Annotated in this window: 49 protein-coding genes, 1 tRNA gene and 2 pseudogenes (1 of these 52 running past the window's edge); 36 read left to right on the top strand and 16 right to left on the bottom strand. The window is 58.2% G+C overall.

What is annotated here, in order from left to right:
• Both purL and E2L05_RS02765 read right to left on the bottom strand, forming a co-directional pair.
• Window positions 1–1,936: the 5' portion of a phosphoribosylformylglycinamidine synthase subunit PurL gene (purL, locus tag E2L05_RS02770; RefSeq protein ID WP_133341366.1), read on the bottom strand. Its footprint begins 224 nt before the window's first position; 1,936 of the gene's 2,160 nt are visible here — the first part of the coding sequence; the start codon lies at window positions 1,934–1,936; the stop codon falls past the left edge of the window.
• Between the two features lie 335 nt (window positions 1,937–2,271).
• Window positions 2,272–3,165 carry a LysR family transcriptional regulator gene (locus E2L05_RS02765; RefSeq protein WP_133341365.1) on the bottom strand — a complete coding sequence of 298 codons (894 nt, stop codon included), beginning with the start codon at window positions 3,163–3,165 and terminating at the stop codon, window positions 2,272–2,274.
• 141 nt (window positions 3,166–3,306) lie between these two features.
• On the opposite strand from E2L05_RS02765, the gene E2L05_RS02760 reads away from it, so the two are divergent.
• The 8 genes from E2L05_RS02760 (at window position 3,307) to E2L05_RS02725 (ending at window position 13,536) form a co-directional block, all read left to right on the top strand.
• Window positions 3,307–6,705: an indolepyruvate ferredoxin oxidoreductase family protein gene (locus E2L05_RS02760; RefSeq protein ID WP_133341364.1), complete on the top strand. Its 3,399-nt coding sequence runs from the start codon at window positions 3,307–3,309 to the stop codon at window positions 6,703–6,705.
• 125 nt (window positions 6,706–6,830) lie between these two features.
• Complete coding sequence (locus tag E2L05_RS02755; RefSeq protein WP_133341363.1) at window positions 6,831–7,709, top strand: lysophospholipid acyltransferase family protein; 879 nt, start codon at window positions 6,831–6,833, stop codon at window positions 7,707–7,709.
• Window positions 7,709–8,521 carry a glutamate racemase gene (locus E2L05_RS02750; protein ID WP_133341362.1) on the top strand — a complete coding sequence of 271 codons (813 nt, stop codon included), beginning with the start codon at window positions 7,709–7,711 and terminating at the stop codon, window positions 8,519–8,521. The genes E2L05_RS02755 and E2L05_RS02750 overlap by 1 nt, the downstream gene beginning before the upstream one ends.
• A 53-nt stretch (window positions 8,522–8,574) precedes the next feature.
• Window positions 8,575–9,603, top strand: coding sequence for an N-acetyl-gamma-glutamyl-phosphate reductase (argC, locus tag E2L05_RS02745; protein ID WP_133341361.1), 1,029 nt, complete (start codon window positions 8,575–8,577; stop codon window positions 9,601–9,603).
• A 5-nt stretch (window positions 9,604–9,608) separates the two neighbouring features.
• Window positions 9,609–10,052, top strand: coding sequence for a cytochrome c maturation protein CcmE (ccmE, locus tag E2L05_RS02740; RefSeq protein WP_133341360.1), 444 nt, complete (start codon window positions 9,609–9,611; stop codon window positions 10,050–10,052).
• Window positions 10,053–10,229: 177 nt separating this feature from the next.
• Window positions 10,230–12,224 (top strand): heme lyase CcmF/NrfE family subunit, encoded by a 1,995-nt coding sequence (locus E2L05_RS02735; protein WP_133341359.1) that lies wholly within the window; start codon window positions 10,230–10,232, stop codon window positions 12,222–12,224.
• Window positions 12,221–12,697 carry a cytochrome c-type biogenesis protein gene (locus tag E2L05_RS02730; protein ID WP_133341358.1) on the top strand — a complete coding sequence of 159 codons (477 nt, stop codon included), beginning with the start codon at window positions 12,221–12,223 and terminating at the stop codon, window positions 12,695–12,697. The genes E2L05_RS02735 and E2L05_RS02730 overlap by 4 nt, the downstream gene beginning before the upstream one ends.
• A 68-nt stretch (window positions 12,698–12,765) precedes the next feature.
• On the top strand, window positions 12,766–13,536 hold the full coding sequence (locus E2L05_RS02725) for an enoyl-CoA hydratase-related protein (RefSeq protein ID WP_133341357.1): 771 nt from the start codon (window positions 12,766–12,768) through the stop codon (window positions 13,534–13,536).
• A 6-nt stretch (window positions 13,537–13,542) separates the two neighbouring features.
• Here the strand turns inward: E2L05_RS02725 and E2L05_RS02720 are convergent, their stop codons facing one another.
• The gene (locus E2L05_RS02720) at window positions 13,543–14,361 is read right to left on the bottom strand and encodes an enoyl-CoA hydratase (protein WP_243721842.1); all 819 of its coding nucleotides are present in this window, start codon (window positions 14,359–14,361) and stop codon (window positions 13,543–13,545) included.
• A gap of 57 nt (window positions 14,362–14,418) precedes the next feature.
• Here E2L05_RS02720 and E2L05_RS02715 point away from each other — a divergent pair, with 57 nt between their 5' ends.
• The 4 genes from E2L05_RS02715 (at window position 14,419) to rpsI (ending at window position 17,100) form a co-directional block, all read left to right on the top strand.
• A complete protein-coding gene (locus E2L05_RS02715; protein WP_243721841.1) occupies window positions 14,419–14,838 on the top strand; it encodes a PaaI family thioesterase in 420 nt (139 codons plus the stop codon).
• A 210-nt stretch (window positions 14,839–15,048) separates the two neighbouring features.
• The gene (locus E2L05_RS02710; RefSeq protein ID WP_133341356.1) at window positions 15,049–15,891 is read left to right on the top strand and encodes a hypothetical protein; all 843 of its coding nucleotides are present in this window, start codon (window positions 15,049–15,051) and stop codon (window positions 15,889–15,891) included.
• 238 nt (window positions 15,892–16,129) lie between these two features.
• Entirely contained in the window at window positions 16,130–16,594 is a 465-nt protein-coding gene (rplM, locus tag E2L05_RS02705) for a 50S ribosomal protein L13 (RefSeq protein ID WP_133341355.1), read from the top strand.
• The gene (rpsI, locus tag E2L05_RS02700) at window positions 16,594–17,100 is read left to right on the top strand and encodes a 30S ribosomal protein S9 (protein WP_133341354.1); all 507 of its coding nucleotides are present in this window, start codon (window positions 16,594–16,596) and stop codon (window positions 17,098–17,100) included. The genes rplM and rpsI overlap by 1 nt, the downstream gene beginning before the upstream one ends.
• A gap of 266 nt (window positions 17,101–17,366) precedes the next feature.
• Here rpsI and ptsP read toward each other — a convergent pair whose 3' ends face one another.
• The 5 genes from ptsP to E2L05_RS02675 all read right to left on the bottom strand — a co-directional run bounded on the left by ptsP (window position 17,367) and on the right by E2L05_RS02675 (window position 22,711).
• Complete coding sequence (ptsP, locus tag E2L05_RS02695; RefSeq protein WP_133341353.1) at window positions 17,367–19,610, bottom strand: phosphoenolpyruvate--protein phosphotransferase; 2,244 nt, start codon at window positions 19,608–19,610, stop codon at window positions 17,367–17,369.
• 9 nt (window positions 19,611–19,619) lie between these two features.
• On the bottom strand, window positions 19,620–20,879 hold the full coding sequence (locus tag E2L05_RS02690; protein WP_133341438.1) for an aspartate kinase: 1,260 nt from the start codon (window positions 20,877–20,879) through the stop codon (window positions 19,620–19,622).
• Window positions 20,880–21,024: 145 nt separating this feature from the next.
• On the bottom strand, window positions 21,025–21,681 hold the full coding sequence (locus E2L05_RS02685; protein WP_133341352.1) for an SDR family oxidoreductase: 657 nt from the start codon (window positions 21,679–21,681) through the stop codon (window positions 21,025–21,027).
• Between the two features lie 3 nt (window positions 21,682–21,684).
• Window positions 21,685–22,146, bottom strand: coding sequence for a DUF1178 family protein (locus E2L05_RS02680; RefSeq protein WP_133341351.1), 462 nt, complete (start codon window positions 22,144–22,146; stop codon window positions 21,685–21,687).
• 88 nt (window positions 22,147–22,234) lie between these two features.
• Window positions 22,235–22,711, bottom strand: a complete 477-nt coding sequence (locus E2L05_RS02675; RefSeq protein WP_133341350.1) for an NUDIX hydrolase — start codon at window positions 22,709–22,711, stop codon at window positions 22,235–22,237.
• A gap of 200 nt (window positions 22,712–22,911) precedes the next feature.
• On the opposite strand from E2L05_RS02675, the gene E2L05_RS02670 reads away from it, so the two are divergent.
• The 3 genes from E2L05_RS02670 (at window position 22,912) to E2L05_RS02660 (ending at window position 25,289) form a co-directional block, all read left to right on the top strand.
• The gene (locus E2L05_RS02670) at window positions 22,912–23,436 is read left to right on the top strand and encodes a glutathione peroxidase (RefSeq protein ID WP_133341349.1); all 525 of its coding nucleotides are present in this window, start codon (window positions 22,912–22,914) and stop codon (window positions 23,434–23,436) included.
• The gene (locus E2L05_RS02665) at window positions 23,433–24,590 is read left to right on the top strand and encodes an acetoin utilization protein AcuC (RefSeq protein WP_243721840.1); all 1,158 of its coding nucleotides are present in this window, start codon (window positions 23,433–23,435) and stop codon (window positions 24,588–24,590) included. Before E2L05_RS02670 ends, E2L05_RS02665 begins: the two co-directional genes overlap by 4 nt.
• 90 nt (window positions 24,591–24,680) lie before the next feature.
• Window positions 24,681–25,289 (top strand): riboflavin synthase, encoded by a 609-nt coding sequence (locus E2L05_RS02660; RefSeq protein ID WP_133341348.1) that lies wholly within the window; start codon window positions 24,681–24,683, stop codon window positions 25,287–25,289.
• A gap of 5 nt (window positions 25,290–25,294) precedes the next feature.
• Here the strand turns inward: E2L05_RS02660 and E2L05_RS02655 are convergent, their stop codons facing one another.
• Window positions 25,295–26,227, bottom strand: a complete 933-nt coding sequence (locus tag E2L05_RS02655) for a ketopantoate reductase family protein (protein WP_133341347.1) — start codon at window positions 26,225–26,227, stop codon at window positions 25,295–25,297.
• 104 nt (window positions 26,228–26,331) lie between these two features.
• On the opposite strand from E2L05_RS02655, the gene ribB reads away from it, so the two are divergent.
• From ribB to E2L05_RS02630, 5 genes are all read left to right on the top strand, one after another.
• Window positions 26,332–27,441 (top strand): 3,4-dihydroxy-2-butanone-4-phosphate synthase, encoded by a 1,110-nt coding sequence (ribB, locus tag E2L05_RS02650; protein WP_176600797.1) that lies wholly within the window; start codon window positions 26,332–26,334, stop codon window positions 27,439–27,441.
• A 6-nt stretch (window positions 27,442–27,447) separates the two neighbouring features.
• Window positions 27,448–27,981, top strand: coding sequence for a 6,7-dimethyl-8-ribityllumazine synthase (locus tag E2L05_RS02645; RefSeq protein ID WP_133341346.1), 534 nt, complete (start codon window positions 27,448–27,450; stop codon window positions 27,979–27,981).
• Window positions 27,978–28,463, top strand: a complete 486-nt coding sequence (nusB, locus tag E2L05_RS02640; protein WP_133341345.1) for a transcription antitermination factor NusB — start codon at window positions 27,978–27,980, stop codon at window positions 28,461–28,463. The genes E2L05_RS02645 and nusB overlap by 4 nt, the downstream gene beginning before the upstream one ends.
• A gap of 101 nt (window positions 28,464–28,564) precedes the next feature.
• Complete coding sequence (locus tag E2L05_RS02635; RefSeq protein ID WP_133341344.1) at window positions 28,565–28,870, top strand: hypothetical protein; 306 nt, start codon at window positions 28,565–28,567, stop codon at window positions 28,868–28,870.
• Between the two features lie 355 nt (window positions 28,871–29,225).
• Window positions 29,226–29,675 (top strand): MmcB family DNA repair protein, encoded by a 450-nt coding sequence (locus tag E2L05_RS02630; protein ID WP_133341343.1) that lies wholly within the window; start codon window positions 29,226–29,228, stop codon window positions 29,673–29,675.
• On the opposite strand, the gene E2L05_RS02625 is transcribed toward E2L05_RS02630, so the two are convergent.
• On the bottom strand, window positions 29,659–29,853 hold the full coding sequence (locus E2L05_RS02625; RefSeq protein WP_133341342.1) for a DUF6324 family protein: 195 nt from the start codon (window positions 29,851–29,853) through the stop codon (window positions 29,659–29,661). The two genes, E2L05_RS02630 and E2L05_RS02625, sit on opposite strands and share 17 nt — an antisense overlap.
• A 288-nt stretch (window positions 29,854–30,141) precedes the next feature.
• On the opposite strand from E2L05_RS02625, the gene E2L05_RS02620 reads away from it, so the two are divergent.
• A tRNA-His gene (locus E2L05_RS02620) sits at window positions 30,142–30,218 on the top strand.
• Between the two features lie 110 nt (window positions 30,219–30,328).
• Here E2L05_RS02620 and E2L05_RS02615 read toward each other — a convergent pair.
• The 6 genes and pseudogenes from E2L05_RS02615 to E2L05_RS02590 form a co-directional block, all read right to left on the bottom strand.
• Window positions 30,329–30,910, bottom strand: a complete 582-nt coding sequence (locus E2L05_RS02615) for a c-type cytochrome (RefSeq protein ID WP_133341341.1) — start codon at window positions 30,908–30,910, stop codon at window positions 30,329–30,331.
• Window positions 30,910–32,163, bottom strand: coding sequence for a PQQ-dependent sugar dehydrogenase (locus tag E2L05_RS02610; RefSeq protein ID WP_133341340.1), 1,254 nt, complete (start codon window positions 32,161–32,163; stop codon window positions 30,910–30,912). Before E2L05_RS02610 ends, E2L05_RS02615 begins: the two co-directional genes overlap by 1 nt.
• 312 nt (window positions 32,164–32,475) lie before the next feature.
• Window positions 32,476–34,299 (bottom strand): M3 family oligoendopeptidase, encoded by a 1,824-nt coding sequence (locus E2L05_RS02605; protein ID WP_133341339.1) that lies wholly within the window; start codon window positions 34,297–34,299, stop codon window positions 32,476–32,478.
• Between the two features lie 72 nt (window positions 34,300–34,371).
• Window positions 34,372–35,961, bottom strand: a complete 1,590-nt coding sequence (locus E2L05_RS02600; protein WP_133341338.1) for an ATP-dependent DNA ligase — start codon at window positions 35,959–35,961, stop codon at window positions 34,372–34,374.
• Between the two features lie 135 nt (window positions 35,962–36,096).
• A pseudogene (locus tag E2L05_RS02595) lies at window positions 36,097–37,096 on the bottom strand (5-oxoprolinase subunit C family protein).
• Complete coding sequence (locus E2L05_RS02590) at window positions 37,093–37,833, bottom strand: 5-oxoprolinase subunit B family protein (RefSeq protein WP_165971670.1); 741 nt, start codon at window positions 37,831–37,833, stop codon at window positions 37,093–37,095. Before E2L05_RS02590 ends, E2L05_RS02595 begins: the two are co-directional and overlap by 4 nt.
• Window positions 37,834–37,989: 156 nt before the next feature.
• Between E2L05_RS02590 and E2L05_RS02585 the strand changes: the two genes are divergently transcribed.
• The 15 genes and pseudogenes from E2L05_RS02585 to E2L05_RS02515 all read left to right on the top strand — a co-directional run.
• The gene (locus tag E2L05_RS02585) at window positions 37,990–40,038 is read left to right on the top strand and encodes an NADH:flavin oxidoreductase (RefSeq protein ID WP_208016212.1); all 2,049 of its coding nucleotides are present in this window, start codon (window positions 37,990–37,992) and stop codon (window positions 40,036–40,038) included.
• Window positions 40,039–40,152: 114 nt separating this feature from the next.
• A complete protein-coding gene (locus E2L05_RS02580; protein ID WP_133341335.1) occupies window positions 40,153–41,388 on the top strand; it encodes an aromatic ring-hydroxylating oxygenase subunit alpha in 1,236 nt (411 codons plus the stop codon).
• A gap of 4 nt (window positions 41,389–41,392) precedes the next feature.
• Window positions 41,393–42,466, top strand: coding sequence for a 2Fe-2S iron-sulfur cluster-binding protein (locus E2L05_RS02575; RefSeq protein ID WP_394346530.1), 1,074 nt, complete (start codon window positions 41,393–41,395; stop codon window positions 42,464–42,466).
• Window positions 42,467–42,572: 106 nt separating this feature from the next.
• Window positions 42,573–43,286 (top strand): VPLPA-CTERM sorting domain-containing protein, encoded by a 714-nt coding sequence (locus E2L05_RS02570; protein WP_133341334.1) that lies wholly within the window; start codon window positions 42,573–42,575, stop codon window positions 43,284–43,286.
• 247 nt (window positions 43,287–43,533) lie between these two features.
• Window positions 43,534–44,119, top strand: a pseudogene (locus E2L05_RS02565) (ANTAR domain-containing response regulator).
• On the top strand, window positions 44,116–45,291 hold the full coding sequence (locus tag E2L05_RS02560; protein WP_133341333.1) for a CmpA/NrtA family ABC transporter substrate-binding protein: 1,176 nt from the start codon (window positions 44,116–44,118) through the stop codon (window positions 45,289–45,291). The pseudogene E2L05_RS02565 and the gene E2L05_RS02560 overlap by 4 nt, the downstream one beginning before the upstream one ends.
• A gap of 262 nt (window positions 45,292–45,553) precedes the next feature.
• The gene (locus E2L05_RS02555) at window positions 45,554–46,921 is read left to right on the top strand and encodes a CmpA/NrtA family ABC transporter substrate-binding protein (protein WP_133341332.1); all 1,368 of its coding nucleotides are present in this window, start codon (window positions 45,554–45,556) and stop codon (window positions 46,919–46,921) included.
• Between the two features lie 105 nt (window positions 46,922–47,026).
• Window positions 47,027–48,109, top strand: coding sequence for an ABC transporter permease (locus E2L05_RS02550; protein ID WP_133341331.1), 1,083 nt, complete (start codon window positions 47,027–47,029; stop codon window positions 48,107–48,109).
• 5 nt (window positions 48,110–48,114) lie between these two features.
• On the top strand, window positions 48,115–49,785 hold the full coding sequence (locus E2L05_RS02545) for an ABC transporter ATP-binding protein (protein ID WP_176600798.1): 1,671 nt from the start codon (window positions 48,115–48,117) through the stop codon (window positions 49,783–49,785).
• 4 nt (window positions 49,786–49,789) lie between these two features.
• Window positions 49,790–50,725, top strand: coding sequence for a GAF domain-containing protein (locus tag E2L05_RS02540; RefSeq protein ID WP_133341329.1), 936 nt, complete (start codon window positions 49,790–49,792; stop codon window positions 50,723–50,725).
• A 10-nt stretch (window positions 50,726–50,735) separates the two neighbouring features.
• On the top strand, window positions 50,736–53,171 hold the full coding sequence (gene nirB / locus E2L05_RS02535; protein ID WP_133341328.1) for a nitrite reductase large subunit NirB: 2,436 nt from the start codon (window positions 50,736–50,738) through the stop codon (window positions 53,169–53,171).
• On the top strand, window positions 53,168–53,500 hold the full coding sequence (nirD, locus tag E2L05_RS02530; RefSeq protein WP_133341327.1) for a nitrite reductase small subunit NirD: 333 nt from the start codon (window positions 53,168–53,170) through the stop codon (window positions 53,498–53,500). The genes nirB and nirD overlap by 4 nt, the downstream gene beginning before the upstream one ends.
• Window positions 53,497–56,100, top strand: a complete 2,604-nt coding sequence (locus E2L05_RS02525; protein WP_133341326.1) for a nitrate reductase — start codon at window positions 53,497–53,499, stop codon at window positions 56,098–56,100. Before nirD ends, E2L05_RS02525 begins: the two co-directional genes overlap by 4 nt.
• Window positions 56,097–57,071 (top strand): glycosyl transferase family protein, encoded by a 975-nt coding sequence (locus E2L05_RS02520; protein ID WP_133341325.1) that lies wholly within the window; start codon window positions 56,097–56,099, stop codon window positions 57,069–57,071. The genes E2L05_RS02525 and E2L05_RS02520 overlap by 4 nt, the downstream gene beginning before the upstream one ends.
• Before the next feature lie 20 nt (window positions 57,072–57,091).
• A partial coding sequence (locus E2L05_RS02515) for a precorrin-2 dehydrogenase/sirohydrochlorin ferrochelatase family protein (RefSeq protein WP_279512622.1) occupies window positions 57,092–57,671 on the top strand: 580 nt, incomplete at its 3' end.

The following is a 57,671-nucleotide window of genomic DNA, read 5'->3' as shown; positions in this document are numbered from 1 at the left end:
CGTCGATGGTCACGCCGACATTTCCGGCGGCGGCCATTTCAAACGCAGCCAGAGCCAAACCACCATCTGACAGGTCGGTTGCTGCAGTGATCATCTTACGGTTGTTGCGCACGAAGATACCATTGCGACGTTCCGCAGCCAGATCCACAGACGGCGCATCGCCATCTTCACGATTGAACACTTCGGCCAGTAGTGCGGATTGCCCGAGATGGCCGTGCGTGTCGCCGACCAGAACTGCAAAGTCGCCCGCATTGGGTGCGTTGCCGATCAGGTTCTTCGCAAATTTCAGCAAGCCGACGGCCCCAATCGTCGGGGTCGGCAAAATGGGCGCGCCGTCGGTTTCGTTGTAAAGGCTGACATTGCCCGACACGATGGGCATATCAAGTGCGCTGCATGCCTCGCCAATGCCTTGGATCGCACCGACAAGCTGGCCCATGATTTCCGGCTTTTCCGGGTTGCCGAAATTCAGGTTGTCCGTCGTTGCCAATGGCTTGGCGCCCGCAGCGCACAAGTTGCGATAGGCTTCCGCCACAGCCTGTTTGCCGCCCTCAACCGGGTTCGCCCGAACATAGCGCGGGGTCACATCGCAGGTGAAGACAAGCGCCTTTTTGGTGCCGTGAACGCGCACCGCACCGGCGCCCAAACCCGGCACACGGACCGTATCCCCCATGACCATGTTGTCATACTGCTCCCATACCCATTGGCGCGAGCAATAGTTCGGGCTGCTGAGAAGCGCCTTGAGCGCATCAATCGCGTCGACATCGGGGACCGGGTCGAGAGGCGCGGCAGCAGGCGTTGGCACCCATGGCCGGTCATACTCTGGCGCTGTGCCTGACAGAGCCTTGAGAGGCAGGTCAGCCATGATCTTGCCCTGATGTTCGACAACAAACCGGTCTTCGGCGATGGTTTCGCCAACGATCGCGAAATCAAGGTCCCATTTGTCGAATACGGCCTTTGCTTCGGCCTCTTTCGCGGGGTCCAGCACCATGAGCATCCGCTCCTGGCTTTCTGACAGCATCATCTCGTACGCCGTCATGGCAGTTTCGCGCACGGGCACGTCGTCAAGACGAAGGCGAATGCCCAGATCACCCTTGTCACCCATTTCCACGGCGGAGCAGGTCAGGCCAGCGGCCCCCATGTCTTGAATGGACACCACCGCGCCGGTTTGCATCAACTCAAGCGTCGCTTCCATCAGCCGCTTTTCGGTGAAGGGGTCACCAACCTGCACGGTTGGCCGTTTCTCTTCGATGGTGTCGTCGAACTCTGCACTTGCCATTGTGGCACCGCCGACACCGTCGCGCCCCGTTTTCGCCCCAAGGTAAACCACAGGGCGGCCAACACCCGATGCCGCTGAGTAGAAAATCTTGTCGGCATCAGCCAATCCGGCCGCAAATGCGTTTACCAGACAATTGCCGTTATAGGCCGCGTGGAACCTGACTTCGCCGCCAATGGTCGGAACACCAAAGCAGTTGCCATAGCCGCCGACACCTTCGACCACCCCGTGTACCAACTGTTTGGTTCGTGGGTGGCTTTGCTCGCCGAAACTCAGCGCGTTCATGGCTGCGATGGGCCGCGCACCCATGGTGAAGACGTCACGCAAAATGCCGCCGACGCCAGTGGCCGCGCCTTGGTACGGCTCGATATAGCTGGGGTGATTGTGGCTTTCCATTTTGAACACCACAGCCTGCCCATCGCCAATATCGACAACGCCCGCGTTTTCACCAGGACCGCAAATCACCTGTGGCCCTTCTGTTGGAAGTGTCCGCAGCCATTTCTTTGACGACTTGTAAGAGCAGTGCTCGTTCCACATTGCCGAAAAAATGCCAAGCTCGGTAAAGCTGGGCGTCCGACCAATCAGGTCAAGGATGCGCTGGTATTCTTCCGTGTTGAGGCCGTGAGCGGCGATCAGGTCTTGCGTGATATCCGGTTCTTGCATGTAAGGTCCCCTTTGCGGCCTTTTAGGGGAGGCAGCGGCTGAGGAAAAGACGATCTCGCCATCGCGCACAGAGGTTATTGCACAAGGCAGCCAAAATGGCGGCGTCACAGACCGTTTCATGCGCGTGGAGACGGGAATTTCTGGAACAGGGCAAAAAAATGGCCGAGACAAGCTCGGCCTAGTCCAACAGGGAGGTAGAAGTCGGACCAAATCCGTGCTTCTGATAAAAGAAATAGCTACACCTTGGATGCGCATCAAGGCGCCAGATGCCGCATCCGCAGCATAACTGACATGCGCCGCACGCATGGGTTAAATTTGGGATGCCTGCGGGGTGATCAGTCCCGCGTCTTTTTGCGGCTTTCAGCCAACTCTTCCATCACAAAATCACGGAACGCTGCGATCCGTTTGGATTGACGCAACTCTTCGGGATACGCAAGAAACACCGGGAGTGATCCGCCAACGACTTCTGGTAAGACACTGACAAGATGTGGAAAATCTTCTGTCACATAATTTGGAAGAACGCCGATTCCAAGATCATTGATGACGGCTTGCAGCACCCCGAAATAGTTATTGACCGTCAAGAGTGATCTAATCTCTTCCGTCATCAACATTTGTACGATGCGCGAGGCGGCAGTGACCTGCACGCTATTAGGGCTTTGGCAGATCAAACGATGGTGTCGCATATCTGTCACAGCTTCGGGCGTTCCGTTCTTTTCCAAGTAAGCCGGCGTCGCGTAAAGCCGCATGTTCACGTTCATAAGACGCTTGCGGATCAGGTCGGCCTGCGACGGCTCTTTCATGCGGATTGCCACGTCAGCTTCGCGCATTGGCAGATCAAGAACACGCTCTTCCAGCATTAGATCGATTTTCAGATCGGGATACTGGTCATAAAGCCGGGACAGCCGCGGCGCGAGCCAAAGCGACCCGAATCCCGTGGTTGTCGTCACGCGCAGCTCGCCGAACACTTCGTCTTCGCTGTCACGAATGCGTGCCGAGGCCGTATCAAGCCGCTTTGCCATCGAAGACGTTGCATCGAAGAGCAATTCACCTTGTTCCGTAAGGATAAGGCCGCGCGCATGCCTGTGAAACAGCGTCGTGTTCAGGCTTTCCTCAAGACTGCGAATCTGTCGACTGACCGCCGATTGAGACAGATGGAGGGCATCACCCGCGTGAGTCAGACTGCCAGCATCCGCCACGGCGTGAAAAATTCTCAGCTTGTCCCAGTCCATTACGTACCTTCTTTCACCTCGTGCGGCATAGCTAATCGCACGGTCCCTGTATGTAGGTCCGCTGTAAGTATGTCACGTCTAGATGATGACCCGTTCCCGCGCGTCAATGTTCAACCTATATTATTTACGGGGGTGGCAAACATGCAGCACTGCGATTTTCGTCTTTCCGACCGGTATGACCTGTCACAGGGCCAGGTTTTGCTGAACGGCACGCAAGCCCTGGTGCGTCTGATGCTGATACAGGCTGCGCGGGACAAAGCCGCGGGACTGCACACCGCCGGGTATGTCACCGGCTATCGCGGCTCGCCTCTTGGGGCGGTTGACCAGCAAATGTCCGCGGCAGCAGAGGCTTTGGGCGCTGCGAGCGTGCTGTTTCAACCCGGATTGAACGAAGACCTGGCCGCGACTGCGTTATGGGGCACGCAGCAAGCGCATTTGCGCGGCGAGGGACGCGGCGACGGTGTTTTCGGTCTGTGGTATGGAAAGGGCCCCGGCGTCGATCGGTCCGGCGATGTGATGCGGCATGCCAATTTGGCCGGAACATCCCCCTTGGGCGGTGTCATTATGGCACTGGGGGATGATCACACCGGCGAGTCGTCGACCACATGTCATCAGTCAGAATGGGCCTTGGTGGATGCCATGATGCCCGTTTTGTCGCCGGCCGGTGTGCAAGAAATCTTGGATTACGGCGTATATGGCTGGGCGCTCAGCCGCTTTGCTGGTGTGTGGTGCGGCCTGAAGATGGTCAAGGATACGGCCGAAGTGACAGCGGTGGTCGATGGCCGCGTGGATCGGATGCAGTTTGTCACACCAGAATTTGAGATGCCCGAAGACGGTCTGAACATACGTCTTGACGATCATTGGGTTGCGCAAGAACAGCGTTTGGTCCGTTACAAGCGCGTCGCCGCCGAAGCTTTCGCGCGCGCAAATGGAATCGACCGCCGGATATGGGGCAAACCGGGTGCAAAAATTGGATTTGTTGCCGCCGGGAAGAACTGGCTCGACCTCGTACATGCGCTGAGCTTGCTTGGCCTTGATGGGGCCGAAGCCGAAAGGCTGGGGCTGACCACCTACAAGGTCGGGCAGGTTTGGCCGCTGGACATGGAAAGCTTCCATGACTGGGCTGAAGGGCTCGATCTGATCGTGGTCGTTGAAGAAAAGCGCAAACTCATCGAAGTTCAGATTAAAGAGGCAATTTTTGATGATCGCCGGGGCAGGCGTGTTTATGGCGCGTCAAAGGGGCGGGATCCGCTGTTCGCGTCGGACTATGCCTTGGATCCCGTCAGCATCGCCGTTGATCTAGGCGATATCCTGATCGAAGAGGGGCGTCGGACCGACCAAATCGAAGACGCTTTGCATCGACTCCGCTCCGCGCTTCAGGCTGACACTGAGGGCGACATTACCTCCCGCGTTCCGTATTTTTGCGCCGGATGCCCGCATAACACGTCGACCAAAGTTCCGCCGGGCAGCCGGGCCTATGCTGGGATCGGATGCCATATCATGGCTTTGTGGATGGATCGCGAGACGTCTGGCTACACGCATATGGGCGGCGAGGGCGCAAACTGGATCGGGGAAGCGCCGTTTTCAAATCGAAAGCACGTTTTTCAGAACATCGGGGATGGCACCTACAACCACTCTGGCGTTCAAGCAATCCGCGCCGCCCTTATGGCTGGTACGACAATCACCTATAAGATTCTATTCAACGATGCCGTCGCCATGACAGGCGGTCAAAAAAACGATGGCGGCCTCACGCCCGAGCAAATCGCACATGAACTTGCCGCGATGGGGGTGCAGCGCATCGCAGTCGTGCATGACGACAAAGAACCGGTGCGCAAATCGGACCTACCCGACATTGTTACCGTGCACCCGCGCGCTGCGCTGCCAGCGGTCCAGCGCGAGATGACGGAAGTGGCGGGCGTTTCTGCAATCATCTTTGTGCAAACCTGCGCAGCTGAAAAACGCCGCCGCCGTAAACGGGGAAGCTTTCCAGACCCAGATCAGCGTCTCTTTATCAACACGGCGGTCTGTGAAGGATGCGGCGATTGCGGCGTGCAATCCAACTGCGTGGCGCTGGTGCCTGTTGAAACCCCCTTGGGCCGTAAACGGGCCATAGATCAATCAAGCTGCAACAAGGATTTCTCATGCCTCGGCGGGTTTTGTCCGTCTTTTGTCACTGTTTCGGGGGGCACTTTACGGCGCACAGCCGCGCGCGATGTGACCATTCCCGAACTGCCGGACCCGGTGCTGCCGCAGATTTCTGGCACGCATAACATTGTCATCACCGGTGTCGGAGGCACTGGGGTCGTGACCATAGGGGCCATCCTTGCCACGGCGGCCCATCTGGATGGTCGGGCCGCTGCGATGATGGAAATGGCGGGCCTCGCACAAAAAGGCGGCGCGGTACATGTCCATTGCCGGATCGCGGAAACGCCAGAAAATATTGCGGCTGTACGTGTCGCCACCGCCGAAGCGCACACATTGATCGGCGGCGATCTTGTGGTCTCGGCTGGACGCGCAACGCTGACCCTGTTGGACAGGGGGCGCTCTGGTGCGGTGTGCAACAGCCATGATACGGTGACGGGCGATTTCACGCGTGATCCCGAATTTCGGATACCCGGCAACGATCTGTGCGCGGCAATTAGCGAGCGGCTTGGCGATAATGCAGTCTTGTTTGACGCGTCCCGGTTAAGCGAGCAGCTATTGGGCGACAGCATTTACAGCAATGTGCTGTTGCTTGGGGCTGCATGGCAACGCGGATTGGTGCCTATTAACCTGGACGCGCTTAGGCGGAGTATAGAGTTGAATGGCGCGGCGGTTGAAGCAAACCTGCGCGCGTTCGATGTTGGCCGGTGGGCGGCATTTGATCTGCGAACAGTTCAGGAACTTACATCAAAACAGAACAGCAAAGCGTTGACTGGGAAGGATAAGATATCAATCTGGGAAAGCCATTTGACGACCTATCAATCACCGCGACTGGCGCGAAAGTTCCGCGCACTGGTGGATGGGGTCGAAGACCCGGAACTGCGCGAAGAAGTTGCCTTCAGTTATCAAAAGCTTTTGTCCTATAAGGATGAGTACGAAGTCGCACGGCTGTTGCAATCAACGCGGTCTGAGCTTTCTGCGCAGTTTGAAACGGCACCGCGCCTGACGTTTCATCTTGCCCCACCGGTGTTCTCTCGGGCCGGCGATGATGGCCGCCCGATCAAGCGTGAATTTTCTGAAAAAGCAGTTAATGCACTGTCTTGGATTTCGAAGCTAAAGTTTCTTCGTGGCACGGTGTTCGATCCATTCGGGTATAGCACCGAACGGCGCATGGAGCGGGCGTTGATCGCTCAGTTTGAAACTGATCTGTCTGATCTTCTTCCCCGCATGACCGCTGAGAACCGGCATATCATTCTGGCCATCGTGCGCCTTGCTCGGAGTATTCGGGGTTATGGTCCGGTGAAGCGGGAAAACGCCGCTGAAGCCGCCAAAAAACGGCTTTCCTTGCTGGCAGAATTCAACGCGGCACACACCCCCAGATCGCACGCTGCGGAATGAATCATCGATGCTGATCGGCAAAATGTAACGTATGGACAACACGCCCCTTGCCGAAATGCAAAATTGGATGATATTTCGGACCACCGGCACGATCCTTTTGGACAAGAACAGGCGCCCAACACACCATGCGATCCGAAAAGCACGTGGCACGCGACATCAGTTATTCCTACTCTGCGGAAACGCGTGGGGGGCGAGCGCTGATCCGCGCAATGGAAAACGCAACGGGGCGTCTCAACCTTATCCGCCGGGCCGAGGGATACGAGACCGAAGTGGCGAAGGGCCGTGATTTCTGGGAGGTCATGACCGAACGCTATGGTCTGTCCCTGAATGTAATCGGCGGCTCGCTGGAGAATATTCCGCGCACTGGCCCGCTGGTTTTGATCGCAAATCACCCATTCGGTATCTTGGATGGCCTCATGATGGGTCGTATCCTCAGCGAAGTACGCGGTGACTTTCACATTCTGGCGCATCAGGTATTTCGAAAGGCAGAGGACCTGAACAAGGTGATCCTGCCGATCAGCTTTGATGAAACACGCGAGGCGATGGCCCTGAATCTGGAGACTCGCAAGACCGCTTTGCGCGTTTTGTCAGAGGGTGGGGCGATTGGCGTCTTTCCCGGTGGCACTGTGTCCACCTCGGCCAAGCCGTTCTCTCAGCCGATGGATCCGGGGTGGCGGTCGTTCACCGCGCGCATGGTTGCCCGGTCAGATGCCCAGATCGTGCCAATGTATTTCTGTGGCCATAATTCGCGGGCCTTTCAACTGGCCAGCCATCTGCATGTCACGCTGCGCATGGGGCTTCTGATCAAGGAATTCAAATCGCGCATAAACAAGCCCGTGGAACTGGTGATCGGCGAGCCGATCCCGAAAGACGCGCTGGCGCCGTATCTGCATGACGCCAAGGGCATGATGGACTTTCTGCGCCAGCAGACCTACGGCTTGTCTCCGGTTCCGGTGCGCGATCCGGGGTACGGGTTTGAATTCGAGGACAGGTATAGGCAATAATGGCCGTTGGCATATTCGATAGCGGGCTCGGCGGACTGACGGTTCTTGATGCAGTGACACGTCGCCTGCCACATGTGCCCTTTGTTTACTATGGAGACAATGACAACGCGCCCTATGGTGTGCGCACAGCGGATGATGTCTATGCCCTGACCGTCGCTGCTGTCGAACGTCTTTGGGACGAGGGCTGCGATCTTGTGATCCTTGCCTGCAATACCGCATCGGCAGCGGCGCTGCGCCGAATGCAGGAAGCTGGATTGCCTGAAGGCAAGCGTGTCTTGGGGGTCTTTGTTCCGTTGATCGAAGCCCTGACAGAACGGCAGTGGGGCGACAATTCTCCGCCGCGCGAAGTCATGATCAAGCACGTGGCGCTGTTTGCGACCCCCGCCACTGTTTCAAGCCGGGCGTTTCAACGTGAATTGGCGTTTCGGGCGATTGGGGTCGACGTAGAAGCACAGCCCTGTGGCGGCCTCGTCGATGCCATTGAAGCCGGTGATGAAATTCTAGCCGAGGCACTGGTGCGCAGCCATGTAGAGGCGCTTTTGCGCCGGATGCCAAAGCCGGAAGCGGCCATTCTGGGCTGCACGCACTATCCGCTGATGGAAACCACTTTTCAACGCGCGCTTGGCGCCGATGTGAAAGTCTATAGTCAGGCCAGCATCGTTGCCGAAAGCCTTGCCGACTATTTAGAACGCCATCCCGGCATGATCGGAACGGGGGCCGGGAAAACCTTTCTCACCACCGGAGTGCCGGAGCGCGTGTCGTCCAAGGCAACGCAGTTTTTGAGGCGAAAGATCACCTTCAAGTCAGCGTGAATTGCATCCGGACCCGCGCCGAACTACACATTCAAAAAATACGAGAGGCAAACATGGCCCATAAAATCGCCATTCTTGGTGCGAGCGGTTACACCGGGGCGGAACTGGTCCGCCTTTTGTCGACGCATCCCAGCTATGACATTGTTGCACTCTCGGCTGATCGCAAAGCGGGCCAGTCTATGGGGCAGGTTTTTCCCCATCTGCGGCACGTGGATCTGCCGGTCTTGGTCAAGATCGACGAGATTGATTTTTCTGGCGTGGACTTGGTGTTCTGTGCTCTGCCGCATGCGACCACACAAAATGTTATCAAAGCCTTGCCGAGCCATCTTAAAGTAGTCGACTTGTCCGCTGACTTTCGTTTGCGCGATCCGGCCGACTACGAGAAATGGTATGGCCAGCCCCACGCAGCCGTCGAGATGCAGCGCGAGGCCGTGTATGGCCTGACCGAATTCTACCGTGATGATATCCGCGCCGCGCGTCTTGTCGCGTGTACCGGGTGCAACGCTGCGACGGGGCAGTTTGCACTGCGGCCGCTTATCTCGGCCGGCCTGATTGATCTTGACGACATCATCATCGATTTGAAAACCGGCGTCTCCGGCGCTGGTCGGTCGCCCAAGGAAAACCTGCTGCATGCAGAATTGTCCGAGGGAACGCATGCGTACGGGGTTGGTGGCGTTCACCGGCACCTTGGCGAGTTCGATCAGGAGTTTTCAAAGCTGGCTGGCCGCAAGGTCGAGGTCCAGTTCACGCCACACTTGCTGCCGGCCAATCGTGGAATTTTGGCGACCGTCTATGTAAAAGGTGACCCACAAGCGATCCATGCGGAACTATCTCGCGCTTATGCTGACGAGCCATTCCTCGTCGTTCTGCCGTTCGGCGAGCATCCGTCCACGCGCCACGTGCGCGGCGGGAACTTCGTGCATCTGGGTGTCGCAGGTGACAGGCGGTCTGGTCGTGCTATCGTTATCGCTGCGCTGGATAACCTGACCAAAGGGTCGTCAGGTCAAGCGATACAGAATGCGAATCTTATGTTGGGGGAGGAAGAAACAGCGGGATTGATGCTTGCCCCGGTGTTTCCGTAGCGACGATGAAAAGTCTGAAAAAACAACGCCGAATCCAAGTGATCGCTTTGGCCGTGGTGGCGCTGATTATCTCAACGGCGTTGATTGGCTATGCCATGCGGGATGGGATCAACTATTTCCGCAGCCCAAGCGAGGTGATCGCAGAGCCGCCGGGGCGCACAGAAGTGTTTCGCATCGGTGGCCTCGTCGAAACTGGCTCACTCAAGCGCGGGCAGGGCGAAACCATTGAATTTGTCGTAACGGATGGTGGCGATTCCGTGCCTGTCGTGTTCACGGGCGTGCTTCCTGACCTTTTTGGCGAGGGACAAGGGATGGTCGGCACAGGCAGTTATGTAGACGGCGTGTTCACCGCGACCGAAATTCTTGCAAAGCATGACGAGACGTACATGCCCAAAGAAGTTGTGGACGCGTTGAAAGAGCAGGGCGTCTACGTGGAACCCGAAAGCTGACGTTGGGCTTGCTCAGTGTCGTTGCTTGCGCCCCCTTGGCCTAAGTCTGAGGCGAGGCACAGAAGGGCGGCTGCGGCTGCGTTGTCTCTTGTCGGTGACCCGAGCGCAGCCTAGCTTACACATTAAAACCGGCCTTAGACGGCCGGGTATATCGACACCGTCGAACAGGGGTAGGACATGATCGCAGAACTTGGACACTTTGCCCTTTTGCTGGCGGCCTGCGTGGCGCTTGTTCAGGCGGTGGTTCCGATGATCGGAGCGCATCGCGGCTGGTCCGGCTGGATGGCCTTTGCCTCTCCCGCCGCAACAGCGCAGTTTTTCCTGACGGCATTCAGTTTCTCAGCTCTGACATATGCCTTTGTTGTGTCTGATTTCTCTCTCAAGCTGGTTGTCGATAATTCCCACAGTTTGAAACCCATGCTTTACAAGGTAACGGGCGTTTGGGGGAACCACGAAGGGTCCATGCTGCTTTGGGTGTTGATCCTGACGCTGTACGGCGCACTTGCCGCTTGGTTCGGGGGCAACTTGCCCCCAAGTCTGAAAGCGCGGGTTCTCGGCGTGCAGGCAGCGGTAACGCTGGCGTTCATGGCCTTCATAATTTTCACCTCGAACCCGTTCTTGCGGCTTGCGGTTCCACCACTTGATGGTCAGGATCTGAACCCGCTTCTGCAAGACCCCGGTCTCGCGTTTCATCCACCGTTTTTGTACTTGGGCTATGTCGGGCTGTCCCTGACGTTTTCCTTTGCTGTCGCTGCCTTGATCGAAGGGCGCGTTGATGCGGCGTGGGGCGGTTGGGTCCGTCCCTGGACGCTGGCGGCTTGGGTCTTTCTGACCATCGGCATCGCATTGGGATCCTGGTGGGCTTATTACGAGCTTGGTTGGGGCGGCTATTGGTTCTGGGACCCGGTCGAAAATGCGTCTTTCATGCCTTGGCTCTTGGCCGCAGCGCTGCTTCATTCGGCTATTGTTGTGGAAAAGCGCGAAAGCCTGAAAAGCTGGACCATCCTTTTGGCGATCCTGGCCTTCGGGTTCTCGTTGATCGGGGCGTTTATCGTTCGCTCGGGTGTTTTGACGTCCGTGCATGCTTTCGCCAACGATCCCGAACGCGGGGTCTTTATCCTGTTGATCACGGGGATCTTCATGGGAGGCGCACTGACCCTTTTTGCGGCGCGCGCCGGGTCGATGCAGGCAAAGGGCGTCTTTGGTTTGCTCAGCCGGGAAAGCGCGTTGGTGGCCAACAACATCCTGCTCGCTGTGTCATGTTTTGTGGTGTTCGTTGGAACTGTATGGCCGCTTGTCGCGGAGATGCTATTTGATCGAAAGTTGTCGGTGGGCCCGCCGTTCTTTGATGCGGCGTTCACGCCCTTCATGGTTTTGCTGGCGATCATTCTGCCCATTGGTGGGTTGATGCCGTGGAAACGTGCGAAGATGGGTCGTGTGATGCGCCAGCTCACGCTGCCGATTGTCGCAACCTTCTTGGTGGCAGCCCTGATTTGGACCTTCCAAACAGACCGCAGCATTCTTGCCCCGATTGGCATCGCCCTTGGTGTGTGGCTGATCGCAGGGTCACTGATTGATCTTTGGTCCCGGACAGGCCGGGGCGGGGTCGCGTCGCGCGCACGTCGTCTTTGGAACCTGCCCCGTGCAGATTGGGGAAAGACGGTTTCGCATATGGGGCTTGGCGTCACGTTTATCGGAATTTCCGCCATGACCGCATGGCAAAGCGAAGACATCCGCGTTGCACAAGTGGGCGAGACGTTCACCGTGTCTGGCTATGAGGTAACTCTTGCCGACGTGCGCCGGGAACCCGGGCCCAATTACGACTCGATCATGGCTGATCTTGTTGTGTCCAAAAATGGGCGGCAAGTGGCCATCCTAAACCCGGAAAAGCGGAACTACCCGGTGGCGCAAATGCCCACGACCGAGGCCGACATCGATAACGGTGTTTTCCGTGACCTGTATCTTGTGATCGGGGACCCGCAGGCCGGCGGCGGCTGGGCGGTTCGGACCTATATCAAACCATTCGCGAACTGGGTCTGGGCCGGGGCGATCATCATGTCACTTGGTGGATTTGTCAGTTTGAGCGACCGACGGTTCCGTGTGGCCCCCGGCGCCGCGCGCAAACCCGGAAAATCGGGGGATGCAGACCCGTCAACGGTGGCCGCAGAATGATCAATCGCCTTTTGCTTTCCGCCCGCGCGTTAGCCGTCTGCTTGATGTTTGCACCGCTGCCATCCGCAGCGGTGCAACCAGACGAAATTCTGGCTGACCCAGAGCTAGAGACACGCGCACGCGATATTTCTGCTGGTCTGCGATGCCTTGTGTGCAGAAACGAGAATATTGACGAATCCAACGCTGACCTGGCCCGCGATTTGCGACTGCTTGTGCGCGAACGACTTGTCGAGGGCGACAGCAACGTTGAAGTTGTCGACTTCATCGTTGACCGATATGGCGAGTATGTATTGCTCAATCCGACAACGCGCGGCTCGAACATGATCTTGTGGTTGGCGGGGCCAGCCATGTTCATTGCGGGTTTTGGCATCGCAGCGGTGTACATCCGGGGGCGGCGCGCATCAGACAAAGAAGCAGCACCGGATTTGACAGAAGATGAAGCGGCAGAATTGCAAAAAATTCTAGAAAAATGACCCAGCGTTTTTGTGCGGTGACGTGCGCTCTGTCGTAGTCTGCCTGCGAACGTGGAGCGGAGAACGCAATGGACTTTCAGACAATCAGACTCGACATTGATGCCGGCGTGGCATGGCTCACCTTGGCGCGGCCCGAGGTCAAGAATGCGCTCAACGTTCAGATGCGTGCGGAAATTCCGGCAGCAATTCGGATCGCGCAGGAAAACGCGCGCGTTCTTGTCATGACAGGCGCCGGGGACAGTTTCTGTTCCGGGCAAGACCTTGGTGACGGCGCTGCGGCGCTGGATATTGAACGCGTGCTCCGCGACGAGTACACCCCCATGCTTCGTGCGATTTTCGAGTGTCCCATCCCGACGATTGCCGCGGTCAACGGCGCAGCGGCCGGGGCGGGGGCGAACCTTGCGCTTGCAGCAGATGTCGTGATTGCATCAGAGCGGGCTGTCTTTTTGCAAGCGTTCACGCGGATCGGCCTGATCCCGGACGCGGGCGGCACCTATTGGCTGCCGCGTCAGGTCGGGTTTGCCAAGGCGATGGGGGCCGCTTTGTTCGCCGAACCCATCACGGCTCAGCAAGCAGAGACATGGGGCATGATATGGGAGGCCGTGGCCGATGATGCCTTTGCGGATCATGTGGCCAAACGTGCACGTCATTTGGCTGACGGCCCAACCGTTGCTTACAGCCATGTCAAAACGGCGCTTCGGCAGAGTTATTCCAATGATCTTGAGGCGCAGTTGTCGCTTGAGGCACAGTTGCAGGGGCTGTGCGGTCAGACCCGCGATTTCAGCGAGGGTGTTGTAGCCTTTTTGGAAAAGCGCAAACCGTCCTACGAGGGCCGCTAGTCGCGGTCACTGTTCCCAGGTCGGCGCGCGTTTTTCGATGAATGCAGCGATGCCTTCGGCGGTATCGCTATCGAGCATATTTTGCACCATGGCATCGCGAGTCAGCGCATAGGCCCCTGATAGGTCTTGGTCCAGTTGATCATAAAACGCACGTTTGCCGATGCGCACTGCACGTGCCAATTTGTCGGCAACTTGCTTTGCCAAGGCGAGTGTTTCTGTCTCTAGCGCCGCGTGGGGAACCACACGGTTCACCAGCCCAAGCTCTTGCGCGCGGTCTGCGGCGATGAAATCCCCGGTTGTCAGCATTTCGAACGCCTGCTTGCGCGGGACATTGCGCGACAGGGCGACCATCGGGGTCGAACAGAACAGTCCAATGTTGACACCATTGACGCCAAAACGCGTGCCTTCGGCCGCGACCGCCATATCGCAGGTGGCAACAAGTTGGCATCCTGCGGCTGTCGCGATACCGTGCACTTGCGCGATCACAGGTTGGGGCAGGCGGGGGATCGCCTGCATGAGTTGGCCGCACCGATCAAAAAGATCGGCAAAATACGCGGCACCGCCATCTGGTGCTGCGCGGGCTGCCGTCATTTCCTTAAGATCATGCCCGGCGCAAAAAGCCTTGCCTGCACCGCGCAGGATCACAACGCGCACCGAGGGGTCTTGCGCGATTTGTGACAACTGCTTTGCAAGAACGTCCAGCATCGCGTCGGACAAGGCGTTCAAAGACCCGGGCGAGGATAGGGTAAGGCACGCAATCGCGCCTTCGTCGGTCCTGACCACGAGGTTTTCTGCGTCGCTGCCGACTGACATGTGATTGGTCATCTTGCCTCTCCTCCGGTTTATAAGCAGCTTAACGAGGCTCTGGGAATGGGGAAAGCGATGCACGAGTTGAAAATGGATATCGACGCTTTGAACGCCTTTTTGGTGTCAGAGTTTCCTCAAGTCGCGGATGATTTTGAGATCGAATCACTAGAAACGATGCGTTTGCGTGTCCGCCTCAGGACAAGACCTGCGCATTTGCGGCCCGGGGGCACCGTTTCAGGTCCGACCATGTTTGCACTTGCCGATGTCGCCGTTTACCTTGCCGTTCTTTCTTTGGTCGGCCCAAAGGCGTTGGCGGTCACAACCAACTGCGCGATTGATTTCATGCGCAAACCAGCCGCAGACCTAGATTTGATTGCCGATGTAGAGATTCTCAAGCTGGGTCGTTCGCTTGCCGTCGGTGATGTACGATTGTTTGGTGAGGGACACGAGGACAGACCAGTAGCAAGGGCCTCGTTAACCTACTCAATACCTTGAACTTGTTTTGATCATAGCCGTCTTGCTAGAAGGTGAGCAAGGTGAAGCTCAGCGTTATAACCCCCTGCAAGCACACTATTCCTATCCGTAGGGATAGCAAAGTTACCTGCATGGAACTTTGAGCAAAACACCCCGAACAGCTAGAAAGATGCAACAGCGCTAAATTTGCAGAATGTTCTGCAGACAGGCTTTGAGCATTGGAGATCGAAGATGGAGAAGGTATTCGCACTTACCAAATCAGCCCAAGCAGGTCTCTGCGTGGCGGCTGGTGTTGCCGTGTTCTTCTCCAGCCAAGTTCTTGCTGACGCAGATGGCGCCGGCGGTGTCGGACCCTCCGATGCAATCCTTCTGGACGCTCCCAGTGTCACAGGACGGATCAACGATGGCGATGAATCTCTGGTTGATACGATTTACGTGTACATGGACGGTTGCCCGATCATGAGCATCACGCCTCCGGCGGGTGGTCGCGGTGAGCCGCAAGTTCAGATGATCGATCAGTCTGCCGGTTGCGTTGCCTCGCGTGGCACGCAGGACCCTGCCGATGTGGCCGCGAACGGTGGCGGCATGCGTGTAAAACTTTGGAATGACGATCCATCGCTCATTGAAGCTGTGAACGGCGGCGAAGCCGCAAATCCGCGGTCTTTGGTGGTCGAAGTGTCAAGCTTGTACCCCGACGAGTTGCCTGAAACGACCGAGTTGATGGCTGGCGGCACAGCACCACAGTTCAGCATTCCAGGTTTCCTTGGCGATCCATCTGGCGAACTGATCCTCGCATCGGGCGAGGGCACAAACGGCGGATCGCTTTTGGGCGGCGCAACAGGTGGCGGCATGTTGTACGCAGGCGGTGGATCCGGCGGGTCGGGCGGCAATAGCGGTACAGATAACGGCACAGGTTTCTTTGGCGGATCTGACGGATCTGGCGGTACTGGGTTCCTGGCAATCTTTGGCGGTGAAGGCAGCGTCCCGTCCGTCACCGCGGTCCCACTTCCTGCCACACTGCTTCTTCTGCTATGGGCATTGCAGCTTCTACGCAGTCGCGTTCGTCGGGCCTGATCACACATTGACCTTACAGAAACGCCTGCGCTTCACAGCGCGGGCGTTTTGCGTTGGGAAAGGCGACAAATTCGCCAGTCTTTATTGGGTATTATGATACCTAAATTGCAGTTGCTTGTTTTTGCTGCATTATTATGGGAAATGCGCACTTGACTGCGCCTGCCAATCCCGTAGAACGCAGCATCCGAGTTTCCGGGCGGCGCAATGTGCCAACCGATCAACACTGAAGGTCGAGACCATGAAAACCTTTACAGCCACACCGGCTGATATCGACAAGAAATGGATTTTGATCGATGCCGAAGGCGTCGTTCTGGGTCGTCTTGCGTCGATCATCGCGATGCGCTTGCGCGGCAAGCACAAGACAAGCTTCACACCGCATATGGACATGGGTGACAACGTTATCGTCATCAATGCCGACAAGGTCCAGTTGACTGGCCGCAAGCGGACGCAGAAAACTTACTATCGTCACACCGGCCACCCCGGTGGGATCAAGTCGACCACGGCTGATAAGATCCTCGAAGGTGCGCATCCAGAGCGGGTTCTTGAAAAGGCCGTGCAGCGTATGCTGCCGGGCAATCGCTTGAGCCGTAAGCAGATGACAAACCTGCGTATCTATGCCGGCGCCGAGCACCCACACGAGGCACAAGAGCCTGAAGTGATCGACGTTAAGATCCTGAATTCCAAGAATACGCGGAGCGCATGATGGCCGAAGAAATCAAATCGCTCGACGACCTTAAAGGTGCCGTCGACATGGCAGAGATTGGCGCAACCGATCTGTCCGCGCTGGAAGAAGCCGTAAACCGCGAGCCGGTTCGCGACAGCTTTGGCCGTTCCTATGCGACCGGCAAACGGAAAGATGCGGTTGCCCGTGTGTGGATCAAGCCAGGCTCCGGCAAGGTTGTTGTCAACGGCAAAGACGTGACAACCTATTTCGCGCGTCCGGTTCTGCAAATGATCCTCCGCCAGCCGTTCACTGTTGCTGGTGTTGAAGGCCAGTTCGACGTGATGGCGACTGTCAAAGGCGGCGGCCTGTCGGGCCAAGCTGGCGCGGTCAAGCACGGCGTTTCCAAGGCGCTGCAGTTGTACGATCCGTCGCTGCGCGGCCCGCTCAAAGCAGCCGGCTTCCTGACACGCGACAGCCGTGTTGTTGAACGTAAGAAGTTTGGTCGTCGCAAAGCGCGTCGGAGCTTCCAGTTCTCCAAGCGCTGATCTCGTCAGAGGCAGTATTTGGAAAAGGGGTCCTTTTGGGCCCCTTTTTCGTGTCAAAAGCACTGTAGGGGGTCATCAATCCACTGGGGCAGGCCGCGTGCGACCGAATGGTTGATCAGAGCTTGAGTTCAGTCAGCAGCGATTGCGGGTATAGGATGGGCCAGTAGCCTGAAACAGACCAATGAGTGACAGGTCCGCAAGACCGTTCTGGGCGTGCGATTTTTGCAATGTTTCTTCGTGTCCACCTGTTGAGGGAGGTCTGAAGGTCAGCTTTGGCGGCTCAGAAATTCCATGACGTCAGGGCGAACCGATTGAACCCCTTTGAGCTTGCCTTGCTCAATAACATCGCGAAGTTCAGCCAAGTTTGTTTGCCGGATCAGGTGCTTGACCGGTCCAATTGATGCTGGGCGCATGGATAGCGCACGCAGGCCCACGGCGGCGAAACAAACAGCTTCAATTGGTCTGCCTGCGTCTTCTCCGCAAAAAGACACTGGTGTCCCGGTGTCCACGCAGCGGGCAACGATTTGCTCCAAAAAGCTGAGGAACGATACGTTCAGCGTGTCATAACGTCGGCGAACACGTTCGTTTTCGCGGTCCGCTGCAAAAAAGAACTGCTTTAGATCGTTGCCGCCGATGGAAATGAAATCTGCCAATTCGAAGAACTGTCGCGGCGCAAATGCAAGGCTTGGCGTTTCCAGCATTGCACCGATTTCGACACGCTCGGGCAGGGGGTGGCCAAGCTTTTCTTCGCGGTCCAATTCGCGCAACAGCATTTCGCGCGCATCACGGAATTCGTCGAACTGTGCCACAAAGGGGAACATGACCGTCAAGGCGCGTCCTGCGGCCCCCCGGATCAGCGCCTGCAGTTGCATCCGCATAACGCCCTTTTTGTCGAGCCCCACACGAATTGCCCGCCAACCAAGCGCCGGGTTGGGCTCTTCCGTGGGCTTCATGTAGGCCAAGACTTTGTCAGACCCGATATCAAGGGTTCGAAAAGCCACGCGCTTGCCATCGGCGGCATCCATGACACGCCCATAAAGGCTCGCCAATTCGCCCCTGCGCGGAACCTTTGATCGAATAAGGAACTGCAATTCTGTGCGGAACAACCCGACCCCTTCAGCGCCCGAACCAACAAGGCTGGGCAGGTCAGCCATGAGTCCCGCATTCATGTGCAGGCTCACACGCTGTCCGCATTCCGACGTGGCAGGCAAATCGCGAATGCTGGTGTAGCGTTCCTGCGCCTGAGCCTGCATAGCCAACTTATCGCGGAAGGCTGACGTCACACTGTCATCGGGACGCAAGTGCACAACGCCTTCATTGCCATCGACGAGCACTTGATCGCCGTTCAGCGCCTCGGTTGTGATGCCAGATGCGTTGACAATCAACGGGATCGCCCAAGCGCGGGCGATTACAGCGGCATGGCTGCCAACCGACCCTTCCTCCAGAACGATTGCCCTGAGAGTACGGCCGTATTCCAGCAACTCGCCTGGGCCAATATTGCGTGCGACCAGAACGGCATCATCGGGCCGCGCTGCGCCTGTATCGCGCCCTTGGCCCGTGAGTATCCGCAAAAGCCGATTGGACAGATCATCAAGGTCATGCAAGCGATCCCGCAAGTATGCGTCTGCGACGGTGCGCATTCGCGCTTGTGCGGCGGACTGTTCCTTTTCAACGGATGCCTCGGCTGACAAGCCGCGGGCGATGTCCTCTTCCATCCGTCGCAGCCAGCCTTTGGAATTGGCAAACATGCGATAGGTTTCGAGGATCTGAACATGGTCGCCTTCCATCTTGCTGGCGTCCGCCAGCAATGAATCGAGCGAACCGCGCAGCGTCTTGATTCCGGCGCGAAGGCGTTTCAGTTCTGCTGCCGGATCGTCACTGATCGGATTTGTGACAACCACACGCGGGTCGTGCAAAAAGACATGCCCTTCGGCTGTCCCTTCTTGCCCAACCCCGCCGCGAAACACTTGCGGGCGTTTGTGCAGGGGCGTCAGGCTGTCGCCTTCGCCCATGATCTCGCCAAGTTCCGTCATCTCCGCCAAGACCATGGCGACGACTTCAAGCGCATAAAGTTCGTCTCCAGAGAAACTGCGCGCTTCTTTGGACTGCACCACCAAAACGCCCATCCGCTGCCCAAGGCGTTGAATCGGCACGCCCAGGAAGGATGAATACACCTCTTCGCCCGTTTCTGGCATAAAGCGGAAACCGGGCTCTTGTGGGGCGTTGGCACTGTTGATCGCTCTGGAGGTGGCGGCGACGCGGCCCACCAGACCTTCGTTCAGGCGCATCCGCGTCTGATGCACGGCTTCGGGGCGCAGGCCCTCTGTCGCGCAAAGCTCAAGCGTTTCGTTGTCTCGGAACAGGTATATTGAGCACACTTCCGTGCACATGCTGTCCGCGATCAGATGAGTGATCCGGTCAAGCCGCTCTTGCCCCGCGCCGCCTGACGCCATTGCTTGACGTAGGCGACCGAGCAGTTTGCGGCTTTCAGTTTCCGTCGCTTGGGCCATGCGCTTCCGTCAGGAGTTTGTCTCCAGCTCAAAGGCATCATGAAGCGCCTGAACCGCGAGTTCCATATATTTCCGGTCAATCAGGACGGAAATCTTGATCTCAGAGGTGCTGATGACTTTGATGTTGATGTTCTCAGCCTTGAGCGCCGCAAACATACGCGCGGCAACGCCCGCGTGGCTGCGCATCCCAATCCCAACAACGGAAATCTTGCAGACATCGGTATCGACGACCAATTCGCTAAATCCGATCTGGTCTGCGGCCTTTGCATCAAGGATCGCTTTCTCGGCGCGGGCAACCTGATCGTTCGGGCACGAGAAGGTCATGTCGGTCACCGCTTCGGGGTGATCGTCATAGTCTTTTTCGCTGATATTCTGAACGATCATGTCAACATTCACGCCGGCATCAGCCAATGGCCCGAAAATGGCGGCGGCGATGCCTGGGCGGTCTTCGACACTGACAAGCGTGATCTTGGCTTCTTCCCGCGAATACGCGACGCCAGAAACAACTTTGCTTTCCATAATTTCCTCCTCGTCACACACGAGCGTGCCGGAATTGGGGGTGCTTTCCTCGAACGATGACAAGACGCGCAAGCGAACTTTGTACCGCATGGCGAGTTCTACCGACCGGGTTTGCAGGACTTTCGCGCCAAGGCTGGCAAGTTCCAGCATCTCTTCAAAGGCGATACGGTCGAGTTTGCGGGCTTTCGACGTGATCCGCGGATCGGTTGTATAGACGCCGTTGACGTCCGTATAAATGTCGCACCGTTCCGCATCGAAAGCGGCGGCAAAGGCAACGGCGGTCGTATCAGACCCACCTCTGCCAAGTGTCGTGATCCGGCCTTCGGGGCTGAGGCCCTGAAACCCTGCAACCACGGCGACCTTCATGCCTTCGCCAAACTTCTGGTCGATATTATGGCGCGGGATGCTTTCGATCCGCGCGGCGGAATGGGCCGACGTGGTCAGCAGTGGCACTTGCCAACCTTGCCAACTGCGCGCGGGCACATCCATTTCTTGCAACGTGAGTGACATAAGACCGGCTGTGATGTTCTCGCCCGACGACACGACAGCGTCGTATTCACGCGCATCGAACATGGGCGAAGTTTCATTCACCCAACCGACAAGTTCGTTGGTCTTCCCAGACATCGCCGAGACAATGACAATCACGTCATAGCCGCGCTCTACTTCAGCGCGCACCTTTTCGGCGGCGTTGCGGATACGGTCCAGATCGGCCACTGACGTGCCGCCGAATTTCATTACCAGGATCGGCATGGTCGCTGTTGTGCCCCCCGCTTCCGGGCAGCGTTTGCCCGTGTGACCGGCCTTGCAAACCAAGACCATGTGACCGACACCGCGCCGGTCGGGGCTGTTTATTCAAGCACAGCCCCCGCCGCAAGGGTATGCGTGACGTGGCGGCTTAGAACGGGATCGGCGTCCCATCGTAGGACTCAAAAACTCCGCTGGTTTCCGGGCCAAGGGCCGCAAAGCGAGCAGTCAGCCCAGCAACCGAGGCATCGCGGCTGATATCAGCGGATGATCCCCCCATATCCGTTCGCACCCATCCCGGATGATACATCCCGACTGAAATCCCTTTAGGCGCCAGATCGACGGCAAGGTTGCGCCCCAAATTCGTCACTGCGGCTTTACTGGCGCGGTACACATAGGACCCACCGGGCGCGCGTTCGCTTGATCCCATGATTGAGGAGATGATCGCGATGCGCGGGGTCTTGGCGCGTTGCAATGCAGGCAACAGGGCCTCAATGGTCATCCAGACACCGGTTACGTTCACGGAAAACGCCTGGGACCAGATGTCAGGCGAAATCTTGGTATCCAGCGTCATTCCTTTGTCGGGATAAACGCCCGCATTGCACACCAGCAAATCAAGGGCGACATCGTGGAACCGCGCGGCGAGGTCTGTAAAGCCTTCGGGGCGCGTGACGTCCAACTGGGTCAGAGCATCATCCGCCGGTGTGCTGCGCACCGTTCCAAAAGCAACCGTTTCCGGCTGCGCGGCGTAGTGTGCCAGCAATCCTTGCCCAATCCCGCGATTGGCCCCAGTGATCAGTACGCGCATTTCTCAGTTCACTTTCTTTGGATCGATATAGGGCAAAGGCATGATTGAGATACCATCATCAATCAGGGCTTTGGCATCTTTCCCGGTTGCTTCACCTCGGATCGCCCGCTCGGGTGCGTCACCGGTGTGAATGGCGCGGGCTTCTTCCGCAAACCGTTTGCCGACGTTTTCTGTCTCTCGTTCGATCCTTTCGCGCAGGGCACCGATGGCTTTTGCCAACTCGGCTTGCGCAGGTGGGGGAAGATCGGCTTTGGCAGGCAGGTCCGGGGACGGGCCGCTTTGCGGCTGAGGTTTCTCACCAGCGGTGTTGACCCGAGGGGCCATCAGTGCCTTTGTTACCGCCGAAATACCGCATACAGGGCACTCAATCTGACCGGCTGCACACAGCTTGTCAAAGGCCGCGCCTGACGCGAACCAGCTTTCGAATACATGGTCATTATCGCATTTAAGTGCGTAGCGGATCATAGTTTTGCCTCAGGCCATGTGCACATCACTCAAGAAAAACCAAGGTTTTGACAAGTCACCATAACGGGCGAGGGGGCGTGACAGCCGGTCAGGATAAAAATGGGTCCGGATCAAATGTGCGAAGGATCTGGGCCAATTCGGGCTCGTGCACCAGTTCTGACGCGACCTTGCGCGAAAACCACTTGCGCCGACGCTCATCGCTTTCGGCAAACTTGCGGCGCAGTTTCTTCACCCGCAAAGGGTAAAGCGCAACCACACAAGGGATCGACTCTATATCGGACATGTATTTGTCATACGTATAAAGCCCAATGCACACAGGAAAGGTCTTTCCCTGCACGCCGGCCTCTTCAAATGCTTCAACCGTTGCGCTGCCTGCCGGCGTTTGCCCTTTGACTGGCCAGCCCTTAGGCAAGACCCAGCGCCCCGTACCGCGACTGGTGATCAAAAGCACCTGCACCTTGCCGCTCTTCACCCGAAAACACACCGCCCCATATTGCGACCTTGCACCTTTCGCGTGCAGCAAATCTGCACTGATCGGTGACTTTTTGGAACTCTGCTTCGACATTGCTGCGGTCAATCCTTGCCCATATGCGGCAAGTTTTAGATAGAAGAGTTTGGCCGCGAAACAACGCTATACTGCTGGAAACTTGGTCTGTGCAAGGGGATTAGGTGACCCGGCGTCCTCAAGGTAAAAATGAGAATAATGTCTGCCTTGAGCTTGGTGCGCCCTATATTTCACGCCACCACGAACGGAGCCATTCGCAGATGACACAGAACAGACTCGCATGTATCAGCGCAACCTTTATTGCCTTTGCCACGCTACAGGCACAGGCTTTTGAATTTAACTCCATTGATGGCGGGACGATTGATCTTGACGGTTGGAAAGGGCGACCGGTCCTTGTGGTCAATACCGCGTCTTTGTGCGGGTTCACGCCGCAATATGAGGGTCTGCAAACCCTGTTTGAAACGTATTCCGATCGCGGTTTGATTGTGCTGGCTGTGCCTTCGAATGATTTTCGGCAAGAACTGTCTGGCGAAGAAGACGTCAAAGACTTCTGCGAGGTCACATTTGGTTTGACCATTCCAATGACCGAAATCACGCATGTGCGCGGCAGCAACGCGCATCCATTTTACCAATGGGTGGCCAAGGAAGCTGGCTTCACGCCGCGTTGGAATTTCAACAAGGTCTTGCTTGCGCCCGATGGCTCGGTCGAGGCCACGTTTCAGTCATCGACCCGGCCAATGGACGCCTCGATCACCCAACCGATCGAGGCTATGCTGACCCAATGATGTCGTCAGAAGCCGGGCCTGTCGACATTACAGATGCTTCTGCGGCGGTTCCGATATTCATTGGCTCGGATGTGTATCGGGGGTCCTCCTATGGTCGTTGGCACCCACTGGCTGTGCCGCGCGTGCCCCAGGTTATGGATCTGTGCCGCGCCTTGGGGTGGCTGCCAGCCGCACAATACCGGACCAGTCCGCGCGCCAAGCCCGAAGGTCTGACGTTGTGGCACACACCCGACTATGTTGCGGCCCTTCAGGCAGCTGAGACGGACCAGCATGTTAGCGTTGCGGTAAAAGACCGGCACAATATTGGAACCACAGCCAACCCGATTTTCGGCGAGATGTTTCGACGGCCTGCGACGGGTGTTGGCGGGGTGCTTCTTGCGGCAGCCTTGTTGCGGCACGGCGGCGTGATTCATGCGCCGGGCGGTGGCACGCATCACGGTTTTCCAGATCGGGCCAATGGATTTTGTTACTTCAACGATCCGGTCTTGGCGGTTCTGGGTCTTAAGGCTCAGGGGTGTGACCGCGTCGCCTATGTCGACATTGACGCGCATCATTGCGACGGGGTTGAGTTCGCTTTTCAGAATGATCCGTCCGTCCTTCTGATATCCACCCATGAAGAAAACCGCTGGCCGCGCACTGGCGCGCTTGAGGATCGTGGGTGCGGAAATGTCGTGAACCTGCCGCTGCCGCGCGGATTGAATGACGATGAAATGGCCTTGATCCGGGATGAACTGATCTTGCGAAAGCTGGCCGAGTTTCGCCCTGATGCCATCGTCTTGCAATGCGGGGCAGATGCCTTGGACGAAGACCCGATGTCGCGTTTGGCCCTGTCGAACAATGCGCATGTCAGTATCGCGCTGGCACTTCGCGCCGCAAGCCCGCGCCTGATGGTTCTGGGCGGTGGCGGGTACAATCCGTGGTCGGTCGGGCGGTTGTGGACCCGCGTCTGGGGCGCCCTTGCGGGGCAGGCTATTCCAGACGTTCTGCCCGGCCCCGCATCGGCGGTACTTCAGCGGTTGGAATGGACAGGGTTGCGGGCTCGCAGGCCTGTTGCGCCCCATTGGCTGACGACGTTAAAGGACCCGGCTCGCGGCGGCCCCATTCGCAACGAGATCCGGCAGCGGATTGCCGCCCACGGTCGGGCAATGGTCTGAGATCAAGGCAACTGCGCCCATCCCCTTGCACCGCCCCCCGGCGAACGCTACCTCCGGCACAAGGCGTAGAAACCGGAGGACCGCGAGGCCATGTTCACAGGCATCATCACTGATATTGGCCGCATCGTTGCGGTGGAACAAAAGGGCGATCTCACTGCCCGCATCGCAACCGGCTATGACATGGCCGGTGTTGCGCTTGGAGCGTCGATCGCATGTGACGGCGTTTGTCTGACAGTGACCGCCAAAGGGGCGCTTCCGGATGGTCAGGGCTGGTTTGACGTGGATATCTCGGCCGAGACGGTGTCAAAGACGAATATCGCGGCACAAGGCTGGACGCCGGGCAGGCGGCTGAACCTGGAACGCGCATTGCGCGTAGGTGACGAACTGGGCGGGCATATCGTGTCCGGTCATGTGGACGGCGTAGCAGAGGTGATTTCCGTGCACGATGAAGGTGACAGCACGCGGGTCAGCTTGCGTGCGCCGGACGCTTTGGCGCGGTTCATTGCCCCAAAGGGGTCTGTTGCTCTTAATGGAACATCACTGACTGTAAACGAAGTGAATGGCGCCACGTTCGGAATCAACTTCATCCCGCACACGAAGCAAGCCACGACTTGGGGCGACGTAGCACAGGGCGATGCCGTGAACCTCGAAATCGACACATTGGCACGTTATGTTGCGCGCCTTGCCGAGGCGGACTAGGGCAGTTAGCCCGCGCGCCCGGCGACGTACGGCGCAAGCAACGCGCTGATCGCTGCATTCGCAGGGGTCGGTACACCAACTTCGGCCCCAAGTCGCGCGACAGCGCCGTTAAGCCAAGGAGTTTCCAATGGGGCACCCTTTTCCAGATCGACAGAGGTCGACGCGCGCGCATCTGCCGGTGCGGTGGCGATAAAGGCGAGATGCTTGTCCACCACTTCCGGGGATAGGACCACATTTCGCGCGCGGGCGACCGCTTCGGTTTCGCGCATCACATTTTCAAATAGCGCCATAAGCTCTGGATGAGCCCGAATGTCGCCGATCCGGCACCGTGCCCCGGCTGTAACGCCTGACATCGCACTGAACAGAACAAATTTGGTCCAAACATCTGCGTCTATGTCGGTAACATCAGGTGCTTCGGGGCCGGCAAGACGGATTGCCTCTCTCAATGCTGCAAGTCGCGGGCTTGGGGCATTGTCTCGTTCACCAAAGACAAACCGCCCTTGCATGCCGGGCTTGCCAGTTTGCCCGATGACGCCCGGTGCGGTGATCGTCGTAAAGACATACGCCACGCCGTTGGCGACGTTCTGCGCAGGTAAAATTGCCTGCAGCCGGTCTGCGGCTTCGACACCGTTCAAAAAGGGTACAACCACTGTGTCTGGTCCAATCAGCGGGCGACACGCTGCTGCGGCTGTTTCCAGCCCGTTGCCCTTAACGCCAAAAATCACCACGTCGACCGGGCCGATGTCGCCCGGCGCATCCGTGGCAATTGCGGGTGTAAACATCTCGGGCCCGCGCGCCGTGTCCAACCTGAGCCCAGCCGCCCGGATGGCTTGCAGATGCGCGCCGCGTGCCACACAGGCGACGTCATGCCCTGCAAGACCCAGCTTTACCGCCAAATATCCGCCGATCCCACCGGTCGCCATGGTTGCGATGCGCATGTATCTTTCCTTCGTCTGCGTTTTGATCACGATGCGTGGGCGCAGCGGTCTGGTCAATGCCCGCGCCCTGCCTTATGTCTGGCCTTCACGAAAGCGGAGCCCCCATGGCCGATACAGACACACCCGATTACGCCGACGCAATCTCCAGCGTAGAAGAAATCATCGATGATGCGCGCAATGGGCGTATGTTCATTTTGGTCGATCACGAAGATCGCGAGAACGAAGGCGATCTGGTGATACCGGCGCAAATGGCGACGCCTGAGGCGATCAATTTCATGGCGACGTATGGGCGCGGGTTGATCTGCCTGACATTGACAGGTGATCGCATTGACGCGCTTGGACTTCCCTTGATGGCGTCTGACAACTCATCGCGTCACGAGACAGCCTTCACCGTGTCGATTGAGGCGCGTGAAGGGGTGACAACCGGGATTTCGGCCCATGACCGCGCCCGCAGTGTTGCCGTGGCGATCGACACGTCCAAGACATCGGCGGATATCGCGACGCCGGGGCATATTTTCCCTCTGCGCGCGCGGGATGGCGGGGTTCTGGTTCGCGCCGGTCACACCGAGGCCGCCGTCGACGTGTCGCGCTTGGCAGGGCTTAACCCGGCCGGCGTGATCTGCGAAGTTATGAACGACGATGGCACGATGGCACGCCTGCCGGATCTGGTGGCATTTGCGCAGCGCCACAACCTTAAGATCGGAACCATCAGTGACCTGATTGCCTATCGCCGCCGCCACGACAATCTGGTTGCCGTGAGCGACGAACGGTCAGTGACATCTGAATTTGGCGGCGACTGGACGATGCGGATCTATACCGACACGGCCGCTGGCGATGAACACATCGTTCTTATCAAGGGCGATATATCGGGTGACGCCCCCGTGCTTGTCCGGATGCACGGGCTTGATCCGATGCTCGATGTAGTGGGTCTTGGTGGGGCAGGCCGTGCGGCTGAGTTTGGTCAGGCAATGAAGCTGATCGCCGATGAAGGCCGCGGCGTCCTTGTGCTGCTGCGCGACACGACGATGAAGCTGCAGACCGAAGACGCAGCTTCCCCGCGGACATTGCGCCAATACGGGCTTGGGGCACAGATTTTGTCGTCGCTTGGGTTGTCGAAACTGATCCTGCTGACAAATTCCGTAAAACCAAAGGTGGTCGGGCTTGACGCCTATGGCCTTTCAATAGAAGACACGCGTCCGATCCCCACGGAGTAAACCGCTTTGGCCGGTCCAACACATCATTCCCTGCCGCGTCCTGTTTTCGATGCGCCGACCCATCTTCTGGTGGTTGTCGCACCGTATTACAAAGACATTGCCGACAATCTGGTTCAAGGCGCGCGGGCCGAAATTGAGGCAGCAGGCGGCACCTGTGACGTGATCGAAGTGCCCGGCGCGTTGGAAGTTCCGACCGCCGTGCGCATTGCCGATCAATGCGGCGACTATCACGGATTCGTGGCGCTTGGCTGCGTGATCCGTGGCGAAACAACCCATTACGATACCGTTTGCAACGATAGTTCACGCGCCTTGACGCTGCTCGGCCTGCAGGGGCTGTGTATTGGGAATGGCATTCTGACGGTCGAAACCTATGACCAAGCGGCTGTTCGGGCTGATCCAACCGGCCAGAACAAGGGCGGTGGCGCTGCTGCTGCAGCTTTGCATTTGATCGCGCTTGGCCGGACCATGCGCAAGCAGCCCATGGGCGTGGGCTTCATCACACCGTCAGAAGGCGGCAGCACTGGGGCGGGCTTCGCATGACAATCGGAACAACATCTAACCTGTCAGGCAACCAGCGTCGAAAAATGCGCTCGGCGGCTCGGTTCTTTGCGGTGCAGGCGCTGTTTCAGATGGAAACAACTGATCAGACGGCCGACAGTGTGACCGCGGAATTTGCGAACTTCCGGTTCGGCGAGGAATTCGAAGACTATGATATGGTCGAAGCCGACACGGACATGTTCCGCCGTATCGTCAGCGAAGCCGTTAACTGGCAGGCCAAGATTGACCAGATGACGGATCGGGCGCTGGTTGCGAAATGGCCCATTGCCCGGATCGACCCAACGTTGCGGGCTCTGTTTCGCGCGGCTGGGGCCGAACTCATGGACAAAGACACACCGCCCAAGGTGGTGATTTCGGAATTTGTGTCAGTGGCCGAAGCGTTTTTCCCAGAGACCAAAGAGCCGAAATTCGTCAACGCTGTGCTCGACCATATGGCGCGTGAGGCGCGGCCCGAGGGATTCTGACTTCGATAGGTCACATGCGGTTTGCAGAATGTTTTTTGATCGCAAGGGGTGGCGGGACGCCCCTGTTCGCTCTATGTCTGAGGGAACCATAGGAGTCGGCCATGCCACATCTCGTGAAACTCTACATTCGTCAGGTGATCATCGGATACGCAATTTCGGCGGCATTCGTGGTGATGCTTCTGAGCTTCAACGTTGCAAATCTGTGGCATCTGGTGTCCAGCTCACCCATTGGTTGGTTGGCGGTACTTATGTTGTGGGTGTTCAACGGCATCGTTTTTGCCGGTGTCCAATTCGCCCTGTCATTGCCAAAGGGACACGGCGACGAGGGCGACACCGGTGGACGTAGAGATGCCGTGACAATCCCACTTGCTGAACCCATTCCAGTTCGGGTTGACGCCCGGCGCTAATCCAGAGCTTAACGCGAACAAAGGCGGCCCAAGGGCCGTTTTTTTGTGTCCGTCTTTGACACTATGTTCACATCTTATGGTGGAAAAGTGGCGGGCCCGCGCGCAACCGTGGAGGCTTGCTATTCCCGAGAGCCTGTATGTACAGGTGGGAGCCAGGTAACATGACCAGGGCCATGACAGAGCCAGCCCCCTCGGTTTTGCTTAAGGCCACTGGAATTGAGCCACAGGCACGGGAAGGGCAGCACCCGCCTTGAACCCACATAAGCCTCGTCCCCGGTCACGGCAAGGGCGGAAGGGTTTTATGCCAATTGATTTTTGTTCTCTGATTGTTCATGTGTGAGCCATGGCAGCTGAGATGTCTTCACAATCGCCCCTTGCCCCGGGTGCCTTGCTGGCACGCGGGGTCGCACGGCACTTGCGAAGTCTGGATTTCATGTCTGTTCCAGAGGTGACGTTGCCGGGGCGGTTGCGCGTGGATCTGATGGCGCTGGGACCGAAGGGTGAGATTTGGGTGGTCGAGTGCAAGTCATCGCGCGCCGATTTCATGGCAGACGGCAAGTGGCAGGGATATCTTGAATGGGCTGATCGGTTCTTTTGGGCTGTCGACGCTGACTTTCCCATCGACCTTCTGCCGGACAACAGCGGCTTGATCATGGCCGACGGCTACGGCGCCGAAATTCTGCGTATGCCTGATGCCACGCCGCTGGCCGCCGCACGCCGCAAGTCTGTGACGTTGCGGTTCGCGCGAGTTGCTGCTGCACGGCATCAAGGCATGTGCGATGCCGGGATCACTTGGGGCGCTTGAGGGCCTTGGCTTGTTGCGCTGCGGCCATGATCTCTTCCGCGATCTCAATCGCTTCCTGAGGGTCGAAATCCATGGGAATCTCTGCGCCCTCTGCCTCGACGAAAATGCGAACCATGCCATGATCTGTCGGCCCGATTTGCAAGTTGGCGACCAAGTCGCTTTCTGTGTTGATGCCCATGGCATGCTCCTTTTTCGTGTCGCCTAACGCGTTGCGGGTGTTCGGGCAAGGGGCGGCTATCGGTTGGATGCCATGCTGATCCAGAATTTTTATTTTTATATCATAAAATGCAAAGGATTATGATGCGACCCTAAAGTAATCTCACTGATTGACACGGGCAGCGTTCAGAAACCACTCGTCAGATGCAGGTGAAAAGCCACCCTAATTCCGGACAGCTGACAAAAACCGTGATTTACCGTTCAGACGGTCTTGCAATCGTCCTTGGGCAAAGCTAAACCCTCGCAACGTGCCGCCTTAGCTCAGTTGGTTAGAGCGCTGGATTGTGGATCCAGAGGTCCCCCGTTCAAGCCGGGGAGGCGGTACCATCACTTCTTTTTCGCCAATTTCACTTCATCCCATGGGCTGTGTGAGCGCCTAGGCACAAAAAAACACGGCCCGTAGGCCGCGTTTGAGGATGTTTGCGCAAGGCGTTGATTCAGTTCGCTTCGACAGGTGCAGTGATCGTCAACTTGGATGCGGCGTACCAATCTGCATATGCGCGAATTTCGGCATCTGTTAGATCGGCTGCCACACCGGACATGATCTCATTCTTGCGCTTGCCAAGTCGAAACGCCTTGAGTTGCGTGTCGATGTAGATGTTCGTTTCTGCCGCCAGGTTCGGGGCCGTGTCCAATTCGGAAATGCCTGCCGTACCGTGACAGGCGACGCAGTCTTGTGGTGCGTCTTCCGGGTTGGCCCCGACAGCGAGTTCCGCTGTCGCAGTGTGCGAGGCGTACCACGCCGAAACGTCAAGGATTTGCTGTTCGGACAACCCACTCGCAACAACCGTCATCATTTCGTGCTGCCGCGTTCCGGACTTGAAAGCCGTCAATTGTTCCACGAGGTAGGACTGAGGTTCGCCCCCAATATGCGGCGCAATTGGGATTTTTGCGTAGCCATCAAGGCCGTGACAGGTGCGGCACATGCCGGCTACTTTTCGGCCGTTCTGCGCGTCCTGCGCCGGTGCAGCACCGGCGAGCAAAAGCCCGCCGAGTGCCAGTGCGATTGCGACGCGCATCAGCCTTCGTACCAGATCCGGTAGATGGCCCCGGCAAGGTCATCAGACACCAACAGCGATCCATCGCGCAGTTGCGCTACGTCCACCGGGCGCCCCAGATATTCCCCGTTTTCATCGATCCAGCCTTCTGCGAAAGGCTCTGTCGTAACGTTGCCCTCTGCATCTTCAAAGCTGACCATGACGCGTGCGCCAACTGGCGTGGTGCGGTTCCACGACCCGTGTTGAGCCGAGAAGATCGCGTTCTTGTACATTTCAGGGAACATTTTGCCAGTATAGAACATCATGCCCAGATCCGCCGCATGGGCAACGGTTTCAGAAACAGGGTGCACGACGTCGACGGGGACCTCCTGTCCCGCGTATTCGTTGGTGCGCACGGTGCCGCCACCAAACCACGGGTGTCCAAAGTGCTGGCCCATTTCGGTCTGTTTGTTGATCTCGCCTGGGGGGATGTCATCGCCCATGCCGTCAACCTGGTTATCGGTCCACCACAATTCGCCAGTGACGGGGTGGAAATCCTGACCGACGGAATTGCGCACACCGTAGGTATAGACTTCGCGGTTGCCACCGTTCTGGTCCATCCGAATGATCCCGCCAATCCCGACCTCGTTATAGAGTTCAAGCTTTTCTGGCGGCGCCACGTTGAACGGCTGACCAAGCGAAATGTAGAGGTTTCCGTCCGGGCCCACATCGCACACGCGTGCAGTGTGATTGAACGATTCCTCGGATACCGGGATCAGCTCCCCCTTGGGCACGATTGGCGCGAGTGCAATATCCGGGCTTTCGTAGAAGAATTCTGCTGCCGGGAACTTTGTCACCGCGTTCTGTTCGGCGATATACAGCATCCCGTCGGGGCTGAAGCAAACGCCGTTGGGGATCGCGAATGTCAGTGAAGGCGCGAAATCCTTGACTTCATCAGCGACGCGGTCCTTGTTGCGATCCGTGACCGACCAAACCTTGTCTTTACGGGTGCCGACAAAGGTTACGACGCCTTGAGGGCCGACGGCGATGTGTCGTGCATCCGGCACAACAGCATAAAGCCCAATCTTGAATCCGTCGGGCAAGGTGATGCGTTCAAGCGTACGCTTGATCCCATCGGCATAGTCCCCGGTTTGGTCAACAAAGGTGAACTCTGTCGTGCCAGTGGCCTGCATGCTTTGCATTTTTTCAGAGTTCGAGCGGGTGTCTGACTCTTGTGCCGACACCTGTCCTGCAATCAGCGCCAACAATGCCGCCGACGTCATCAATTTTCTCATTTTGTCTCCTCCCAAGTCGCGGGAAAAAGCGCCCCGCGCACGCGTTCAGGCGATTGTGTTTGGTCTTGTGCCATAACTGTCGCCCCATATCGCTAACACGGGTTTTTGAAATTTGGTAACTATTTTTTACCTCTCGTCACAAAAACAATCGTTTTGGTTGCGAGAGGCGTGACCTCAAGCATCTGAAATAAAGCGCAAACTATTAACGGGCGCGGTCAAAAAGCCCTTATGACGGCGGCTTTGATATGCGCCAACGAAAAACGGCCGACCCCAAGGGGACCGGCCGGTCAATAACTTTATCCAGTTGGGAGCTTAGTCTTCCATCGCTTCCAACTCGTCAATCAGGCGCGAGATCATCGAGAGGCCTTTGTCCCAGAACGCCGGGTCTGACGCATCCAAGCCGAACGGTGCCAGAAGTTCGGTGTGGTGTTTCGATCCACCCGCTTTAAGCATGTCGAAGTACTTCTCCTGGAACCCGTCGCCGCTTTCTTCGTAGACCGCGTAAAGCGCGTTCACCAACCCGTCGCCGAACGCATAGGCATAGACGTAAAACGGCGAATGCACGAAATGCGGAACATAGGCCCAGAAGGTTTCATACCCTTCCATGAAGGTGAAGGCATCGCCAAGGCTTTCGGCCTGCACGCTCATCCAAAGCGCATTGATATCGTCGGGGGTCAGTTCCCCTTCGCGCCGCGCCGCATGAAGTTTGCATTCGAAGTCGTAAAACGCGATCTGCCGCACAACGGTGTTGATCATGTCCTCAACCTTGCCGGCCAACAGAACCTTGCGTTGCGCATCGTCTTTGGCATTTGACAGCAACTTGCGGAAGGTCAGCATCTCGCCAAAGACCGATGCCGTTTCCGCCAAGGTCAAAGGCGTTGAAGACAAAAGCTCGCCCTGGTCGGCCGCCAGAACCTGATGCACCCCATGACCCAATTCGTGAGCCAATGTCATGACATCACGCGGCTTTCCGAGATAGTTCAGCATGACATAAGGGTGCACATTGGTGACTGTCGGGTGCGCAAACGCGCCCGGAGCCTTGCCGGGCTTCACGCCTGCGTCGATCCAGCCTTTTTCAAAGAACGGCTCGGCAATGTCAGCCATGCGTGGATCGAAATCCGCATAGGCATCCATCACCATCTTGCGGGCTGTCGGCCAGTCGACGACCGTTTCATCTTCCATCGGAAGGGGGGCATTGCGGTCCCAGACTTCAAGCGTGTCCAGCCCCAGCCATTTGCGTTTCAGCTGGTAATAGCGGTGCGACAGCTTGGGGTAGGCGGCAACAACGGCGTTGCGCAGGGCCTCGACGACCTCAGGCTCCACATGGTTGGCCAAGTGGCGACCTGCCTGGGGGCTGGGCATCTTGCGCCAGCGATCTTCGATTTCCTTTTCCTTCGCCAGCGTGTTGTGAACCCGGGCAAAGATACGCACGTTTTCGCCAAAAACGCGCGCAAGTTCATGCGCCGCAGCTTCGCGGGTTGCACGATCAGGGTCGGTCAAAAGGTTCAACGTCCCTTCAAGGTTCAGTGGCTCGTCCTGAACGGTGAATTCCAGATCGGCGATTGTCTCGTCAAACAAACGGTTCCACGCCGCTGACCCAACCGAAGACTGATCGTGCAGGAACTTTTCCAACTCGTCCGACAATTGGTGAGGCTTCATCGCGCGCAGGCGATCAAACACCGGTTTGTACCGCCCAAGGTCCGCATTCTCAGCCAGCATTGCCGCCAGCTTGTCATCGGGAATACGGTTCAACTCCAGCGAATAGAACACAAGCTGGCTGGTCATCACCGTGATGCGATCCTGCATATCGGCCATGAATTTTGCGCGCTCGCTGTCCACCGTGTTCTGGTAATAGCGCAGACCGGCAAACGACATGATGCGCCCGGCGATCTGGCTCAGCGCCTCGTCACGTTGCACAGCCTCCAATAGCCCGGCGGCATCCAGCGTGTCCAACTTGCCTTCGTAATCGGCGGCGAAATCAGAATAGGCCTGTTCAAGCCAAGCCAGATCTTTTTCCAATTCCGGGCTGTCCGGTGCGGGATACAGATCGGTCAGATCCCATTCTGGCAGATCGCCAAAGCCTCCGTTCGCTCCGGTTGCGTTTGCGTCATGAACAGGTGTCGGAAAATCGCGCATAGGGCCCTCGTTTCAAGTGATGGCATAGACATAGGGCGCGCATGCCTTGAACCGCAAGGTGCGCCGCGATTTTCACGGCTCCGGCAATAGGGCCCGAAGATCGGCGAGCGTGTTCGCCTCGGCCATTGGTTTGTCCTGACGCCACCTGACCATGCGTGGAAACCTCAGCGTAATACCGGACTTGTGACGCCTGCTTTCCTGAATACCTTCAAACGCAATCTCGAACACGAGTTCAGGCGTCACGCGGCGAACGGGGCCGAAACGCTCTAACGTATTCTTGCGGACCCACGCTGTGATCTTGCCGAACTCTGCATCCGTCAGGCCCGAATATGCTTTGGTAAACGGCACCAAGGTATCCCCGTCCCAAACGGCAAATGTGTAATCCGTGTAAAGGTTTGCCCGGCGTCCGTGACCTGCCTGCGCATAGATCATCACCGCATCGACGGTCATTGGGTCCAACTTCCATTTCCACCAATCGCCCTTGCGCCGCCCATCCAGATATGGGGCGTGCATCCGCTTGAGCATCACGCCTTCGGTCCCAATGTCGCGGGCTTTGGAACGGATGGCAGCAAGCGCGGGCCAATCTGCAAACTTCAAAGGGTCGGACAGGCGCACCGGACAATCTGGGGGCAGGGCGCGGATCACCTCAGTCAAGGCGTCGCGCCTTGATCGAAGTGGCCATGGGCGAAGGTCCTTGCCGCCAAATTCAAGCAGATCATAGGCCAGAAGCACCACGGGCGCGTCCTTCAGCACCTTTTTAGGCACCGTTTTGCGGCCAAGCCGTTTTTGCAGATCAGCAAAGGGGCGCGGCGCATCGTCTTGCCAAGCCAGCAATTCACCATCCAAGACTGTGCCATCTGGGACATGGTCTAACGTGGCCGCCAGTTCGGGAAATTGATCAGTGATCAGTTCTTCGCCACGTGACCAAAGATGCCAATCGCCGCCGCGCCGGATGAGCTGACCGCGGATTCCGTCCCATTTATACTCGGCCATCCAATCACCGGGGTCACCCAGGTCTTCGGGCGCACTTTCAATCTGATAGGCGAGATAAAAGGGGTAGGGGCGCGCAGTCTGCTCACTGGCATCTGGTTCAAGCACCAAATTGGCATAGCTGATTGTTTGCGGTGTCCAATTACCCATCAACCTGTGCGCCAGATCGCTTTCCTCAATTCCAGTGGCCTTTGATAGTGCCCTTGTCATCAGCTTGCGACTGACGCCCATGCGAAATCCGCCAGTGATCAGTTTGTTGAACACCAGCCGTGCATCCGGCGGCAGGTCGTTCCAATACCGCATCACCGTCGCACGTTTTTCGTCGTCTTCCGCATTCGAAAGTGCGGCCAACTCATCCATGACGTTCGACAGCGTCGGCGCGCTTGTACCGCCAGATGTTGGAAGCAAAAGCGCAATTGTCTCTGCCAAGTCGCCGACAACGGCATAGCTTTCTTCCAGCAGCCATAAGGGCACTTGTGCCGTCTCAGCGGCCCAATCACGCAAACGCCCAGTGCTGATCAAGCGCTTTGGGCGCCGACCCGACAGTAAGGCGATGGTCCAAAGTCGATCGCGCTCTGGTGCCATGTCAAAATAAGCTGCAAGCGCAGACACTTTCACACTGGTCCGCGAGGTCTGGTCAAGGCTACGGAATAGATCGGCAAAAGCGCGCATGGGGTCTCCTTGCTAAGAAACCTAGCGCCATCGGCGTGTTACGACCAGTGGCTCACTTGGTCTGAACGACAAAGCACGCATATATAATTTACATAACTCTGATTCCATAACTATTGGATCAGCCATTTGCTTTACTCAGAACAGGTCGTCCCCCAAGGTCACACCGCTGATAAGTTGGTATGACAACAAGTCCGGTATGTCGGCTGCGTCGCGCAAAACTGGCTCGACCTGTGCAGAGAGTTTTGCGCAAGCCGCACGCGCAGCACTTTCTGCGGCAAGGGCTTCACCCCGGTCCACAAACCGGAAGCGCAATTCGTCTGTGGGTCCGGCCTGTGCGACCCGCGCAAGATCGCATGGCAAAACCGACCCGAGCCGCGGATAGCCGCCAGCCGTCTGGCATCAAAACAAATGGGGTGCCGTCGCCCGTGATCTGGATGTCGCCAGGCACGATAATGTCCGACAGAACGCTGAGCCCGCCCTTTGCTGAAAATCCGTCACTGTCTTGCGCAAGCCGAGCACCTTGGCGATTGCTCCGCGGATCACGGCGAAATGTCGTTTCTGAGAAACGTGAAAGCATGTCCTTTGTGAACAGGTCGGTTTGCGGGCCGGGTAAGACACGCAGCGTTCCACTTCCAAAACGCGCCACAGGCTCAAGCCGCAGTCCTGAACGACCGCCACCCCCCACAGGCAAGCAATCGCCAGCCTCCAGCGGGGTGCCAACACCCGCGACCGGATTCATCGACCTCGCCCCAAGAAGTGTTGGCGTCAGAAAACCGCCGCCCACTGACAGATAGCCATAGCTGCCGTGCCGCGCCGGACCAATGCACAATGTCTGGCCGTCTTGCAGCATGTGACACGCGTTCCATAGAACAGGTGTGCCGTCAATTTCCGCGCTCATAACTGCACCGGTAAGCGCCACGCAAAACGCGCCGCGTGCCATGAAGGTGCCGCCCATTCCCGCCAGTTCCAACACGGCCAAGTCCGCGGCCTGCCCTAGCAATGCGGCGCCTTCCGCCAAGGCATATCGATCAGCCGCGCCGCCGCGCGATAATCCAAATGCCAAAGTTCTCAAGCGACCAGTATCTTGAACGGTAACGTGCGGGCCAACCGCTATTAATTTCAGGGCTGGCGTCATGGCAGATCCTCGCAGATTGCGCCGCCATCACCGCCAAATGGTGGAAGATCCGTTGCAGATACAGCCCGGTACACGACCTCGTCTCCGGCGCGCAAAGGAAAAGCTGAGTCGCTGTCTGGCCGAAAGCAGCCGAAGCTTGTCTGCCCGATGTGTTGCCAGCCCGTCGGTGTGGACGCCGTGAACACGATCAGTTGCCGCACAGCCACGACCAGCGCACCGGCAGGCACCATTGGCGTGAGAGTTTTCTGACGCGGAATATCCCATTCCGGTGGTAACGTACCCAAATACGGCTGTCCCGGAGCGAACCCCAAGGTCAGAACGCGCACCGGTGTTTGGGTCAGTGCTGTAATTGCCTCGTCTGCGCTCAAGCCGACCTGTTGCGCAACATCGGTCAAGGCGGGGCCGCTTGCGCCGCCAAAGGCACAGGGAATGGTCCAGCGCCGCCGCCCTGCGGGCAACCCCTGCCCCATCCAATCCCGCTCAGCCAGCAACATCGCGAGTTTGTGCCTCAGCGCATCGGCCGCTGTGACCATGGGATCGAAACTGACGAAAACGGACGCGAGCGCGGTGGCCGTTTCCGCAACTTCCTTCCAGTTCGCGGCGTCGATGGCCGCACGAAAGGACAACGCAGCACGGTTTGCTGCGTCGTCGGGCCGGTCGCCAAAGCGCACCAGCCAACCGCCCAGACCCAACGGGGCGATGAGCGGAAACTCGGGGACGTTAGGGGTGTCTGGCACGGCGACTCCTTGCGTTGCGGGGACTGAACCAAACCGAGCAAACCATTGCAACCGTTGTCGCGTTTGCACCTGCTCTGGTCGCCTTGCGGAAAACCGGCGCGCCGAATGAGCCTACACATAGATACAGTCGAGCCACGTAAACTGTCCGGAGCCGCAATGCCAAAGGACCTTTCCACCGATCCACTGCTGCAGCCCTATCAACTCAAACACCTGACGCTCAAGAACCGGATCATGACGACGGCGCATGAACCGGCCTATCCCGAAGACGGTATGCCCAAAGATCGCTATCGCGCCTATCACGCGGAACGGGCCAAAGCCGGTGTTGGGTTGGCGATGACAGCCGGGTCGGCGGCGGTTTCACGCAATTCACCGCCTGTTTTCAACAATGTGCTCGTCTGGAAGGACGAAGTTGTTCCTTGGATGGCGAAACTGGCGGACGAATGCCACGACTATGGCTGCGCGGTCATGATCCAGCTCACACATCTTGGGCGCCGCACCCATTGGAATAAGGGTGATTGGCTTCCAGCCGTGTCGCCTGGCCATGCGCGTGAAGCCGCACACCGGGCCTTTCCAAAAAAGCTGGAAGATTGGGACATTGCCCGCATAATAACGGACTATGCGGACGCTGCAGAGCGGATGCAGGCGGCAGGTCTCGACGGGATTGAATTACAAGCCTATGGGCACTTGATGGACCAATTCTGGTCCGAACGAACCAATACGCTGGACGCCCCCTATGGCGGCAGTTTGGACAATCGCTTGCGGTTTACGTTCGATGTGCTTGACGCCGTGCGCAAACGGGTCGGACCAGACTTCATTGTCGGCATCCGCTATACCGCCGACGAGGCGGTCGAGGGCGGCATCTCAGAGGATGAAGGGCTCGAAATATCACGTCGGCTTGCTGAATGCGGGCAGGTTGATTTCCTGAACGTGATCCGGGGTCATATCGATACCGACCCAGGTTTGACCGATGTGATTCCGGTGCAAGGTATGCCCAGCGCGCCGCATCTGGATTTCGCCGGAAAGGTTCGCGCAGAAACCGGGATGCCCACATTCCACGCCGCCCGCATTCCTGACGTTGCCACTGCACGTCATGCCGTGGCCTCAGGTCTTCTTGATCTGGTGGGTATGACCCGCGCGCACATGGCTGACCCGCATGTGGTTCAAAAGATCATGTCCGGGCACGAAGACGACATTCGTCCGTGTGTTGGAGCGACCTATTGCCTTGACCGCATCTATCAGGCCGGCGACGCATTATGCATCCACAACGCGGCCACAGGGCGTGAATTATCGATGCCCCATACGATCGAGCCCGCCGAGCGGCCCAAACGTGTTGTGATCGTCGGGGCCGGACCAGCCGGGTTGGAAGCTGCCCGCGTCGCGGCAGAGCGTGGGCATCGCGTGACGGTGTTTGAGGCAGCCCCTGACCCCGGGGGGCAAATCCGCCTCACCGCCCAAAGCCCGCGCAGGCGTGAGATGATTGGCATTATTGATTGGCGTATGGCGCAATGCGCGGCCCGTGATGTGGAGTTTCAGTTCAATACCTTTGCCGAAGCCAAAGACATCCTAGACCTATCCCCTGACGTGGTGATCGTCGCGACGGGAGGATTGCCTGATACAGATGTCCTGACCCGTGGCAATGATCTTGTGGTATCCGCTTGGGATATTTTGTCTGGCGATGCAAAGGCCGGTCAATCGGTCCTGATCTATGATGACGCCGGAGATCACGCAGCACTTCAGGCCGCTGAATTGATCGCGGCTAGCGGGGCGCACGTGGAAATCATGACGCCAGACCGCAGCTTTGCTCCGGATGTCATGGCAATGAACCTCGTGCCTTACATGCGCACCCTTCAGAACAAGGATGTTCGGTTCACAGTCACCTACCGCCTGCGCGCGGTCGACCGTACAGGGAATAGGCTGCGTGCAGTGATCGGGACGGATTACTCGCCCCATACAGAGACCCGCGATTTCGACCAGATCGTGGTTAATCATGGCACGCTGCCGCTGGATGACTTGTACTTCGACCTCAAGCCCCATTCCAGTAACCTTGGCGCAGTCGATCAAGACGCGCTGATCGAAGGGCGCCCGCAACCCATGGGCGAGACCCACGATGCAGGCTTTGTACTTTACCGCATCGGGGATGCAGTTTCTGCGCGCAACACCCACGCCGCTATTTATGATGCCCTTCGCTTGATGAAGGATGTTTAAAGGCTTGTCTCTTCCCGCCCCTATCGCGCCGCTTTCAGGCCAGAGTATCAGCCGCGCGATCCGTAAATCATTCCCCAGTTCATCGCCCTCGGGCGGACTTTCAGGATATCCATGATGCTGAGCAACGCTGACGTCCTTTCTCTTGTCCTCTCGCGCAAGCAGGGTCATTCCCTGCCGCAACCATTCTATACTGATCCTGATGTCTATCAGGCAGATCTCCGTCACATTTGGTACAAAGACTGGCTCATGGCCGCGACGGTTGCCGAGTTTCCAAAAACCGGAAGCTTTATCACGCTGCAAATTGGCGCGGCCGCGATTATTCTTGTGCGCGGCGCTGACGGGGTATTGCGCGGCTTTCACAATTCGTGCCGTCACAGGGGCAGCCGCGTTTGTGCTGCGGATAAAGGGGTCTCTCCCAAGCTTGTCTGTCCCTACCACCAATGGACCTATGAACTTGACGGACGGCTCCTGTGGGCGCGGGAAATGGGCGATGACTTTGATCCCACGCAGCATGGCCTGAAACCTGTTCACGTGGCGCAAGCAGCCGGGCTCGTCTTTGTCTGCCTTGCCGAGGCTGCGCCGGATTTCGCCCCCCTTGCCCACGAAGCGGCGCGGTATGCCGGCCCACACGGGATGGCCGATTGCAAGGTCGCGTTTCAGTCCACCATTGTCGAGAAAGCCAACTGGAAACTGGTGCTGGAAAACAACCGCGAGTGTTATCATTGCTCAGGGTCTCACCCGTCTTTGTGCCGCACGTTTTCGGATGACCCTGACCTCGTTGGTGCGGATGACAGCCTGTCGTCACCACAAGGTGCGGCCCATGTCGCACGCTGTGAAGCCGCCGGGTTGCCATCAAAATACACCATCACACCAACAGAACAGTGGCGGTTCGTACGCATCCCGTTCATGGGCGACGCGGTCAGCTACACGATGGACGGCAAGGCAGCCGTCAGTAAACGGATCGGCAGCATCCCGTTTGATAACGCGGGCACCTGCCTGTTCTTTCACTATCCAAACACCTGGAACCATTTCTTGTCAGACCATGCATTGGTGTTTCGCGTCATGCCGATTTCGACCACGGAAACACAAGTTACGACCACATGGCTCGTGCACAAAGACGCGCAAGAAGGTGTGGACTACGACCTGAACCGCCTGACAGAAGTCTGGTTGCACACCAACGATGAAGATCGCCGCATCGTCGAAGAAAACCAGATCGGCATCAATTCGCCCGGCTATACGCCCGGCCCGTATTCGCCGCGTCAGGAAAGTGGCGTGATCCAGTTTGTCGATTGGTATGCCCGCGCGCTGCAATCCCGCCTAACCGGGCGCGGCCTGATGGCTGCGGAGTGATCCGATGATTCCGATGCCCTATGACGACATGGCCCCGTGGGATGGAACTGAGCCTTTGGAATGCACCGCCGTCATTCCAGAAGCGCCGGATGTGTGTACTTTCGCGTTTCGGGCACCGTCGGGGGCTTGGTTCAAGTATTTGCCAGGCCAATTCCTGACACTGTTTCTTCCGGTTCCCGGCGGCCCGTTGCTGAGAACCTATACGATTTCATCGTCGCCATCACGGTCGCTGTCGATTTCAGTTACCGTGAAGGCACAAGAAGGGTCCATCGGAACCCGGTGGATGCTTGATCATTTACGCCCCGGCGTACAGATCAAGGCCACCGCGCCGTCTGGGCAGTTCACCCTGCCTCGTCAGCCAGATGACAAGTACCTGTTCATCTCGGCAGGCTCTGGCATCACTCCGATGATGGCAATGACGGGCTATCTTTTCGATCGGGGCGAATCCCCCGATGTCAGCTTTATCGCCTGCGCCCGCCGTCCATCGGAACTGATCTTTCGCTCTCGGCTGGAATTCATGGCCTCGCGCATGCCTGGCCTACGGCTGAACTTTGTCGTGCGCGAAGACGACCCCTATCACACTTGGACCGGCTATCGTGGGCGTTTCAACCAATTGATGCTTGGCCTTATGGCGCCGGATTATCTGGACCGAAAGGTGTTTTGCTGCGGCCCCGAAAGCTTCATGCAATCGGTGCGAGACATGCTCAACGCGCTGGGCTTTGATATGGCGAACTACCATCAGGAGAGCTTTCACGCCGCCACCGAAGCCGCAGCAGAGGATCCCGGACATGATGACGTTGTTCCTGACGATGCCTGCGCAGCCGAGATCACCTTTGGCCCGTCCGGCGTAACAACCGCATGCTTGGAAACCGACACGGTTTTGGCAATCGCAAAAGCCTCTGGTTTGAACATCCCATCCGGGTGCACCTTCGGCGTTTGCGGCACCTGCAAAATTCGCAAGACAGCCGGCGAGGTTCATATGCTCCACAACGGCGGGATCAGCGAAGATGATATCGACGCCGGTTACATCCTTGCCTGCTGTTCTCACCCTATTGGCAGTGTGACAGTCGAACTGTGAACCACGTTTGCCCGCCATGCGATCATTAACCAAAAACGCTTTTTCAGTTGCCCTTGCGGAATCCTCAAATTAATTAATTTGAATTCGTTTCAAGGGAGTGACCATAATGAGAAAACTGCTCTTTCTGTGCTTTGCGGCTTGTGCTGCACCGGTGCCCGTTCTTGCCACAACTTACACCTACGCCATCGACTATACATTCCCGATCTTGCGCGAAGGTAATCAACTGGGCGCTTATGCCGATCCGATCCCCGGACGCGGAAGCGTGAAAGGTGAAATTGTTCTTGACGACAATTTCCTGACCTCGCGCACTTTGATCAGTTATTCTCTGACAACAACCAACAGTTCGACCCGGTCAAATGTTGAAAACATGTATTCGTTTTCGTCAGGCGACCCGAACGAGACCTTTACGTTTCGCGCAGCGTCTAGTTACTGGGACCCGCATATGTATCTGGTTTTTAGCGACCAGTCCTATGCGCAACCCTGCTCTGCCAGTTCGCCAGTCGGTCCGCGCGGTACATATTCCATTGCTGGGTCCACGCTGACCCTTGAGATCGACAAGAACTTCACGCCCGGCGATGCGGGGTTCAGCATGCAAGCGCTGGAGCTGTTCGGACGCACGGCTTATTGTGCAGGGGTTGGGTTTCCGCTGTTCGAACATGAACATACTGCGCCCAATGGGTCCGGTGTGATTGCCACACTTACATCGACCGGCACGGGGACCACGGCGACCGTCCCGTTGCCTGCAGGCCTTCCGCTGTTGGTTGGTGGAGTTGCCGTTCTGGGCGTAACGACACGTCGGCGCAAGGCGCACCAAGCCTGACTTCAGCCACATTAGGCTTCCAAGTTTCAGACGAGACCGCTCTGCTTTGCATGGGCGGTCTTTTTCTGTCGGGCACACGATGCCCGAAGCTTCCCGAGATTAATTAACAGGCACATTATTGAAATTGCGCCCTTAAAAAAGGCAAGAATGGGCGGGGCGATGAAAAAACCACTCAACAGGTCCCCACTGCTGACATCGTGTGCGACATATGGCCGACCGCGCCACGCGGTTGCGGATGTTCAGCCAAATGCCAAAACCTCTGACAATTGTCGTCGTCGAACCAGATCCAGATCGCGCGCGGTTTATCGTCGATGCTCTATCGGATGACGCAGATTTCGAAATCCACGTGGTGGCAGAGCGCGCCGCTTTGGCACGGAACATTGCGCAACGAAAACCTGACCTGGTGCTGGTCGACGTTGCCAACCCCTCCCGCGATACCATCGAAGAACTCACCCTCGCCACAGGCCCACTGGACAGACCGGTTGCACTGTTTGTCGATCGAAGCGACGCCGGCCTTTCCGCCGCCGCGATAGAAGCTGGTTTATCGGCCTATGTTGTGGATGGGCTGACGCCCTTGCGTGTCAAACCTAATCCTTGAAGCCGCGATTGCACGGTTCCGCCTGATGCAGCGAATGAGAACTGAATTGGCGGAAACAAAACGTGCGTTGGAAGAACGCAAAGTTATTGATCGGGCCAAAGGTCTTTTGATGCGCGCGCGCGGTATTTCGGAAGACGAAGCCTATGCTTTGCTGCGCCGCACGGCCATGGATCAGGGCCGCCGTGTCGCAGATGTCGCCGAGGCGTTGGTCACAGCAGCGGGCCTTTTGGGATGAGATCGGCCACATTGAATATCGGATTTGTTCCGCTGGTCGATTGCGCACCTCTGGTCGTGGCACATGAAATGGGCTTTGCCGCCGATGAGGGCATCGCAATTTCACTGAAACGCGCGCCTTCTTGGGCCACCGCGCGTGATGCACTGTCGTTTGGGCAAGTGGTCGCCGCACATATGCTGGCTCCGGTCCCTGTCGCAATGGCTTTGGGCCTTGGCGGTGGTGGCGTGGGCGCAATGGATGCTTTGTCGGTGCTCTCTGTGAATGGTACTCTTATCGGTGTGAGCGCTGAGTTGGGTGCCCGCATGCGCGATGCTGGTCATTCCTTCGACTTTGCAGATCCCGTCGCCGCTGGCCGTGCCCTGATATCGGCGGCGCCTGAACCGTTGCGTGTTGGCGTGCCCTTTCCATTTTCAATGCATGCGGAACTTGTATTCTACTGGTTGTCTGCGCTTGGGCACCCTAGTCCGCAAAGCCTTTCCATCCATACGGTTCCGCCGCCCTTGATGGGCGATGCAATCCGAGCCGGCGAAATCGACGCATTCTGTGTTGGCGAGCCGTGGGGATCAAAGGCGCTGGAAAGCGGCGTTGGTCAGCTTTTGCTGCCGGGCAATGCAATTTGGGCGCAGGCCCCAGAAAAGGTTCTCGCCGTCCGACGCGATTGGGCCGAAGCCGAGCCAGATTTGTCATCGCGATTGATCCGCGCGGTTTGGCACGCAGGCCGGTGGCTTGACACACCAGACGGAAGGTCGCTTGCCGCTGAAATGTTGTCTCGTCGCGAATACCTCGATGTTGCGCCTGACCAGATCGAACGCGCGCTTACCGGTCAAATCATCGTCAATTCTGCAGGGGACGTGCGAAGCGCCCCGCGCTTTGTCGGGTTTCATTCATTCGCGGCAACGTTCCCATGGCGCAGTCAAGCTGCATGGATGGGTGACAGACTGGCGGCACGTACCGGTTTGGATCGCGCCCAAGCCATGCGCGCCGCATCCGCTGTCTTTCGCAGCGATCTCTATCGCGCCGCACTTGCAAACAGTTCGGCGAATCTGCCCACGGCATCGTCGCGTGTGGAGGGCGCCTTGACGGAAGACGCCCTTGTTGCGGGAACGCGGCGGGAGTTTCTTCTTCCCAAGAATGCCTTTTTTGACGGCAAAACCTTCGATCCGGGGTTTTAACTCTGCCCAGTGCGCGAGCAGTTACGCCCAAAAACGCTGCATCGCAGCATAAAGTAACTCCATGCTATCGAATTTCCTTCCCAACGATCCGACTGCCGGGCATGAAGAAGAGGCGAAGGGCAACGGGGCCATTCGCGTCCAGACACCCAAATGGTTGGGATTATGAGCAAAGCCGCTCGACCCTCGCTTATCAAAGCGGGTGTGTCAGCGGCTTTTCATGTGTTTGGCCGGCCCCGATGCCGGCCCGAAATGGGACCACTCCATGAACCGAGTTTTTGCTGGCCTTGTGGCCACCACTTTTATCGTCAGCCCAGCGTTCGCGCAGATGTTGGAGCTTGAAAAAGACGAACTGACCTTTGGCTTCATCAAGCTGACCGACATGGCACCGCTCGCGGTTGCGTATGAAAACGGCTATTTCCTTGACGAAGGTCTTTTTGTCACTCTGGAAGCACAAGCCAACTGGAAAGTGCTGCTGGACGGCGTTATCGACGGCACGCTTGACGGCGCGCATATGTTGGCGGGTCAGCCTTTGGCGGCCACCATCGGTTACGGCACCGAAGCCCACATCATCACACCCTTTTCCATGGACCTGAACGGCAACGGCATCACCGTTTCCAACGAAGTCTGGGCAGAGATGAAGCCAAACATCCCGATGATGGATGACGGTCGTCCGCAGCACCCGATCTCGGCTGAAGCACTCGCGCCGGTTGTTGAATCCTACCGTAACGAGGGCAAGCCATTCAACATGGGCATGGTGTTCCCTGTCTCTACCCACAACTACGAGCTGCGTTACTGGCTTGCAGCGGGCGGTTTGCACCCCGGTTTCTATGGCGACGGCGATGCAACCGGCCAGGTTCAGGCCGAAGTCCTTCTGTCCGTGACACCGCCGCCCCAAATGCCTTCGACGCTCGAAGCCGGCACGATTTATGGCTACTGTGTTGGCGAGCCTTGGAACCAGCAAGCCGTGTTCAAAGGGATCGGCGTTCCGGTCATCACCGATTACGAAATCTGGAAGAACAACCCGGAAAAAGTCTTCGGCATCACCGCTGAATTCGCCGAAGAGTTCCCGAACACCACGCTGGCCGTCACCAAAGCTCTGATCCGTGCCGCGATCTGGCTTGACGAAAACGACAACGGCAACCGTGAAGAAGCCGTCGCCATGCTGTCGCGCCCCGAGTATGTCGGTGCAGACGAAGAAGTCATCGCGAACTCGATGACAGGCACGTTCGAGTATGAAAAAGGCGACGTCCGCGAAGTCCCCGATTTCAACGTCTTCTTCCGCTATAACGCAACATACCCGTTCTATTCCGACGCTATCTGGTACCTCACTCAGATGCGCCGCTGGGGCCAAATTGCGGAATCCAAAGACGACCAGTGGTACTTTGACACTGCGGAAAGCGTGTATCGTCCAGACATCTACATGGAAGCTGCCAAATTGCTTGTCGACGAAGGCTTGGCACCTGAAGATGGCTTCCCTTGGGACACAGACGGCTACAAAGCCCCCGCGCCCGCCGAGGATTTCATCGATGGTATCGGCTATGACGGACGCGCGCCCAACGCTTATCTCGAAAGCCTCTCTATCGGTTTGAAAACAGGCCAAAAAGTCGTCGGCTCCAACGTCGAAGGCTAAGCCTGCCGCGGCGGCGGGTCCTTGCGATCCGCCGCCCGCACAAAACCCTGCACGACCACCCTTTCTTGGGGGTCTCATTAACCTAGATCATTTCGGGAACATCACATGACCGCCGTTGATCCGACTGCTATTGAAGCCCAAAATCGCGAAGCCCGCCGCGCACGCTGGTTCACCCGTATTAACAAGGCCGACGCTTGGTTCAACGTGTTCGGACTGTCGTGGGTGACCCCCATTTTGCGCGCTGCCGCTGGCGACAACCCACGCGCGCAAGTCTCTGAAATCTGGCGCCTGCTGGGAGTGCCACTTCTGGCCATAACCGGGTTCCTTATGCTTTGGGCCGTTCTCGCCCCCCAGGTGCAAACGTCACTTGGTGCCGTGCCCGGACCTGCGCAGGTCTGGACCGAAGCCCGCGGTTTGCACGCTGATGCGGTCCGTACCGGCGAGCAGCGCGCAAAGTTCGAAACAATGGTCGCCGCCCGCAATCAACGCCTTATCGATGCTGGCCGCGCTGACGAAGTGAAAAATGTCGCTTATACCGGCGCGCCATCCTTCTATCAGCAAATCCGCACATCGATCTACACGGTGTTCTTTGGCTTCCTGATTGCCACGGCGGTCGCCGTGCCGCTTGGGATCGCCGCCGGTCTGTCACCCACCGCGAACGCGGCTCTGAACCCGATCATTCAAATCTTCAAGCCGGTCAGCCCGCTGGCATGGCTGCCAATCGTAACGATGATCGTCTCGGCCGTTTATGTCACCAATGACGGGCTGTTCGCAAAATCCTTCCTTGTCTCGGCTATTACTGTGACCCTGTGTTCGCTTTGGCCAACGCTGATCAACACCGCGTTGGGTGTTGCATCCATCGACAAGGACTTGGTCAACGTGTCCAAAGTTCTGAAAATGAACACATACACCAAGATCACCAAACTGGTGCTGCCATCCGCCCTGCCCCTGATTTTCACAGGCCTGCGTCTTTCGCTTGGTGTTGGCTGGATGGTTCTCATCGCGGCGGAAATGCTTGCCCAGAACCCTGGTCTTGGCAAATTCGTCTGGGATGAATTCCAGAATGGCAGCTCTTCGTCCCTGGCCCGGATCATGGTTGCGGTCTTCACCATCGGCATCATCGGCTTCCTTCTTGATCGTCTGATGTTTGCGATCCAGGCCGCCTTCACCTTCACGAACCAACGGTGATCGGTATGGGTATCCTCACATTCTCTAACGTGTGCAAAAGCTATGGCGAAACGCCAGTGCTCAAGGACATTAATCTTGACGTGGCTCAAGGTGAGTTTCTGGTTCTGCTGGGCTTCTCAGGCACAGGAAAGACCACGTTGATCAACCTGATGGCGGGTCTTGAGCACCCCACGTCCGGCCAAGTCACCGTCAAGGGAAAGCCGGTTACCGGCCCGAGCCCAGAGCGCGGCGTGATTTTCCAGAACTACTCGCTCATGCCTTGGCTCACTGTTGCGGGCAATGTGCGCCTTGCCGTGGATACCGTGTTCCCGAACCTGAGCAGCAAGGAAAAAGCAGCGAAAGTAGACCACTACATCAAGATGGTCAGCCTTTCGCACGCCGCAGCGCGCCGACCGGCAGAATTGTCTGGCGGGATGCGTCAGCGGGTCAACGTGGCCCGTGCGCTGGCGATGAACCCGGAAATCCTGCTGCTGGATGAACCACTTTCGGCGCTCGACGCGTTGACCCGCGCCAACCTCGCTGACGAGATTGAAGCGATCTGGACCGAGGAAAAACAAACCTGTGTGCTCATAACCAACGACGTGGACGAAGCCATCGTTCTTGCCGACCGCATCATCGCACTGAACCCTGACGGAACGCTGGGGCAGGAATTCTCCGTTTCTATCCCGCGTCCCCGTGAACGGGCCGCAATGAACCACGACGAAGATTTCAAGCGGCTTCGAGCGGACATCACAGGGTACCTGATGGATGTGGGCATCAAGGCCGAAGCCGGTACAGCACGCCAACTGCCCAACGTCACCCCGATCCACGGTCTGCCCAAGGCGCAGAAAGATGCTGCAAAGGGAATGATCGAAGACCGGTTCCTCGACTTCTCGCAACTGCACAAGATCTATCCAACACCCAAAGGCCCTTTGACCGTGGTCGAAGACTTTGATCTGAAGGTGAACCGGGGCGAATTCATTTCGTTGATCGGGCATTCCGGCTGCGGGAAATCCACGGTCCTGACCATGGCCGCCGGTTTGAACGACATCTCGAAAGGCGCGATCAAGCTCGATGGGCGTCACGTGGAAGGCGCCGATCCCGAACGCGCGGTCGTGTTCCAATCGCCGTCGCTGTTCCCGTGGCTCACTGCCAAAGAGAACGTCGCGATCGGGGTCGACAAAGTATACCCCAAAGCGTCCCGCGCAGAACGTCAGGATGTGGTGGAATACTACCTTGAACGTGTCGGACTTGGCGACGCGATGGACAAAGCCGCTGTCGACCTTTCCAACGGCATGAAGCAACGCGTCGGCATCGCCCGCGCCTTTGCGCTCAGCCCAAAACTGCTGCTGCTCGACGAACCGTTCGGCATGCTCGACAGTCTGACCCGCTGGGAACTTCAGGAAGTTCTGATGGAAGTGTGGGACCGCACCAAGGTCACTGCAATCTGCGTCACACATGACGTGGATGAAGCTATCTTGCTGGCGGACCGCGTGGTCATGATGACCAACGGCCCAGAAGCCACCATCGGACGTATCGTTGACGTCGATCTTCCGCGTCCACGCACCCGAAAGGCACTGTTGGAGCACCCCGATTATTACCTTTACCGTGAACAGGTTCTGAACTTCCTGGAAGAATACGAGCACGGCGCGCGGCCAACACCCAAAGCGGCAAAGTCCGCAATTGCAGCGGAATAAAATCATGGAAACTATATTGGACACCGCTGAACAAACGTTCATCGAAGTTGCCGAAGTCTGGGTGCCTGAAGGGGATCGCCTGACACTGGCAAACGGCGCGTATGGCCCGCACGAAGCGTTTGCCGAGGCGTCTCGCCAAGAAAGTTTTGCCAAAGGCGAAGGTCTTCCCGGACGCGCATGGTCCGAAGAGCGCCCTGTCGTCCTCAAGGAATTTGATGGCTCGTATTTCAAGCGCACCGAGGCCGCGAAAGCGGTTGGTCTGACCGCAGCGGTCGCAGTTCCCGTGTTTGCTGGCAGCAAGCTCAAGGCGGTTCTGGTCGTGCTGTGCGCCGACGATGCCGTGCGCACCGGCGCGATTGAGGTTTGGGCCGAAAAAGACGGCGTGCTCGCCCTCAATGACGGCTACTACGGCGCAGCGACACATTTCGAATGGGTGAGCCAGCACACACAGTTCCCACGTGGTCAGGGGCTTCCGGGCGGTGTGTGGTCGGCGCAAACGCCAATCCTGATGCGCGACCTTGGGTCCGGCTACCGGTTCATCCGTTCCGAAAGCGCGGGCAAGGCCGGTCTGACCACTGGTCTGGGTCTTCCGATCCCGGTTCCGGGCGGCGACTCGTTCGTGCTGACCCTTCTTTCCGCCAAGGGCACACCGATCGCGCGCCGGTTTGAAATCTGGGATGCCCGTGCCGCCAAGGCAGGCGCACCCGGAACAGCGAAACTTATCGATGGGATCTGCGAACGCGAAGGCCCGCTTTGGGATGCGGAAAATGCCGGAAACGAAAAGACGGCAAAGGCCTGGTCGGGTCCGATTGGCCGCGTTCTGGGAACTGGTGTGCCCACAACTCAAACCGGCGCAGGCGCGAATGGCTATCAGATGATGGTTGCCCTGCCGATCCACCGGGGCGGCGAGCTCGCCCATATTGTTGCCTGGTATTGCTGAGGAACATGTGATGGAAAAACTTGTCGTTATCGGAGCAGGCATGGCCTCTGGCCGCCTTCTGGAACATCTGTTCGACGCCGCCCCCGGCGCGTTCGAGGTCACACTGTTCAACGCGGAACCGCGCGGGAACTATAACCGCATCATGCTGTCACCGGTTCTGTCCGGCGAGAAAAGCTATGCCGAAATCGTCACCCACGACGACGATTGGTACGCGCAGCATGGCGTCACCTGCCGCTTTGGCGAGCGGGTCGTAAATATTGATCGCGACCGCAAAATTGTTGTCGGAGAAAATGGCGAAGTCCCTTACGACCGGCTGGTCATCGCAACTGGGTCGGACGCGTTCATCATCCCTTGCCCGGGTCACGATCTGCCCGGTGTGATCGCCTATCGTGATCTCGACGACACCAACAAGATGATCGACACCTGCGGCAAGCCGGGCGCGCGCGCCGTGGTAATCGGCGGCGGCTTGCTTGGCCTCGAAGCGGCGGCAGGTCTGCGCCTGCGCGGCATGGATGTTACTGTCCTTCACCTTTCTGGCCACCTTATGGAACGTCAGTTGGACGCAGCCGCGGGGTACCTTTTGCGCGCCGATCTGGAACGCCGCGGCATCACCGTGATGACCGAAGCTTCCACCAAGGCCGTTCGCGGCACCGATGCGGTGGAAGCGGTCGAGTTGGAAGACGGCACCATGTTGCCTGCCGATCTGGTCGTGATGGCCGTCGGCATCCGCCCGTCTGTCGCTGTTGCCAAGGCGGCGGGCCTGACGGTCAACCGCGCAATCAACGTGGACGCCCAGATGCGCACATCCGACGACAGCATCTATGCCGTTGGGGAATGCGTTGAATTCGCGGGGCAACTCTTTGGTCTCGTGGCGCCGTTGTACGACCAAGCCAAGGTACTCGCGGCCACGCTTTTGGGCGACGACGCGGCATTCATGCCGAAACAACTCTCGACCAAGCTGAAAGTCACAGGCTGCGATCTGTTCTCGGCGGGGGATTTCGCCGAAGGTCCAGGCCGCGAAGATATCGTTTTCCGCGACCCGGCGCGGGGCATCTACAAGCGTTTGGTGATTGAAGATGATCGTCTTGTCGGCGCGGTGATGTATGGCGACACCGCTGACGGAAACTGGTTCTTTGGCCTGATCAAGGATGAGACCGACATTTCCGACATGCGGGAGTCTCTTATCTTCGGACCTGCCTACCAGGGAGGGTCCTCAGTGGACCCTATGGCCGCCGTTGCAGCCTTGCCAGCTGACGCAGAAATCTGCGGTTGTAACGGCGTATGTAAAGGTCAGATCGTTGAAGCCATCGAAGGCGGTGCAACCGACCTTGGGGCCGTCCGGGCCACGACCAAGGCCAGTGCGTCTTGCGGTACCTGTACCGGGCTTGTCGAACAGGTTCTCGCAGCCACCTTGGGCGATGACTTCACCCTGCCGACAGCGCAACCGGTGTGTGGATGCACCGACCTGTCCCACGAAGACGTGCGCCGCTTGATCAAATCCCAGGAACTCAAATCGCAACCTGCGGTTTGGCAAGAACTGGGGTGGTCCACACCCAATGGCTGTCACGTGTGCCGGCCGGCGATCAATTATTACCTGCTGGCGGATTGGCCGGTGGAATACAAAGATGATCCACAAAGCCGCTTCGTAAATGAACGCAAGCATGCAAATATCCAGAAAGACGGAACTTTCTCTGTCGTTCCGCGGATGTGGGGTGGGATCACATCGGCAAGTGAGTTGCGCGCAATCGCCGATGTCGCCGACAAATACGATGTGCCAACGGTCAAAGTCACTGGCGGGCAGCGGATCGACCTGTTGGGCGTGAAAGGCGAAGACCTGCCCGCGATGTGGGCCGATTTGAACGCGGCCGGCATGGTTTCGGGCCACGCCTATTCCAAAGGCCTGCGCACAGTGAAGACTTGCGTTGGAACCGACCACTGCCGGTTTGGCACTCAGGACAGCACGGGCCTTGGCATTCGGCTGGAAAAGTACCTGTGGGGGTCGTGGACCCCGCACAAGGTCAAGCTGGCTGTGTCAGGTTGCCCGCGCAACTGTGCCGAGGCGACCTGCAAAGACGTCGGCATAATCTGTGTCGATTCAGGGTTCGAAGTTGGGGTTGGCGGTGCGGCTGGCATGGACCTGAAAGAGACAGAGCCCTTGGTTAAGGTGGCGACCGAAGACGAAGCCGTCGAATGGACCGTGGCGTCTATTCAACTCTACCGCGAACACGCCAAGTATCTTGACCGGGCCTATAAGTGGGTCGGCAAGGTCGGACTGGACTGGGTGCGCGAAACCCTGTCCGACGATGTGGAACGCAAGGCTTTGGTCGAACGGTTCGATCTGAGCCAGACCATCTATCGCACAGACCCATGGGCCGAACATACGCCGCGTGAAAGCGCCAGCCGCTTCGCGCCTTTGACTGATCTCACACTGGAGGCTGCGGAATGAGCTGGATTGACCTTGGTGCGATTGAAGATGTGCCGCTTCGCGGGGCGCGGGTTGTAAAGACACCGGTTGGCTGCGTGGCCCTGTTCCGCACCGCAGAGGCAGAAGTGTTTGCCACAAGCAACACCTGCGCCCATCGCAATGGCCCGCTATCCGAAGGGATCGTGCATGATCGCAAGGTCACTTGCCCGCTCCATAACTGGGTCTGGTCGCTGGAAACCGGCGAAGCACAAGGCGCGGATGAAGGCCAGATCGCGACGTATCCTGTCATGGTCGAAAACGGCCGCATTCTGATTGAAGGGGACTCCGTACGCAAAAGGAACGCGGCGTGAGTTCCGTCCGGTCCACCTGCCCCTATTGCGGCGTCGGGTGCGGCGTTCTCCTTACCCCAAAGGGTGCGGGCGGGCTGGATGTAAAAGGCGATCCCGATCACCCTGCAAATCGCGGGCGGCTCTGCTCCAAAGGGTCCGCCCTTGGCGAGACGGTGGGGCTGGCCGGTCGTTTGCTGGCCCCGCGAGTAGACGGTCAAGACACTGACTGGAACAGCGCCTTGGACCATGTCGCGGACCGGTTCAGCAGGACCATTGCTGAACACGGGCCGGATAGCGTCGCATTCTATGCCTCAGGGCAAATGCTGACCGAAGATTACTATGTTGCCAACAAATTCATGAAAGGCTTTGTCGGCACGGCCAATATCGACACCAATTCGCGACTTTGCATGGCCTCAACCGTGGCCGGTCATAAACGCTCCTTCGGGACTGACACTGTGCCCGGCACCTATGAGGATCTCGACGAAGCCGATCTGGTGGTCCTTGTTGGGTCGAACTTGGCATGGTGCCATCCGATCCTGCATCAACGGGTTCTGGCGGCCAAAGAGAAACGTGGCACGAAACTCATCGTGGTGGACCCACGCCGCACGGCGTCGTGCGATGCAGCCGACCTTCACTTGCCGTTGAAACTCGGCTCTGACGTGGCCCTGTTCAACCGGCTGTTGACCGCAATCGCCGAGGCGGGCGCGCTTGATCGCACGTATCTGTCTCATGTGAACGGCTTTGACGCGGCGCTTGAAACCGCGCGCGCTGACAGCATCGAGCCAACCGGGCTTTCATCAGACTTAGTGGATGAATTCTGCCGCATGTGGATCGGTACAAAGCGCGTCGTGACCATTTTCAGCCAAGGCGTGAACCAATCCAGCGCAGGCACCGACAAGGTCAATTCGATCGTCAATTGCCACCTCGCCACTGGGCGTATCGGCACGCCTGGCTGCGGCCCGTTCAGTGTCACCGGGCAACCCAACGCCATGGGAGGGCGTGAAGTCGGCGGCTTGGCCAACACGCTTGCGTGCCATCTCGATATTGAAAACGCGGCGCACAGAACCGCCGTGAAGGACTTTTGGGATGCCCCGCGGATACCCGAAGGGCCGGGCCTGAAAGCGGTCGATCTTTTTCGCGCCGTTGCGAAGGGGCAGGTCAAGGCGCTTTGGATCATGCACACCAACCCTGCCGTTACACTGCCAGAGGCTGACGCAGTCCAAGCCGCCATCAAGGGGTGTGACTTCACGGTCGTGTCTGAAATTGCCGCAACCACGGACACCTCAGTTCTTGCAGATGTTCTTCTTCCCGCATCGGCCTGGGCCGAGAAGGATGGCACAGTCACAAACACCGACCGGACCATCTCGCGGCAACGCTCCGTCCTGCCCGCTCCGGGTGCGGCAAAGCCTGATTGGTGGCACATCGCCGAAGTCGCTAAACGCATGGGCTTTGGTTCCGCGTTCGACTTCGCAAACAGCGCCGAAATATTCCGCGAACACGCCGCGCTATCCGGGATTGCCGGCGGCTTTGGGCGCGATTTTGACATCTCGGGCCTCGCAGAGATCACCGATTCCGAGTTTGATGCTTTGGCACCTGCGCGTTGGCCTGTGGCCGGACGTCGCGGTGGGCGCTTCTTTGCAGATGGTCAATCGTTCCATTCAGACAAGCGGATGCGCATGGTTCCAGTGGCTTGGCGTGCCCCCGATGCACGTCGCGCGCCGCGCTTTCCATTCCGGCTGAACACAGGCCGGGTCCGGGATCACTGGCACACTATGACGCGCACCTCGCTGTCACCGCGCTTGTCCGCCCATTTGGCCGAACCCTTTGTCGAAATTCATCCGGTTGATGCAGTTAATCTGGGAATTGAACCAGACACTCTTGTTGAGGTTACATCCCCAACAGGCCGTGCCGTTCTGCGGGCCACTATCAGCGATGCAACCCGGCAAGGCGAGCTGTTCGCACCGATCCACTGGACGGGTCAAACCGCGCCGACCGGCCGAATTGATGCTTTGGTCGCCGGGGCAACTGATCCCTTTTCGGGACAACCTGAAAGCAAGGCAGCCGTCTGCGCCGCGAAAGCGTTTAACGCGTCTTGGTACGGGTTCGCCGTCTCTGCACGCCCCATGACGCCAACATGCGACTACTGGGCAGTTGCACCGAGCGCGACAGGCTGGCGGATGGAACTCGCAGGCCAAACCATACCCGCCGATTGGGAAGACGCAGCGCGCAACCTGTTCGACCTACCGGACGCTCAGGCGCAGGTCGTCACCGACCCGGCACGCGGCGTAGCCCGTTTGGCATTCTACGAAAATGATCTGCTGATTTCGGCCCTATTTGCGGGTCCGAAGCCACTGGGTCTGATGCGCGATTACGTTGCGACCCTCCCCAATGAGGATGTTCTGACCGGTCGTGCGCCGGCGGACAGGCCCGATCCCGGCCCGATGCTGTGCGCCTGCTTTGGCGTTGGCGTGAATACAATCCTGACGGCCATTGAGAGCGATGGATTGATGACGGTCGAAGCCGTTGGCGCAGCCTTGGCCGCAGGCACGAACTGTGGGTCTTGCAGGCCAGAGATTGCCACGCTTCTGGCCAACTCGCGCGCGCGTGAGGCTGCGGAATGACCCTCGCGCCTTATGTGAAGATACTGGCACGTGGACAAGGGCGCGCGCGCGGGTTTACCCAAGCCGAAGCTGACGCAGCAATGACGCATATGCTGGCTCCGGACGCAGCCCCCGAAGCGGTCGGCGCGATTTTGATGCTGTTGCGCATGAAAGGCGAAACCGCAGAAGAAATCGCCGGTTTCGCAGCCGCAGTCCGCCGGGCAAACCGTGGAGCGTGGACCGGTGCGCGGCCCGCACTTGATTGGCCAAGTTACGCCGCCGGGCGCACACGCGGATTGCCGTGGTTTCTTCTCGCCGCGCGCCTTGTGGCAGATGCAGGTGTGCCGGTTTTGCTGCATGGCTGGAACAGCCATCAAGACGCAGCAGCCTCGGTCCGGGCAGCGTTGCCATCGATTGGCCTGAGGCCCGCCACGACCCTTGAGGACAGTGCAGATCAGCTTGCCCGCGATGGAATCGCCTACCTTCCTCTGGAAGTTCTGTCGCCCCGCTTGATGGCGCTCCTACGCTTGCGCGATGTGCTTGGCCTGCGCTCCTGCGTCAATACGGTGTGCCGGATGCTGAACCCGGCAGCGGCCACCGCCGCCGTGCAGGGCGTCTTTCATCCATCCTATCGCGAATTGCAGGCGGATGCGGCGCAGCTTTTGGGACTGGACCGATTGACCGTTCTCAAGGGCGGCGGTGGCGAATTTGAACATCACCCCGCCAAGGACATCGTTACCTTCGGTCTGCGCAGCGGGCAGGCTTGGACCGGGCTGACCGGTCAGCGGATGGACGCGCACCGCCGCCTTGCCGATGCGCCGTCTGCACCCGAAACACTCGGCCACATCTGGCAGGGCACAGTCCATGACCCCTTTGCCGAAGCGATCGTGCTGTCCACAGCCGCGCTTGCCCTCGAAACGGCTGGCATTACACACCCTGAACAAGCCGCGCGTGATCTTTGGGAGTCCCGCCGCCGCGATGTCGCCGCCTGACGACCAGACTGGAGACCCACATGCACAGCTTTCCAATGTTCATCCGCACCACAGGCCGCAGGGTCATCATAGCGGGTGGCGGCGAACAGGCCGCGCAAAAGGCGCGGTTGCTTTTGAAAACTGACGCACGTTTGGTGTTGGCCGCTCCAGAGCTAGACACCGAACTGGCCGCCATTGTGACTTCGGGCCGGGCCGAGCATCACACAGGGCCGATCACGGCAGCGCTGTTCGAAACTGCGGCGATGGCATTTGTTGCGACCGGATGCCCCGGTTTCGACGCCGCACTGCACGGATTGGCAAAAGCCGCGCGCTGCCCAGTCAACGTGGTGGACCAACCTGCCCTGTGCGACATGACCACACCGTCTATCGTGGACCGCGACCCGGTGGTGGTCGCCATCGGTACCGAAGGCACAGCGCCAGTATTGGGTCGCCAGATCAAAACCCAGATCGAACAAATGCTGACGCCAAACTTGGGCAGTCTCGCAGCATTTGCAGGTCGGATGCGCGACGCGGTCGCAGCGCGTGTGCCTCGGGCGGCGCGCCGCGAATTCTGGCGTTGGGTGTTTGCCGATGCCCCGCGCGCCCAATGGACCCGAGGGG

This window comes from Meridianimarinicoccus aquatilis, from assembly GCF_004358675.1.
Lineage (GTDB): Bacteria > Pseudomonadota > Alphaproteobacteria > Rhodobacterales > Rhodobacteraceae > Meridianimarinicoccus > Meridianimarinicoccus aquatilis.
Note: the sequence above shows the minus strand (reverse complement) of the source record. Positions and strands in the feature narration are given on the sequence as shown.

Excerpts from the sequence above, each read along its gene's own strand:
- E2L05_RS02765 (WP_133341365.1), bottom strand. The coding sequence starts at position 3,165 with ATGGACTGGGACAAGCTGAGAATTTTTCACGCCGTGGCGGATGCTGGC.
- E2L05_RS02760 (WP_133341364.1), top strand. The coding sequence starts at position 3,307 with ATGCAGCACTGCGATTTTCGTCTTTCCGACCGGTATGACCTGTCACAG.
- E2L05_RS02755 (WP_133341363.1), top strand. The coding sequence starts at position 6,831 with ATGCGATCCGAAAAGCACGTGGCACGCGACATCAGTTATTCCTACTCT.
- E2L05_RS02750 (WP_133341362.1), top strand. The coding sequence starts at position 7,709 with ATGGCCGTTGGCATATTCGATAGCGGGCTCGGCGGACTGACGGTTCTT.
- argC (WP_133341361.1), top strand. The coding sequence starts at position 8,575 with ATGGCCCATAAAATCGCCATTCTTGGTGCGAGCGGTTACACCGGGGCG.
- ccmE (WP_133341360.1), top strand. The coding sequence starts at position 9,609 with ATGAAAAGTCTGAAAAAACAACGCCGAATCCAAGTGATCGCTTTGGCC.
- E2L05_RS02735 (WP_133341359.1), top strand. The coding sequence starts at position 10,230 with ATGATCGCAGAACTTGGACACTTTGCCCTTTTGCTGGCGGCCTGCGTG.
- E2L05_RS02730 (WP_133341358.1), top strand. The coding sequence starts at position 12,221 with ATGATCAATCGCCTTTTGCTTTCCGCCCGCGCGTTAGCCGTCTGCTTG.
- E2L05_RS02725 (WP_133341357.1), top strand. The coding sequence starts at position 12,766 with ATGGACTTTCAGACAATCAGACTCGACATTGATGCCGGCGTGGCATGG.
- E2L05_RS02720 (WP_243721842.1), bottom strand. The coding sequence starts at position 14,361 with ATGACCAATCACATGTCAGTCGGCAGCGACGCAGAAAACCTCGTGGTC.
- E2L05_RS02715 (WP_243721841.1), top strand. The coding sequence starts at position 14,419 with ATGCACGAGTTGAAAATGGATATCGACGCTTTGAACGCCTTTTTGGTG.
- E2L05_RS02710 (WP_133341356.1), top strand. The coding sequence starts at position 15,049 with ATGGAGAAGGTATTCGCACTTACCAAATCAGCCCAAGCAGGTCTCTGC.
- rplM (WP_133341355.1), top strand. The coding sequence starts at position 16,130 with ATGAAAACCTTTACAGCCACACCGGCTGATATCGACAAGAAATGGATT.
- rpsI (WP_133341354.1), top strand. The coding sequence starts at position 16,594 with ATGGCCGAAGAAATCAAATCGCTCGACGACCTTAAAGGTGCCGTCGAC.
- ptsP (WP_133341353.1), bottom strand. The coding sequence starts at position 19,610 with ATGGCCCAAGCGACGGAAACTGAAAGCCGCAAACTGCTCGGTCGCCTA.
- E2L05_RS02690 (WP_133341438.1), bottom strand. The coding sequence starts at position 20,879 with ATGCCGATCCTGGTAATGAAATTCGGCGGCACGTCAGTGGCCGATCTG.
- E2L05_RS02685 (WP_133341352.1), bottom strand. The coding sequence starts at position 21,681 with ATGCGCGTACTGATCACTGGGGCCAATCGCGGGATTGGGCAAGGATTG.
- E2L05_RS02680 (WP_133341351.1), bottom strand. The coding sequence starts at position 22,146 with ATGATCCGCTACGCACTTAAATGCGATAATGACCATGTATTCGAAAGC.
- E2L05_RS02675 (WP_133341350.1), bottom strand. The coding sequence starts at position 22,711 with ATGTCGAAGCAGAGTTCCAAAAAGTCACCGATCAGTGCAGATTTGCTG.
- E2L05_RS02670 (WP_133341349.1), top strand. The coding sequence starts at position 22,912 with ATGACACAGAACAGACTCGCATGTATCAGCGCAACCTTTATTGCCTTT.
- E2L05_RS02665 (WP_243721840.1), top strand. The coding sequence starts at position 23,433 with ATGATGTCGTCAGAAGCCGGGCCTGTCGACATTACAGATGCTTCTGCG.
- E2L05_RS02660 (WP_133341348.1), top strand. The coding sequence starts at position 24,681 with ATGTTCACAGGCATCATCACTGATATTGGCCGCATCGTTGCGGTGGAA.
- E2L05_RS02655 (WP_133341347.1), bottom strand. The coding sequence starts at position 26,227 with ATGCGCATCGCAACCATGGCGACCGGTGGGATCGGCGGATATTTGGCG.
- ribB (WP_176600797.1), top strand. The coding sequence starts at position 26,332 with ATGGCCGATACAGACACACCCGATTACGCCGACGCAATCTCCAGCGTA.
- nusB (WP_133341345.1), top strand. The coding sequence starts at position 27,978 with ATGACAATCGGAACAACATCTAACCTGTCAGGCAACCAGCGTCGAAAA.
- E2L05_RS02635 (WP_133341344.1), top strand. The coding sequence starts at position 28,565 with ATGCCACATCTCGTGAAACTCTACATTCGTCAGGTGATCATCGGATAC.
- E2L05_RS02630 (WP_133341343.1), top strand. The coding sequence starts at position 29,226 with ATGTCTTCACAATCGCCCCTTGCCCCGGGTGCCTTGCTGGCACGCGGG.
- E2L05_RS02625 (WP_133341342.1), bottom strand. The coding sequence starts at position 29,853 with ATGGGCATCAACACAGAAAGCGACTTGGTCGCCAACTTGCAAATCGGG.
- E2L05_RS02615 (WP_133341341.1), bottom strand. The coding sequence starts at position 30,910 with ATGCGCGTCGCAATCGCACTGGCACTCGGCGGGCTTTTGCTCGCCGGT.
- E2L05_RS02610 (WP_133341340.1), bottom strand. The coding sequence starts at position 32,163 with ATGAGAAAATTGATGACGTCGGCGGCATTGTTGGCGCTGATTGCAGGA.
- E2L05_RS02605 (WP_133341339.1), bottom strand. The coding sequence starts at position 34,299 with ATGCGCGATTTTCCGACACCTGTTCATGACGCAAACGCAACCGGAGCG.
- E2L05_RS02600 (WP_133341338.1), bottom strand. The coding sequence starts at position 35,961 with ATGCGCGCTTTTGCCGATCTATTCCGTAGCCTTGACCAGACCTCGCGG.
- E2L05_RS02585 (WP_208016212.1), top strand. The coding sequence starts at position 37,990 with ATGCCAAAGGACCTTTCCACCGATCCACTGCTGCAGCCCTATCAACTC.
- E2L05_RS02580 (WP_133341335.1), top strand. The coding sequence starts at position 40,153 with ATGCTGAGCAACGCTGACGTCCTTTCTCTTGTCCTCTCGCGCAAGCAG.
- E2L05_RS02575 (WP_394346530.1), top strand. The coding sequence starts at position 41,393 with ATGATTCCGATGCCCTATGACGACATGGCCCCGTGGGATGGAACTGAG.
- E2L05_RS02570 (WP_133341334.1), top strand. The coding sequence starts at position 42,573 with ATGAGAAAACTGCTCTTTCTGTGCTTTGCGGCTTGTGCTGCACCGGTG.
- E2L05_RS02560 (WP_133341333.1), top strand. The coding sequence starts at position 44,116 with ATGAGATCGGCCACATTGAATATCGGATTTGTTCCGCTGGTCGATTGC.
- E2L05_RS02555 (WP_133341332.1), top strand. The coding sequence starts at position 45,554 with ATGAACCGAGTTTTTGCTGGCCTTGTGGCCACCACTTTTATCGTCAGC.
- E2L05_RS02550 (WP_133341331.1), top strand. The coding sequence starts at position 47,027 with ATGACCGCCGTTGATCCGACTGCTATTGAAGCCCAAAATCGCGAAGCC.
- E2L05_RS02545 (WP_176600798.1), top strand. The coding sequence starts at position 48,115 with ATGGGTATCCTCACATTCTCTAACGTGTGCAAAAGCTATGGCGAAACG.
- E2L05_RS02540 (WP_133341329.1), top strand. The coding sequence starts at position 49,790 with ATGGAAACTATATTGGACACCGCTGAACAAACGTTCATCGAAGTTGCC.
- nirB (WP_133341328.1), top strand. The coding sequence starts at position 50,736 with ATGGAAAAACTTGTCGTTATCGGAGCAGGCATGGCCTCTGGCCGCCTT.
- nirD (WP_133341327.1), top strand. The coding sequence starts at position 53,168 with ATGAGCTGGATTGACCTTGGTGCGATTGAAGATGTGCCGCTTCGCGGG.
- E2L05_RS02520 (WP_133341325.1), top strand. The coding sequence starts at position 56,097 with ATGACCCTCGCGCCTTATGTGAAGATACTGGCACGTGGACAAGGGCGC.